Source organism: Plantibacter elymi (nom. nud.) (assembly GCF_900177795.1).
Lineage (GTDB): Bacteria > Actinomycetota > Actinomycetes > Actinomycetales > Microbacteriaceae > Plantibacter > Plantibacter elymi.
Genome location: NZ_FXWJ01000006.1, coordinates 1 through 55988 on the forward strand (window position 1 = coordinate 1; position 55988 = coordinate 55988).

Below are 55988 nucleotides of genomic sequence, written 5' to 3' on the forward strand. Positions count from 1 at the left end.
AAGCTAAGACTCTTTGCGCCGATGGTACTGCAGGGGGGACCCTGTGGGAGAGTAGGACACCGCCGGACTTCTTCGTTGAAATGGCCACCCAAGGTCTTGGGTGGCCATTTTGCGTTAAGTACGAGAAACACCAATTTGCAAAACGCCTGGTCACAGCGTACGCTTGACCCTTGATGTGGACGCTCCATGTCCACATCGTGTCCACGATCCCCACTGCTCAGGCAGACCGGGGTCGCGCACGCCGACAAGAGATCTTGGGCAGGGCAGTCGCCCTGCGGTAATGAAGGAGAAACTACTATGGCAGCAGTGTGCCAGGTGACAGGAGCCGTTCCCGGCTTCGGTCACAACATCTCGCACTCGCACCGTCGCACGAAGCGCCGCTTCGACCCGAACGTGCAGAAGAAGACCTACTACGTGCCGTCGCTGCGTCGTAACGTCACCCTCAAGGTGTCCGCCAAGGGCATCAAGGTGATCGACGCCCGTGGCATCGAATCCGTCGTCAAGGACATTCTCGCTCGTGGGGTGAAGATCTAATGGCTAAGCAGCAGGACGTCCGTCCAATCATCAAGCTCCGTTCGACGGCTGGTACCGGTTACACGTACGTGACCAAGAAGAACCGTCGCAACAACCCTGACCGTCTCGTGCTCAAGAAGTACGACCCCGTAGTGCGCAAGCACGTTGAATTCCGAGAGGAGCGCTAAACATGGCTAAGAAGAGCAAGATCGCCCGTAACGAGCAGCGCAAGGTTATCGTCGACCGCTACGCCACGAAGCGCGCCGAGCTGAAGAAGGCCCTCGTCGACCCCGCCGGGACCGACGAGTCGCGTGAAGCAGCTCGCCTCGGCCTCCAGAAGCTCCCTCGCAACGCTTCGCCGGTTCGCCTCCGCAACCGCGACGCGATCGACGGTCGCCCGCGAGGCAACCTCTCGAAGTTCGGCATCAGCCGCGTTCGCTTCCGCGACATGGCGCACAAGGGCGAACTGCCCGGCGTCCGCAAGTCGAGCTGGTAACACCCGCTCAGTCGGAGCTCACATTCCGCTGACACAGCATCGCAACACCGAAAGGGCCGTCCGCATCGCGGGCGGCCCTTTCGCGTTGTCGGCGACAGCTGCAAGGATCGAACGATTCCCACATCCATCGAGGAGGCGCTGCTGGACGTCCGCACGCAACGAGCGATCGCCCTCCTGGTCGCCGGCTGCTTCTTCATGGAGAACCTCGACGGGACGATCCTCACCACCGCCGCTCCGAGCATCGCGCGCGACCTCGGGACCTCGTCGACCGCCGTCGGGCTCGCCGTCACCGCATTCCTCCTCACGGTGGCCGTGCTCATCCCCGTCAGCGGTTGGCTGACGGACCGGTTCGGTGCCAAGCGCATCTTCGCACTGGCGATTGCCGTGTTCACGATCGCCTCCGTGCTGTGTGCGCTGAGCTCGAGCCTGCCGATGCTCGTCGGCTTCCGGGTGCTCCAGGGCGTCGGCGGAGCGTTGATGGTGCCGGTCGGTCGACTGGCCGTGCTCCGGGTGACCCCCAAGGAGCGGTTGATCCAGGCCATCGCCCTGCTGACCTGGCCGGCCCTCGCCGCCCCGATCATCGCGCCGTTCCTCGGTGGGGTCATCACCCAGTACGCCTCCTGGCACTGGATCTTCCTCATCAACGTGCCGATCGGTGTCGTCGCCTTCGTCGTGGCGCTCCGCATCGTCCCCGACTTCGCCGCCGACGAGGTGCCTCCGCTCGACTGGCTCGGCCTGTCCCTCGCCTGTGTCGGGCTCGCGTCGCTCCTCGTGGCGGCGTCCCTGGTGTCCGGCGCCGGGTTCGACGCCGGGTGGTTCATCGGGTCACTCGTCGCGGGCATCGTCCTGCTCGCCCTCGCGATCCGACACCTGTTCCGTGCGCCGCACCCGTTCGTCGACCTCCGCTCGCTGCGGATCGAGACCTTCCGCCTGGCCAACGCCGGCGGCAGCGTCTACCGACTCACGATCAGTGCCGTCCCGTTCCTCCTGCCATTGCTCTTCCAGGACGCCTTCGGCTGGACGCCGGTGCAGGCCGGTTCGATGGTGCTCTTCCTCTTCGCCGGCAACCTCGCGATCAAGCCGGCGACGACCTGGATGCTGCGGCGGTTCGGATTCCGTCTGGTGCTCGTGTCGTCGAACCTGGTCGGGGTCCTGTGCATGGCCGGGATGGCGTTCCTCACCGCTGACACGTCGATCGTGCTGATGGCTGTGCTGCTCTTCCTCAGCGGGGTCGCCCGGTCGATCGGCTTCACGGCGTACAACACGATCACCTTCGCCGACGTCGAACCCGCTGCGATGTCGCGCGCCAACACCCTCAACTCGACCCTGCAACAGGTTGCGAGCGGCTTCGGTGTCGCCGTCGGGGCGATCCTGCTGACGACCGGATTCTCCCTCGAGGACGGGTTCGGTGGTGGTCGGTTACTGCCGTATCAGTTCGCGTTCCTCGCGATCGCCGTCCTGACCCTCTTCCCGACGATCGAGGCGTGGTTGCTCTCGCGGGCTGCCGGGCACAGCGTCATCGGCGTCCGCTGAGCGGCCACACTGACGCCTCCCAGCTGGGAAACGACCGACACGCAGGCCCGTTTGTCCGCGTAGAGCGGAGAAATCCGCGAAATCTCGCGGATTGCTGCTACATTCGAGGCGGTCACACCGACCAGTTGGTGCCGTATCAGCGACACCTTCGCTACCAACACATCAGCTGTACGTTGCAGCAACGTCCGAGGAGGACCCTCACAATGGCAAATTTGAACAAGACCGAACTCGTCGCCGCCATCGCCGCATCGACCGGCCAGAGCCAGGCGACCGTCGGCAGCGTTGTCGACGCGCTGTTCACCACCGTCGCTGAGACCGTCGCCACGGGCGGCAAGGTCTCGATCCCGGGTTGGATCGCCTTCGAGCAGACCGACACCGCCGCTCGCACGGGCCGCAACCCGCAGACCGGCGCCGAGATCCAGATCCCGGCCGGCAAGCGCGTCAAGGTGACCGCGGGCTCGAAGCTCAAGGCTTCCGTCAAGTAAGTCGTCGCGGGCGTCAGCCCGCACGGACTCGGACCGCGGAGACACTCCGCCGGTCCAGACCACACAGCAGGGCGTCGCGAGAGCGGCGCCCTGCTGTCGTTCGTCCGGGTGCCGTCCGGGGCACGGCGAGGTGTCGGCGGCTCGGCCTAGCATTGCTGTCATGCGGATCCTCCACACCTCGGACTGGCACCTCGGCCGTTCGCTGCACGGGGTCGACCTGCTCCCCTTCCAACGCGACTTCCTGGCGCACCTCGAGCAGACGGTCGTGGACAACGAGGTCGACGTCCTCCTCGTCGCCGGCGACATCTACGACCGAGCCATCCCGCCGGTCGAGGCGGTGACGCTCCTGTCGGAGTCACTCGGGCGGCTGGCGGGCCGCACCCGCGTCATCCTCGCCCCGGGCAACCACGATTCGGCCATCCGGCTCGGTTTCGGCGCCGCCATGCTGCGCGACGGGATCGACATCCGAGCCGACCTCGCGCGGATCGGCGAACCGGTCCTGGTGGACGACGAACACGGGACCGTCGCCTTTTACCCACTGCCCTACCTCGACCCCGACACCGCACGGGGGGTGCTCGCCCCGGACGACCAGCCGCTCGCGCGGTCCCACGCCGCCGTCATGGGTGCAGCCCTCGAACGCGTCCGAGCCGATCTCGCGCAGCGTCGCCAGAACGGAGCGGTCCGATCGGTCGTGGCTGCGCATGCCTTCGTCATCGGTGGTCTCGCGAGTGACAGCGAACGCGACATCCGGATCGGCGGGGTCGATGCGGTGCCCGCCCAGCTGTTCGACGACTTCGACTACGTCGCGCTCGGCCACCTCCACGGTGCGCAGCGCGTCGGGGCCGCGACGGGCGCCGACCGCATGCGGTACTCCGGGTCGCCGCTCGCCTACTCCTTCTCCGAACGCAACCAGGTGAAGTCGAGCGTGCTGGTCGACCTCGCCGCCGACGGCTCCGTGCACCTGGAGCTACTGCCGGCGCCGGTGCCGCGTCGGCTCGTCGACGTCACGGGAACCCTCGCAGAGCTGCAGGGCCCTGCGGGAGACGACGCCGTCGACGCCTGGGTGCGCGCCACGGTCACCGACGACGTCCGGCCACCGGAGCTGTACGCCACCCTGACCCGGCGCTTCCCGCACCTGCTCGTCTGGTCGCACGCGCCGGCGAACCGCTCCGAGGAGGCGCGCGCCGCAGCCGTCACGGCGGTCTCCGACCCGGTCGAGGTCACCGCCGAGTTCATCGAGTACGCGACGGGTGCACCGGCGACCACTCGCGAGCGCGAGCTCATCGCGGCGGCGAACGAGGCCGCACTCGCTGCGGAGGTGAGCGCCTGATGCGCCTGCACCGACTCACGCTGCAGGCCATCGGGCCGTATGCCGGTGAGCACACCATCGACTTCGTCGAACTCGGGCGGGCTGGTCTGTTCCTCCTGGAGGGACCGACCGGCGCCGGCAAATCCACGATCATCGACGCCATCGTGTTCGGGCTGTACGGCGAACTCGCCGGAACCGGGGCCAGCAAGGACCGCCTCCACTCGCACCACGCGCAGCCCGGGACGGAACCGTTCGTGGAACTCGTGTTCGAGACCGGATCCGGCGTGTACCGGGTTCGGCGGACGCCGGCCTACCAACGGCCGAAGCAACGCGGTGCCGGCTTCACCCCGCAGCAGGCGAGCGCCACCCTCGTCCGCCTGACCGATCCCGACGCGCTGGCCGGAGAGACGCTGTCGACCCGCGCGCAGGAGATCGGTCCTGAGATCAGCCGGATCGTCGGTCTCACCCGGGAGCAGTTCGTCCAGACGATCGTCCTCCCGCAGGGCGAGTTCGCGAAGTTCCTCGCCGCCGGCGGTGAGGAACGCAGCGAACTGCTCCGGTCGCTGTTCGGGACGGAGCACTACGAGCGAGTCGCCAAGCACCTCGTCGAGCAGCGGCGGCAGGCCCAACGCGACATCGAAGGGGCACGAGAGGCGCTGGGCCGCGCGATCGCCCGGTTCGCGGGAGCGGCCGAACTCGACGACGCACGGGAACTCGTCGCGGGCAGGGGAGCGGACACCCCGGTCGGGATGGACGCCCCCGCGGCAGTCGATGCCGAGTCAGGGGATCCCGCGACTGATGATCCGTCGGCTGCGGATCCCGACCTCGACCTCGACCCCGACGTCGCGACCCTCGCGGTCCCGCTCGAACCCGATTCCGAAGACCTCGTCGGTGACGCCACGCGCATCGTCGCCGTCCTCGAGTGCCACGCCGCCGCCGACGCCTCGACTGCTGGCGAGGCGGGGGTCGCCCTGGAGCGCGCTCGCGCCGAACACGCCGCGGCCCAGACGCTGCTCGCGTCCATCGAACGTCGCGCGGAGCTGCTGACCGAGCGCGAGCTGCTCTCGGTGGACGACGAACCGGTCGCGCGGCTCTCCGAACGGATCGCGGCAGCGGCTCGGGCGGACACCGTCGCGTCCGCGCTCGCCGGAGCGGCCAGGGCATCGGTGGCGCTCGAGGACGCCATCGCGTCGCTCGCCGCGATGGAGGAGCAGGCCGACGAGGCGATCGTCGCACTCGACGACGCGTCTGTCACCGCGCGCCGCGAATCCCTCACCGTCGAGCGGGCGTCGATGGCGTCCGTGCTCGTCCTCGAAGCCGCCGACGCCGACCGCGAACGCGCGCTCGCAGCACTCACCGAAGAACTCGCGACCGTCGACGAACGGCTCGCCGAGCTCGCAGGGGAACAGACGCGACGGGACGCCCGCCGGGCCGCGCTCAGCTCGGCACCGGAGCGTGCCTCGCGTGCGGCCACCGAATCGACCAGGGCCGCCCGGTCCGTCGAGCGCGCGGCTGAACGCCGTGCGGTGCTGGATCGGGTGGACGCGGCCGACGAACGCCTCGCGGGGCTCGCCGTCGAGGTCGCCGAGGCCGCCACGGCCGCGAAGGCGGCGATCGACGTCGAGACGTCGCTGCGCCTCCGGAGGATCGAGGGTATGGCGGGTGAACTCGCCACCGGCTTGCGGGACGGCGAGCCGTGCAGCGTCTGCGGCTCGCTGAGCCATCCGGCGCCCGCGGTGCTCGACGGAGACCACCCCGACGCGGACGCGGTCGAAGCGGCATCCGTCGCTCGGGCCGATGCCGAGGCGACGATGCAGTCGGCGCAGAACACCCGCGACATCGCTTGGGCGGAGCGCCGACGCCTCGTCGAGCAGTTCGTCGCGCTGGCCGACGACCCGGGCGACATTGCCGCGGTCGGCTCCACCGACGCTTCGACGACGGCGACGACCGGCTTCGACCCGGTCGCTGCGCGGGCGGCCGTCGATGCGGCCGCTGCGGAGGCCGAGCGGCAGCACGCGGAGGCCGTGGTGGTCGCCGAGGAGGCGGACGCCGAGGTCGCGGAGGCCGGGCGCCTCGCCGAGGAGCACCTGGCCGGTGTGGTCGCGGTGTCGGAACGCACCGCCACCCGGGCGACACTGACTGAGCGGCTCGCCGCCGCGCAGCGCGTCCACGAGCAGGCCCGCGCCGAGGTGGCCGGCGTCCTCGACGGTCGGGCGGCTTCACTGGCCGAGCTCGACGCGATGCTCGAGGCCGAACTCTCCTCGCTCTCCCTGCTCGCGGCGGCACGGGCGACCGTCGCAGACCGGCGCCAGCGTGACGCCGAGCGCGCGGTCGAGCTGGAGGCGGCACTCGAGCGGGCCGGGTTCGCCGACCGCGCGGCTGCGGAGGCCGCAGCCATGAACGGGGTCGAACGGGCGAGCGCAGAGGCGCGGGTGGCCGATCACCTGCGTCACACGACCGCGAACGCCGAAGCACTCGCGAGCCCGGCTCTCGCGGGCCTCGCCGGTACTGCAGCCCCCGACGTCGAAGCGACGGCCCGACGACTGGCCGACGCCGAAGCGGCGGCAGGCACCGCGACCGCGGCGGCCGCCGTCTCCGCACGACGAGCGACCAACGCGGCTGCCGCCGGCACGGCGCTCGCCGAGGCGGCCGACGAGAACGCCGATGCGGTCCGCGAGGCCGCGGCCGTCGTCCGCCTCGCCGACGTGGTGTCGGCCACCGGCAGCGAGAACAGCACGAAGGTCACCCTCGGCACCTACGTCCTCCTGCGCCGCTTCGAGGATGTCGTGGCGGCGGCGAACGCGCGCCTGGAGTCGATGTCCGGAGGGCGCTACGAGCTCGTCCGCAGCGATGTCAAGGAAGGACCCTCCCGCAGCCAGCGCGTCGGGTTGTCGCTCACGGTCCACGACCACCGGACCGACCGGCGTCGCGATCCGAAGTCGCTGTCCGGTGGCGAGACGTTCTACGCCTCGCTCTGCCTCGCACTCGGGCTGGCGGACGTCGTGACGGGCGAGGCCGGCGGGGTCGAGCTCGGCACGCTCTTCGTCGACGAAGGGTTCGGCAGCCTCGACCCCGAGACGCTCGACACCGTGATGGCCGAGCTCGGTCGGCTGTCGGCCGGCGGGCGCGTCGTCGGCGTCGTCAGCCACGTCGAGGAGATGAAGCAGCGCATCGGCGAGCGCATCGAAGTGCGGCGGCTCGAAGACGGCTCCTCGACCCTGCTCGTCCGGGCGTGAGCGGCGCCCTTCGACAGGCTCAGGGACCGGTGGTTCGGCTGAGGGACCGGTGTTTCGGCTGAGCCCGCTGCGGTCGGGGTTCCCAGCAGCGCCGCGTAGGCTTGCAGCGTGAATCGTGTCGTCCGCCTCGCGGGTCCTGCCCTCCTGCTCCTCGTAGCTGTGGCGACCCTCCTCGCGGGACTGGCCTTCGGCGGTGGAGCGGATGCGCAGCTGCTGGGCGATCCCGGCGCCGTCGTGCGGTGGGGGCTCCCGATCGCACAACTGCTCGTCAACCTGAGCGCCGCCGTCACCATCGGTGCGTTGCTCATGGCCTGCTGGGCGCTCAGCCCGGACCGGCGCGAGTACGGCGCGGCGCTCGACGTCGCCGCAGCCGGCGCCGCGGTCTTCACCGTCGCGTCCGGCGTGACGGGCTTCTTCACCTTCCTGAACGTCACGCAGGTCCCGCTCACCTTCGACGACGCGTTCGGCGCGAAACTCAGCCTCTTCTTCACCGGGATCGAGTCGGGCCAGGCCTGGCTGCAGACGACGCTCATCGCCGCGGCCGTCACGGTGCTCTGCTTCGCCGTCCGCAACCACACGGTGCTCGTGTTCGTCTTCGGGCTGTCCCTCGTGTCGCTGCTGCCGATGGCCCAGCAGGGGCACTCCGCCGAGGCGAGCGGGCACAACGCCGCCGTCACCGCGCTCGGCCTGCACCTCGTGTTCGCCGCCATCTGGCTCGGCGGTCTGCTCACGCTCGTCTTCATCCGCAAGACCCTCGAGGACGGCCGGCTCGCCCCCGTGCTCATGCGGTACTCGACCGTGGCACTCGTGTCCTTCGTCGTCGTGGCGGTCTCCGGATACGTGAGCGCTGAGCTGCGCATCGGGTCGCTCGACCGCCTGGGCACCCCGTACGGCATCCTCGTCCTCGTCAAGGTCTTCGCCCTGCTGGCGCTCGGCCTGTTCGGTGCGCTGCAGCGTCGGGTGCTGATCGGTCGCATCGAGCGGTCCGCCGCTGCGCGTGCGGACACCCTCGCGGGCCGCACCGGCACCTTCTGGTGGCTGGTCGCACTCGAGCTCGGGTTCATGGGCATCGCCTCCGGTGCCGCCGCGGCCCTCGCGAAGACCGCCCCGCCGGTCGATCAGGCCGTACCGAGCACCCCGACGCCCGCGGTCCTGCTCACCGGTGAGGAACTGCCGCCGGAACTGACCTTCTCCCGGTACTTCACCGAGTGGAACATCGACCTCCTCTGGTTGCTGGCCTGCGCCTTCGGCATCTTCTTCTACATCGCGGGCGTCGTCCGCCTCCACCGTCGTGGCGACTCCTGGCCGATCCTGCGCACCGTCAGCTGGGTGCTGGGCATGCTCGTGCTCTTCTACCTCACCTGCGGCGGCATCAACGTCTACCAGCCGTACCTCTTCAGCGTGCACATGCTCGGGCACATGGGCCTCACCATGCTCGTCCCGGTGCTCCTCGTCCCCGGAGCGCCCGTCACATTGCTCGCGCGGGCGGTGCGGAAGCGCTCCGACGACTCCCGAGGGGGTCGGGAGTGGGTGCTCCTGGCCGTGCACTCGAAGTTCGCGGGGATCATCTCGAACCCGCTCGTCACCGCGGTGCTCTTCGCCGGATCACTCTGGGTCTTCTACTACACGCCGCTGTTCCGCTGGTCGATGGAGGACCACATCGGCCACGAGTGGATGGTGGTGCACTTCCTCATCACCGGCTACCTCTTCGTGCAGTCGCTCATCGGCATCGACCCGGTCCCGTACCGGCTGCCGTACCCGATGCGGCTCCTGCTGCTCTTCGCGACGATGGCGTTCCACGCGTTCTTCGGGCTGGCGATCATCTCCTCGACCGGGCTGTTCCTCGCCGACTGGTTCGGGGCGATGGGACGCACGTGGGGGCAGGCGCCGCTCCTCGACCAGCAGACGGGCGGCGGGATCGCCTGGAGCGTCGGCGAGATCCCGACCCTGGCGCTCGCCGTCGCCGTCGCGATCTCGTGGAGCAAGAGCGACGCGAAGGACCAGAAGCGACTCGATCGCAACGCGGACCGCACGAATGACGCGGAACTCAACGAGTACAACGAGCGTCTCGCGCGCATGGCGGCCAACGACACCCGCTCCTAGCCCGCGAACTGTCACTCCGGAACAGTGTGAGGGGTGTCGGACTGTGCTGGAGTGACAGTTCGCGGGCTTCAGCGGAGGTCGATGTAGAGGGAGCCGTCGTCGCGGATCGTCACGAAAGCCGAGAGCGTGAACGGGACGTCCTCGTCGAGGGTCGAGACCGTTCCGTCGAACAGCGACTTCACATCGACGACGAGGTGCGCGGCTCCGTCCGTCGCCGGCATCTGCCAACCGGTGTCGCCCGGCTGGACCGCCACCACGGGGTAGGCCGCGATGGACCACACCGGGAGGTCGTCCACGCGATCGCGGATCACCATGCCGAACGGGCACCCGGTGGGCTGGAGGACCTGTTGTGTGGCGCAGTTGTCGAGGTAACCGTCGATCTGCGTCTGGACCTCGGAGACGAAGTCGGAGGTGGCACTCGCGGTCACCTCGGCCTCGACGACGCTCGCGACCTCGGTCGTCGTCGCCGTCTCCACCGACGCCGCAAGGTAGGTGGTGTCGACGTCGAAGTCGACGCTGCCCGGCGTGAAAGTGAGGAGCGGGATGGTGGAGGTGAAGGCACCCTCGGTCCCCTCCGCGACCCGGCGGGTGTCGAGCTCGAAGCCGTTCGCCCGGAATCCGGTCGTCTGTGCGACCGTCAGCTGGACGACGCTCAGGGGGCTCGTCTCGAAGCGCCACGACGGGAACAGTCCGAAGGTGCGCTCGCCGCTCGTGATCGAGAACATCGTGCTGTGCGGCTGCCCCGCGAGTCGGTACGAGAAGGTCACCTCGTGGGCGCCCGAGGCGGTCGTGACGTCGGAGACGAGGCGCACGTCCTCGACCGTGCCGAGCGCCTCGCTCCGGAGCAGGGTGTCGGAGCTGTCTGCCGGCAGGCCCGCGTCGGCGAGTTCGGCGGAGCTCAGGGCGACCCCGGGCAACGCGAGCGCGGTCGCGGCGTCGTCGTCGGCGAGGGCGTCCAGGTACCCGCGCGCGAAGGAACCGGCGCCGTAGACGTCGCGGGCGACGGCCGACCAGGCGGAGACGATGGCCGCGCCGAGCAGGGCCGCGATGCAGAGCCACAGCACGACGGCGCGGACGAGCGCACCGCGCACCGTTCCCGGGCGTCGCAGCTCCCCACGTGTCGCGACATGGCTCATCCTGACATCCTAGGCGGGCACCTCGCATAGGATTGGAGGGCGAAAACGGGAGGGAACCGAAGCATCATGAGCGTAGCCCTCTCCGCCGAGCAGCAAGCCGTCTTCGACCGCATCGAGAGCACCCGCGAGCACCTGTTCGTCACCGGTCGAGCGGGCACCGGGAAGTCGACGCTCCTCAACCACCTCGCCTGGAACACCTCGAAGCAGCTGGCCATCTGCGCCCCGACGGGTGTCGCCGCGCTGAACGTCGGCGGCCAGACGATCCACTCGCTGTTCCGCCTGCCGATCGGGCTCATCGCCGACCACACGATCGACCAGAACGATCAGACCCGCAAGCTGCTCAACTCCATCGACACCCTCGTCGTCGATGAGGTCTCCATGGTGAGCGCCGACCTCATGGACGCGATGGACCGGAGCCTCCGGCAGGCCCGGCAGCGGCCGCGCGAGCCGTTCGGCGGCGTGCAGATCGTCCTCTTCGGCGACCCGTACCAGCTCGCTCCAGTGCCCGGCAGCCTCGAGGAACGGGCGTACATCGCCGACACCTACCGCTCGTTCTGGTTCTTCGACGCCAAGGTGTGGTCCGAGACGCCGCTGCAGCTCGTCGAGCTCACCGAGATCCACCGTCAGCACGAGGCCGAGTTCAAGTACCTCCTCAACGGCGTCCGGCACGGCCAGGTCACCGCCGAGATGGCCGGCCGACTGAACGGCATGGGCGCCAGGACCCCTCCCGAGGACGGCGTCATCACCCTCGCGAGCCGCAACGACACCGTCGACCGCATCAACAAGGCCGCGCTCGCCAAGCTCGACGGCAAGCCGCTCACCGCGAACGCGGAGGTCTCGGGCGACTTCGGCGGGCGGGCGTTCCCCGCCGACGAGGCGCTCGACCTCAAGGTCGGTGCGCAGGTCATGTTCCTCCGCAACGACAGTGAGCGTCGCTGGGTGAACGGCACGCTCGGGACCGTGGTGAAGATCGACTCCACCGTCTGGGTCGAGGTCGACGGCGAGCAGTTCGAGGTCGAGCCGGCGACGTGGGAGAAGTACAAGTACTCCTACTCCTCGGTGACGAAGCAACTGAAGCGCGACATCGTGGCGGAGTTCACGCAGTTCCCGCTGCGGCTCGCGTGGGCGGTCACCATCCACAAGTCGCAGGGCAAGACCTACGACCGCGCGATCGTCGACCTGGGCAGCCGCGCGTTCAGCCCGGGGCAGAGCTACGTCGCGCTCAGCCGGATCTCCACGCTCGACGGTCTCTACCTCTCCCGGCCGCTGCGCCCGAGCGACATCATCGTCGACACCGACGTGAAGCGGTTCATGTCGGGGCAGTAGCGTCTCTGGTCTCGGCCGAAGCCGTCCGGTCCCTGAGCCTGTCGAAGGGCGGCGTCGCAACGGTCGCACCTGCCCTTCGACAGGCTCAGGGACCGGGTTCGGGCTCAGGGATCGGCAGAGTTTGTGCGAGCGGGACTGCACCCGAAGAACTACGATTATCGCTCATGACCTATGGACAAGCTCAGTGGCCGCAGCCCGGTCCGATCACCGCCTGGCGCACGCTCGAGCTGAACGCCAGCAAGCCGCCGTTCGCCGGATACTGGGGGTTCATCCCACTCGTCGTGCGCATCGACGGCTTCGAGCACCGCCCGACCTGGGGACCGTCGCAGTTCACGGTTCCAGCCGACCGTCCCGTGCAGGTCTCGTGCTCGATGGCCTGGCTGTGGGAGTTCGGCCGTGCCGACTACCTGCTGCAGCCCGGCGAGGCGCCGACGCTCGACTACATCGCGCCGGCGCAGCAGTGGGTCTCAGGCTCGCTCGCACCGAGGGGTCAGGCGGTCATCAAGGGACGAGGCGTGCAGATCGCGATGTACGCCGTCCTCGCGCTGGTCTTCGTCGCCATGTTCGGCGTGCTGGCGCTCTCGCTCGCCATGTCCTGATCGGACCTCTGCGGCCCGCGCTGCGCTGAATCAGCGGCTGGGTGGCGTGACCTCAGGTGCGGTCGACGGCCTGGAGCAGGATCGCGCCGAGCTCGGCCGGCTTCGTGAACTGCGGCCAGTGGCCCGTCGGGAGGTCGACGAACTCGACGTCCTGCAGCCGCGCCAGCTCCGCGACGTACGGGTGGCCCTGTTCCATCAGGCCGCGCAGCATCTCCGAGGAGAACTCGCACGCGACCACGGTCGCCGGGACGGACAGGCGGCGGTCGTCGTCGGAGAGCTGCTGTCGGTCGACGGCGACGCCCTTCGGTTGCGGGACGGCTCTGGCCCGGAACTGTTCACGGAGCTCGTGGTCCAGGTCGACGAGGTCCTCCGCGTCGAACACCGTCCAGTCGGGTAGCGGGATCTCGGAGCCCGACGAGGGGAGTTCCTCGTTGATGCACGCGCCGTCGGCGAGTGGGCCCGAGTCGACGTACACGGCGCGGACGACGCGGTCAGGGCGGGCGTCGATCGCGGCGGAGATGATGGCGCCACCGCCGGAATGCCCGACGAGCACGACGGGCTCGGTGCCGGCGTCGATCTCGGCGACCACGGCGTCGACGTGGTCGCGGAGGCCGATGCCGGCGCGGTCGGCAGTGACGCTCTCGAGGCCGGGGAGGGTGAGCGGTCGGACCCGATGGCCTGCCGCTTCGAGCGGGGGTGTGACCGCACTCCAGGAGGATGCGTCGAGCCAGAAACCGGGTACGAGGATGACGTCCATGCCCGAGATGCTACGCCGGGCCTGCGAGCCGCGCGAGGGATGCTTCGCCGCCCGCAGTTCGTTCGCCCATGTTTGGGCGAACGAACACCCATTCGCCCAAGAATGGGCGAATGGACGGGAGATCAGGCGACGGCGGTCGCTGCGGCCTTCGCGGTCGCGAGGTCGCGGAAGAGGTCGGTGTTGAAGCGGTACGCCACCATGACCTCGTCGATCACGCGGGCCTGCTCCTCGTCGTCCCACGGCACGGCGTCGAGCTGCTCGCGGTAGGTGTCCTTGAACTCGCGCGGCTTCGCGATGTCGCCGAAGAGGTAGAAGCCGACACCGTTGGTGTCGAAGCCGAACTGGCGCTGCATCAGCGTGCGGATGATCTGCCCGCCCGAGAGATCACCGAGGTACCGGGTGTAGTGGTGCGCGACGAAGCCGCCGGGCCAGACGGCGCCCACCTCATTGATCCGTGCCACGTACCGGGCGGTGGTGGGGAGCGGGGTGATCTGTTCGCGCCAGTCTGGACCGATGAGGAACTCGAGGTCCTGCACGATGGCGGGAAGCCGCGTCAGCTTGTCGCTGATGAACGGAGCGGCGACGGCATCGGCGCGCATGCGGTCGGCTGCGGCTTCGAGGGCCTCGTAGATGAAGAAGTGCTGCGCGACGAGGGCGACGTAGTCCTCCTTCGAGCCCTTCCCGGTCATGAGGTCGCTCATGAAGTCCGCCCCCTCGCTGGAGGAGTGGCCGGAGGACGTGCGCTCGCGCAGGGCCTGGGAGAAGGGGATCACAGTGCTCATGTCGGACTCCGCGTCGGCTGGTTCGGTAAGGGTTGCCTAAGTGTAACGGGCCGGACTCGTGAGCGGGAGGGTGGATCTGTCGCTGTGGAGGGAATCAGTGGCTGCTGTGCAGGGAACCGTGCGGGACTGCGAACGCGCCCGCGTTGGTCTGGGCCAGTGCCGGGGTGGTGATCGCTGCCACGACCGCTGCCCCGGCGAGCAGGGTGAGCACGTACCGCCCGGTGCTCGGCTCGCGACGTGGCCGACGGTTCGCTCGCGCCACCAGGGCGTCGAGCTCGAGTTCGTCCGGCGCCGTCGACGCGAGGGTGATCCGCCGGAGTCGCCGTGCGAGCACCCCGGCGACGATGAGCAGCAGGACCGTGGACGAGAGGGTCGGCAGGAACGGCGGCACGGTCGTGACACCGAGTGAGGCGAGTCCGTACAGCGCCACCCAGACGACCACCGAACCCACCGCGCCGGCGAAGGACGCACGGAGCCCCGGCACGCGGTCTCGGACGAGCACCACGACGGACCAGAGCAGTGCGGCGATGCCCAGGGCGACGAGCGGGATCGCGCCCACCGGGGAGGACCCGGCGCCGGTCGCGATCAGCACGAGACCGGCACCGAGTGCGCACATCGCGAGCAGGCTGTTCGAGATCGACGTGGTCCCGGAGCGGACCGCGGTGTCGCGGCCCGCCCGGGCGTCCTGACGTTCGACGGAGACCGACATGTCAGGCCGTGGCCACCCGGTGCGTGCGCTTGTCCGCGGCCAGTCCGGCGCCGAGCAGCACCACGGCGCTCGCGAGGTGGAGGAAATGGTCGGCCGTGTTGAGCGCGAGGATGTTGAGCGCGGAGCCCACGATGAAGAACCCGACGACACCGAGCAGGAGGTAGAACCCGCCGACCACCGTGTTGACGGTCTTGGCTGCGACGACGTTCGAGAGCCCGGCGATGAGCAGGGCCGCGCCGATGAGGACGTGGGCGATGTTGTGCAGCGGGTTGACCTCGAAGATCCCGAGGAGGAGACCACCCTCGGTGGCGAGGACGGGCAGGCCGCCGGCGACGATCCCGCCGAGGAGCCCGACGACCACGTAGACCGCGCCGAAGACGGCGGCGAGGAGCCGGTTGGGTGAGTGGAGCATGGGAGCCTCCTGAGTTCGGTCGAGCCCCGGGCTGATCCGAGGCATTGAAGGGTTCGGAGGTCGGCCGCTTCGCGGTTTGGTCCAGACGACCGACCAGCCGATCGTCCGATTTCTGCATCTGGTATTCCAGTTGTAGGCTGACCCGGTCCCGCTGAAAGGTCCCCTCATGCTCCTGCATCCCGCACGCGCCGCACGGCGTGCCACTGCCGCCACCGCGCTGGCCCTCATGAGCGTGTTGGCCTCACCGGCCGCGTCGGCGCTCGCCGAGTCGCCCCGGTCCGCTCCAGTGGAGCCCGCCGGAACGGTCGCAGACGCGACCATCGCGGACGTCCTGAACGCCCGCTACGCGGACACCGCCAGGTCCTGCGACGGTGGCGAAGCCGCCTACTTCTGCAACGGCGTCGTCGTCCGCACCACCTCGACGGTGCTCCCGACCCCGCTCCAGATCTCCCGCGACGGCGCCTCGTTCAGCTACTTGCGGGCGGATCTCGGCATCGAGACGCTCTGGCCGGCCGCGTCGGCCGGAATGATCCTGCAGCCGTGGGCCGACCAGGAGTCGCAGATGCGGCTCCGGTGCGCGTTCCCCTCCGACGCCGCGACCAACACCCGACCGGACAGCTGCGACCGCTCGACCGTCGAGGTGGAGTACGGCAATCCCGAGGGCAGTAGTGCCCCCTGCCTGGAACAGGGCATCGACTCCGGCGTCGCCTGGTCGCGGCACTTCGACAGCCTCGAGTGGAAGAACGGCAACTGTGCCTTCGGGGCCGATCTCGACGGGTTCGCCGCCTCATTGGAGATGCGCGCGCTCCTCCCGGTGGACGACTACCTGGACGCCCTGTGGAACGAGGTCGTGGTCGGTGCGTGGACCGTCGAGAGCACGCCGGAGCTGCCGGTCGAGGCGTTCTTCTTCATCGAGGGGAAGCCCGGCGGCCTGGAAGCCGCGGAGGCGCTGCAGGACGAGTTCGCGGCATTGGGCGGGCGGATCGTCCCGATCGTCGGGATCGACTTCGACCGGGAGGCGCCCTTCATCCCGGTGCCGTCGTCCGAGCTGTCGGTGACGTCACCAGCCGCGCAGGTCGGAGAGGCGCGGCCCGACTTCGCCGGCCGGGCGACGCCCGGATCCTCGGTCGTCGTGCTCGATGCCGACGAGCGGACGGTCTGCGCCGCCGCGGCCACCGATCGAGGCCGATGGTCGTGCACCCCCGACGCCGCGTTCGCTCCCGGCACGCACGAGGTGTCCGTCGTCGAGACGTCGACGGCCGGCGTCGTGTCCGTCGCCCACGCCTTCGAGTACCTCGTCAACGCGGCCCCCCGGATCATCTCCCCGGCCGCCGGGGAGCGGATCGTCGGCGAGCGCGTCGTCGTCACGGGTGAGGCCGAACCGTCGAAGTTGATCGAGGTGCGCGAGGCGGGGAGCTTCCTCTGTCTCACCTTCTCGACCCCGACCGGAACGTTCAGCTGCACGGTCGAGGCCGTCGGCGTGGGCGAGAAGCGGTGGACGGCCACGGCGAACGCCGGTGTCGCCACGAGCCCGGCCACCGAGTTCTCGTTCTTCGTCGCGCTCGAGGACGAGACCGGGCCGGTCACTCCTGAGGACCCGGGCACGCCTGTCGAGCCGCCGGTCACGCCGGTCGACGGTGGCGCCGGGCCGGTCGCTGATACCGCTGGTCCCGCGGAGTCGGACCTCGCCCGCACGGGGGTCGGCGCCGGCGGCACGCTCTGGGCTGCGGGGCTCCTCCTGCTCGCCGGCCTGGTGCTCGTGACGCTGCGCGTCGGCCGGTCCCGCCCGGCCGGGACTCGCGGCTGACCGCCCGAGCAGGGGCGCGGTCCGTCTCCTGACCGCCGCGACCGTCCGGCCGTCGTCGCTCAGTCGTGCGGGCGTGGCTCCACGCCCAGACGGGCGCACGCGGCGTCGTAGAGGGCGACGACCTCGCGTCGGATCTCGCCGCGCTCGGTGATGGTGCCGGCGGGCCAGGGCACCCGCCCACCCGCGGCGGTGCCGTCGACCGTCCAGGTCCACTCGCCACCCGTCCCGTCCAGCGCGATCATGGTGGCGGCCTCGGCCTTGGGCTCCAGGAAGGCTCGCACGATGAGCACGTTGTCGTCGGGGTGGTCGCCGTTCATGTGCGCCAGGACGGCGTCGACGGTGGTCTGCGGGAAGGCGTTCGAGGTCACCTCTCCAGGGAACACCATCGGCGCGCCTCGCACCAGGTCCGCCGCCCGAGTGACCGGCACGCGGCGTGCGACCGCAGCTCTCAGCCGCGCCCGGTTACAATCGGGAACAGTCTGCAGCTCCGCAGACCGCTCATCAGGGGGATGACTTGACTGCAACAGCTCCGAGGCGCCGGCGTCTCGCCGCACTCCTTACCGCGGCGACCCTCGCGACGGTGCTCGTCGGCTGCTCGGGCCCCTCGGTGTCCGACACCGACTTCCCCGACCAGGTCAGCGGCACGCTCGCAGGCGACACGACCGACGCCATCACGGCGGCGGTCGAGGCCGCCGTCACCCAGTCCGGATCCTCGGGCGCCATCGTCGGCGTCTGGGCGCCGTGGGCCGGGAGCTACACGGCCGGCATCGGCACGACCGAGCCGGGTGGCAAGACCAAGATGGATCCGTCCATGGTCTACCGCATCGGCGACACCACGCGCCCGATGACCTGCACCGTGCTCCTCGAGCTCGTCGACGAGGGCAAGATCAAGCTCACCGACCAGGTCCACAAGACCCTCCCGCAGGTCCAGGGCATCGAGGGCATCACCTACCAGCAGCTGTGCAACGGCACGTCGGGACTCGGCACCTACACGCCAGCGCTCAACGCCCAGTTCGTCACCAACCCGACCCGCAACTGGTCGATGGCCGAGATCCTCGCGAACGGCCTCGCGAGCGGTACCCGGACGGCTCCGGGGGCGCTCTTCGGCTCGAGCGACACCGGGTACATCCTGCTCGGCATGGCGCTCGAGGAGCTGACCGGTCAGTCCTGGCAGTCCCTGTACGACCACTACGTCTTCTCGCCGCTCGGCATGTCGAAGTCCAGCTTCCCCGACGCCTCCACCGTCGAGCTGCCGGGTTCGCACCCCAAGGGGTACCTGACGCCGCGCATCGCGGACGGCACCTACCAGTGCGACACGCCGACGGACGAGACCGAGCTGTCGCCCTCGATGGTGTGGACCGCCGGTGGCGTCGTCTCCTCGGTCGACGATCTGCGGAAGTTCACCCAGTCCTTCGCGTCCGGGTCGCTGCTGAACGACAGCACGTACAAGAAGCAGTGGAAGGACCCCGTCTCGCTGGGTGAGGCTGAGCCGACCTGGAAGAGCTTCGGTGTGGGTGGGTTGCAGATCGGTCCGTTCCGCGGGCAGGCCGGCGCGATCCCGGGGTCGCTGTCAGCAGCCTTCTCCGATCCGACCTCCGGCCTGACGGTCGTCGTCATGCTCAACAACTCGACGCTCGGTGCTGGCTTCGCGCAGACGCTCGCGATGCAGCTCGCGTCGATCGGCGCGAAGGCAGCGCCGGCGAGTGGGCAGAAAGCCCCGGAGATCGCTCTCCCGTGGTCCGAGCAGCAGATGGCTGAGCAGCTCGCCGCCTCGGCGATGGTCTGCGCCCCGCCGATCGTCCCCGCCGGGTAGCGGAGGCATCGGCCTGGGATCGTCGCCCTTCGACAGGCTCAGGGACCGCGTGGGTGTGGCTCGAGGGACCGCGTGGGTGTGGCTCGAGGGACCGCGTGGGTGTAGCTCAGGGACCGCGTGGGTGTGGCTCGAGGGACCGCGTGGGTGTGGCTCGAGGGGCCGGGGTGGTCGCGGACGGTGGCGGCGGATCGCGGCACGATGACGCTTTCGCGAGGGCGCTGGGTCACGGCGCTTCCTAGAGTGAACCCATGACGACGAACACCCCCGACGACACCATCGTCCCGGACACGAAGAACTGGACCTGGGTCCTCGAGCGCGCCTGCCCCGACTGCGGGATGGACACCTCGCGGTTCGGGTTCCGCGACCTCCCCGGGTTGATCCGGGCGAACGCCACCGCATGGCCGGCGGTGCTGGAGCGCGCCGACGTCCGGGAGCGGCCCGACCCGCAGACCTGGTCGCCACTCGAGTACGCGGCCCACGTGCGCGACGTGTTCCGCATCTTCGACGTCCGGTTGCGACTCGTCCTCGACGAGGACGATCCCGCGTTCGAGAACTGGGACCAGGACGCGACGGCTCTCGAGGAGCGCTACGGCGAGCAGGACCCGAAACGGGTCTCCGCCGAGCTGGTCGAGGCCGCGACGGTGCTCGCCGCGGCGTTCGAGCGGGTGCCGGACGAGGCGCTCACGCGGACAGGTCGACGGAGCGACGGCGCGCGCTTCACGACCGAGACCCTCGGCCGTTACTTCATCCACGACCCGGTGCACCATCTCTGGGATGCGACGAGATCGCAGTAATGGTCGTCATCCGGGTCTGGTGACGACCGCTACTGCGCTCTCGCGCGGAATGCGATCGTGTTGACGCGATTGCTGCAGCGGACGGAGCAGTAGCGTTTCGAACCGTTGCGGGACAGGTCGACGAGGAGGCCGTCGCAGTCGTCGGCGGCGCAGAGCCGCAGGCGGTCCCAGGCGTCGGACCGGACGACGTCGACGAGTGCCATGGCGATCTCGGTCTGGACGCGATCGACGAGCGGGGCGTCGAACTCGGTGGCGTGGAGGTGCCAGTCGAAGCCGTCGTGGCGACGCAGCTGGGGGAGTGCAGCGGACTCCCGGAGCATCGCGTTGATCTCGGCGACGGCGCGGTCGCGGGTGTCCGGGGCGTCCGCGTCGGACGCCCAGAGCGCGTGGATCCGCTCCCGGAGCCTGGCCACCGCGGCCCGCTCGGGCTCGTCGCCGTCGACTCGACCCGAGTACCGACTGACCCGCAGGAGCTCGACGAGCTGTGGCGGTGTCGCGAGCTCGTCGACGCCGCTCCGGGACGCCGATGCGCGGGTGTTCACGAGCAGTGCGGCGAAGAGCAGCGCATCCTCAGTGTCAGGGGCAAAATGCAAGTTGACTCCTTACTCTCTCCGAGAGTAGCTTCATCTCAGCCGGGCGTCCACCTCTTCTGCCGGCCCCACTCGCGGCAGCTGGAGACACTCATGAAGCACACGTCCTCGACCACGGTCGGTCTGCTCGTCGCGGTGCTCGCCGCGGTCGCGTTCGGCACCTCCGGCGCGTTCATCAAACCGGTGCTCGCGTCGGGGTGGAGCCCCGCTGCGGCGGTCACCGTCCGCGCCCTGATCGGCGGCCTGGTACTCGCCCCGTTCGCCCTCATCGCGCTCCGTGGTCGCTGGGACGCGGTCTGGCGTGGCCGATGGCGACTGCTCGGCATGGGCCTCATCGGGGTGGCGGCGACGCAGCTCGTCTACTTCGCGGCGCTGCAGACCATCGCCGTCGGGACCGCGATCCTCGTCGAGTACATGGCACCGCTGCTGCTCGTCGCCGTCGCGTGGGTCCTGACCCGACGTCGTCCCGCGACGGTCGTCCTCGTCGGCTCCGTCGTGTCGCTCGTCGGGCTCGTGCTCGTCGTCGCTCCGAGCGGTGGTTCGACGCTCGACCCGCTCGGTCTGCTGTTCGCCATCCTCGCGATGGTGGGCTGCGCCGCGTACTACGTCATCTCAGCCCGGCCGGCGAAGGGATTGCCTCCGGTGGCGTTCGCGGCCATCGGCCTGCTCATCGGGGCGCTCAGCCTGTGGCTCGCGGGGCTCGTCGGCGTGCCCTTCACGACCTCCGACGCCGACGTCACGGTGCTCGGCACCGACGTCGTGTGGTGGGTGCCGCTCCTGTTCGTCGGGGTGGTGTCGACGGCCGTCGCCTACGCGGCGAGCATCACCGCGAGTCAGATGCTCGGCTCCCGACTCGCGTCGTTCGCGGGCCTCCTCGAAGTGGTCGCGGCGACCGGGTTCGCCTGGATCCTCCTGGGGGAGCAGCTGTCGCTCGCACAGCTCCTCGGTGGGGTCTGCATCCTGCTCGGGATCGGCTTCGTGCGCTCCGAACGCGCTCCCGCCGTGCCGATCCCCGTCCCGGTGCAGTGACCGGGTCAGTGCTGAGGAACCGGGACGGCGGCGTCGAGGTCGGCGAGGATCGCCATGACCGCCGCCCGCCCGGCCCGGTTCGCTCCGACCGTCGACGCTGAGGGGCCGTACCCGATGAGGTGCACCCGCGGCTCGTCGGCCGCCCTGGTGCCGTCGATCCGGATGCCGCCGCCGGGCAGCCGAATGCCGAGCGGCGCGAGGTGGTCGAGCGCCGCCCGGAACCCGGTGGCCCAGAGGATGGCGTCGACCGGGAGGAACGAACCGTCGGCGAGAACGACCCCGTGCTCCTCGATGCGGCGGAACATCGGCTGACGCACCAGGACGCCTCGCGCCTCGGCCGCCCGCGCCCACGGCGTCCAGTGCATCCCCGTCACGGAGATCACGCTGCCCGGCGGGAGGCCCTGGCGCACGCGTTCCTCGACGCCCTTGATCGCCTCCACCCGGGCGGCGGTGTCGAAGTCGTCGTCCACCCACTCCGGTTCACGTCGCGTCATCCACACCGTCTCCGCCACCCGCGAGATCTCCTCGAGGAGTTGGATGGCCGAGATGCCGGCACCCACGACGACGATGCGTCGGCCGCGGAACTCGTCAGCGGAGACGTAGTCGGCCACGTGCAGCTGGCGTCCGGCGAAGCGCTCCCGCCCCGGGTACGCGGGCCAGAACGGTTTCGTCCAGGTGCCAGTCGCGTTGACGACCGCCCGCGCCCGGAACACGGCGGCGGGGGAGTCGGCGCCCGGGGAGTCGGTGCCCGCCGCGGTCTCGACGAGGAGCCGACCGCGCGGGTCGTCGTCCTCGCGGCGGACGGCGCGGACCTGCACCGGGCGGCGGACCGCGAGGCCGAAACGCTCCTCGAACGCCGCGAAGTACGGCGGGATGACGTCGACACTCGGGGAGGCGGGATCGAGCTCGGGCTTCGGCATGCCGGGCAGGTCGTAGATCCCGTTGACGGTCGACATGGTGAGCGACCGCCATCGGTGCTGCCAGGCGCCGCCCGGGGCACCGTTCGCGTCGAGGACGACGAAGGTGCGTGCTGCGGTCGCGCCATCGGTGGTGCCCAGTGGGACGAAACCGCGCCGATGCAGGTGGTACGCGGCCGACAGTCCCGCTTGACCCGCGCCGATCACGACGACGTCGACGGTCTCCGGAGTGCTCACGTGCTCTGCAACGTCGTCGACCGCTCGGGCATTTCCGACGGGGTCCGAGCTCGCATCGGCGATTCAGCCGTGGGCCAGGACCTGCACGCCGATGACGAGGACACCCAGGAGCACGAGGGCCGCGAGGGCGATGAGCTGTTGCCAGACGGACAGCCGCGCGCGCCGGACGGCGACCCACCCGCTGAGCCCGAGGGTGACGAGGTAGACGATCGCGGACACGCGGAGGGAGGTCTCGAGTTCCATGACGTCGAACACGGCGAGCATGAGCAAAATGGTGGGTGTCGCGACGGTGAGGAGCGAGCCCCACGCGATCCGGAGCATCGAGTGCCACCCCCGCTCGTCGGGGAACGCCCCGTGGGCGGCGAGGTGCGCGATCATCTCGGCGACCAGCCCGGCGAGGGTGATGCCGACCACGCCGATGACGAGCGAGAAGAGCGCATCCGGCGCGTCGTGGTGCTCCACGTTCGCCGCCAGCACGAGGACGATCGCGAGGCCGGTGAAGGTCGCGTAGACGCGCTCCTTGAGGTACTTCGCGACCGTCTCGACGTCGCCGGGCGGCAGCCCGCGTCCCGCCGGACCGTGTGCGTCCCGCCGGCGTCCACGTCGTCGATCCGCCCAGGTTCCGCCGTCCGTCATGGTCCAGAGCGTAGCCGCCGTCGCGGGATAGAGTGCCGGGTATGAGCGAAACGATCATCACCGTCGAGGGCCGCTTCGACTACCACCACCCGGCTGAGCGTGGGACCGTCCTCATCTCGGCGGGCTTCCAGGGACCCGAACGTGAGCCCGTCGTCTCCCACACCACCGCGCTGCACCGGGCGCTCAGCCAGACGGCGGAGCAGTTCCGCGCGCAGTCGGCAGTCACCTGGTGGTCCGCCGACCGGCTGCGGGTGTGGAGTGAGCGGCCATGGAACAAGGACGGGAAGCAGTTGCCGCTCGTGCACCATGCGGCGGTCGCGCTCGAGGTGAAGTTCGCCGACCTCCAGTCGCTGGCCCGCTGGGCCGAGGAGATCGCGGTCCAGGACGGCGTGACGGTGACGGGCGTCACCTGGGCGCTCACCGAGGCGACGAAGCACCGCATCACGGCCGAGGCCCAGCACAACGCCGTCCGCGACGCCGTGGACCGCGCGACCGCCTACGCCCGGAGCCTCGGGTTGGGCACGGTGCGACCGGTCGCATTGGCCGATCCCGGCATGCTGGGTGACGAGACTCGCACCTCGGGGACCCAGACCGCGGCGCCGATGATGCGCGGAGCCGCCGCACCTGCCGGCGACACCGCCCTCGACCTGAAGCCGGAGGACATCACGGTGTCCTCCCGCGTGCACGCCCGCTTCGCCGCGTCCTGACCCGACGATCAGCTCGGCGCGATGCTCGGCTGCACCTCGGGTGCGCGACCCCGCCTGGCTGAAAGCACGGCGCCGATCCCGGCACCGACCACGCAGGCGATGCCGAGCCACTGCGGTGTCGTGAGCTGCTGACCGAGCACGAGGAGTCCGGCGATCGCGGCGATGGCCGGCGCGGATGCGAGCAGGATCGAGAAGGTCGCGGCGCTGAGGCGTCTGAGGGCGACGAACTCCAGCGCGTACGGCACGGCCGACGAGAGCGCGGCGACGCCCAGGCCGAGCAGGAGGATGACGGGATCGAACAGGGCGATGCCCGCGGTCGTCGCGGCGAGTGGGATGGTCACGAGCGCGCCGATGGCGGCGGCGATCGCCAGACCGTTCAGGCCGGGGAACTCCGACCCCGTCCGCGCCGACAGCAGGATGTAACCGATCCAGAGGGCGCCGGCGGCGAGTGCGAGGACGACGCCGAGCGGATCGAGCGCAGCCGTCGGTCCGCTGTGGAGGAGCACCCCGCCGAGGAGGAGGACGCCGACGAGGGCGACGCCCGCCCAGAGCGCGCTCGTCCATCGACGACCCGCGATGACGCTGAGTGCCAGCGGGCCGAGGATCTCGAGGGTCACCGCCGGGCCGAGCGGGATGCGGTCCAGTGCCAGGTAGAAGCAGACGTTCATCGCGGCGAGGACGAGCCCGAAACCGACCGCCGATCCCCAGGCGCTCCTCGGGTGTCCGCGAAGGGCCGGGCGGGCGACGGCCAGCAGGATGAGCGCGGCGAACACGAGGCGTAGTGTCACCATGCCAATCGGACCGACCTGCGGGAACAGCGTGACCGCGATCGACGCGCCGAGCTCCTGACAGACGAGTCCGGCCAGGACGAGGAGGGCGCCGGTCGCCGCCTGGCTCGGTCGCGGTCTGCGGATCACTGCACCACGCTAGCGCGCCCGGTCGCCGAGCCTCATCCGGTCACCGAGCTTGTCGAGGTGCCGCCCCAGTCGGGCTCGCCGGTGCGGCATCATGAGGGCATGAGGATCGACGAACTCGCGTACCTTCGGGCGCTCGCCGAAGACGGTCACGTCCCGTACGCCGCTGAGGCGCTCGGTATCTCCCAGTCGACGCTCACGAGGGCGATCGGTCGGCTCGAGGCGGACGCCGGGGTCGAGTTGTTCGACCGCCACCGCAGCCGGCTCGAACTCAACCGCTACGGCGAGATCCTCCTCGTGCACGCGCTCCGGGCGCAGACCGAACTCGACAACGCGCAGTCGCGGATCGACGAGCTCCGCGACCCCTCGGCCGGCCTCGTGTCCATCGCCTACGTCTCGTCCCTCGGTGGCTGGCTCATCCCGCGGATCGTGAGTGAGTACCGCCAGCTGCTGCCGGACATCCGGTTCGTCCTCGACGGTGGGAAAGCTGACAGCGTGCTGGACGCGCTCCGCTCCGGCTCGGCCGACGTCGCCTTCCTCAGCCCGGAACCGCGTGATCCGGACATCGAGTGGCGTCCGCTCACTTCCGAGCGGCTCGCGCTGGGTGTGCCGGTCGGACATGCGCTCGCCGATCGGACGTCGTTGGCGGCGTCCGACCTCGAGCAGACCGAGTTCCTCGCGATGACGACGGACTCGGGGCTCCGGCAGATCGCGGACGCGTACTTCGCGAGGCATGGCGTCGTGCCCCGGGTGACGATGGAGGTGTCCGAGCTGTCGACGCTCCGTGGTCTCGTACGCGCCGGGGTCGGGATCGCGGTCCTCCCCGACTCCACGAGTATGGAGGGCGTCGTGCTCGTCCCGCTCGACGACGAGGCGGTCCGGGTGATCGGTGTCGCCACCAGCCGTGCCCGGGCGGTGTCGCCGGCCGTCGAGCAGTTCGTGCGGTTCGTCCGCGAGGAGTGGGCGAGCGCGCGGATCCACTGAGCCGCCCATGTCTGCACGAAATCGACCGAAATCCGAGCCGTTTCGGGCAGTTGACGGGCCGGCCGCTCAGTGCTCGTGGGTGGTGCTCCAGGGCGTGAAGGCGTCCGGGTAGCGCGCCCAGGCCGCCGGCCCGGCGAGGAGTTCCTCATCCGTCAGGGTGGAGGCGTGCAGGGCGGCGGTGATGGCGACCTCGTCGAGGTCGATGCCGGTGACGACGAGCTCCTGGCCGAGTGGTGCACCAGGGTCGTTCGTCTCGAACGACGTGGGTTCCAGATCGATCATCGAGCCGACGTGCTGCAGGACGCCGACGCGGGAGGCGCGCGTCGCCAGGACGAGGAACCCCGCCGTACGGACGACCTGTCCGAACCGCCCCGCCTCGATCGGTCCGTCGAAGCACGCGAGGAGTCGTTCCGGGTGCATCGGTCGGGGGCTGTCGAACCGTAGGGTGGTCACCCGGTCGTGATCGACCCACGGCCGGTGCTCGCCGTTCAGCATCGCGACCCAGCCGGGAGAGGTGCTGAAGCGGTCCAGTTCGAACGGCGAGTCGCGGTAGCGCGCGAGCGGCTCACGGTTGCCCGCGGTCGCCGGAGTGCCGGGTGTGGCGCGCGGTCGGGCCGCGACCGGCTCGACCATCCGCGTCAGCGCCGTCGGGTTCAGGTGGCTGAGGAGGGCGAGGAGCACCGCGAGTCGCTCATGTGTCACGCCGCGTCGGCCTGCGACGGCGATGGTGTCCGCGTACTCGAGCTGCTCCACGGTGATCATCGACCGTGCGGTGTACGCCGTGTCGCCGTCCTCGTCGTGGGTGACGTAGTCGTCATCCTGGAGGTCGTGCAGGAGATGAGCTGCGTCGACGACGGTCACGACGGCGTCCAGGACGGCCGTGTCGCGGTGCCCGAGGATGGCGGAGACCGCGTCGACCGGGCGGACCGTGCTCCCGCAATCGAGGACGAGGTGCCGGGGAGCGAGCGGGTGTCGTGCAACGGCGTCGATCGCGTCGTCGATGTCAGGGTGGGCGCTCTCGGCGTCGTCCTGCCGCTCGATCGTGACGAGCGCCGCGGACTTTCCGGCGATCTGTCGGGCCACGGTGCGACGCTCCGGCGGGCAGGTGCCGAGGACGAGCGTCACGGTCAGCGGGATGCGAGGCGTGGTCACGGCGGGTTCTCCTGGTCGATGGGTGCTACAGTGCGTTTTGTTGAGAATCGTTCTCAACAAGGTAGCACGCATCGTGATCACCAGGAGGTCGCCATGAAGGTCCGCGCATCACTCAAGTCGCTCAAGGACAAGCCGGGGTCGCAGATCGTCCGCCGCCGTGGCCGGGTGTTCGTCATCAACAAGCAGAACCCGCGGTGGAAGGGTCGCCAGGGCTGAGCGTCAGCCGCGCACGACGTTCACGACGATCGTGACGACGCCCAGTGCGGCGATGACGTACGCCCAGAAGCGGACGGGGATGAAGAAGAGTGTGGAGCTCGGGCGGCTGTAGAGCTGCTCGCCGGTCTGCGGGTGGCGCACGGGCACGGCCTCCTGCTTGACGGTGATGCCGTGCTCGTTGACGTACGGCTGCGCGAGCTGCTGCCACACGACGACCGGCCGCGGTGCATCAAGCTTCGCCAGCGCGAACTTCCCGAAGGCCCAGCATGCGACGGCGCCGAGCAGGAATCCGATGCCGACGAACACCCCGGACTGCGCCGATCCGCCGTCGGGCGAGACGATCGCCTTGATGAGGAAACCGGCGCCGACGGAGAGCCCGAAGATCAGGAAGACGACGATGCCCCAACGGGTCCAGATGATCATGTGTGCTCCTCTTCGGGTGTCGGTCGCGACGCGCAGCTGAACACGCGGCACCTGCGCGACCGGCGGCTCGTCCATCACGGTACCGAGGTCGGCTGTCCACCCGCGATGGGGAGCGGTGCCCATGCGGCGGACCTGACGAACCGCTGGAGGTGCGACGGAGAGCGCGACCACGTCGTGAATCGACGGATACGCTGCTCTGAGCGAGACGTGCGGACGTCGCCAGGTGGGAGCCGGTGGGGCTGGTGGGTAACGACGACGAGAAGGCGCGGGTCGCGACGATCTTCGATGTGGCGCGTCTGGCCGGAGTCTCACACCAGACCGTGTCGCGGGTGCTCAACGATCTGCCGAACGTGCGCCCCGCGACGCGGCAGCGGGTCGAGCAGGCGATCGCGCAGCTGCGGTACGCGCCCTCGCAGGCTGCACGGTCACTCGTCACCCGCCGTTCACGGACGATCGGCCTCACCACGACGGGTGGGCCGGATTACGGACCGTCGAGCACGGCGCTCGGCTTCAACGAGGCTGCACGGGACGCCCGGTATGCCGTGAGCATGGCGAGCATGCTCGAGTCGGATCCGGCGTCCCTGCGCCAGGCCGTCGAGTTGCTGCTGCGGCAGAACGTCGAGGCGATCGTGCTCATCGCGGCGCATCGTGGGGCGCTCGACGCGGTGCGCGGGATCGAGCTGGGGGTGCCGCTCGTCGCGGTCGAGTCGAGTCGTCGGGACGGGTTCCACCGTGTCTCCATCGACCAGTACCAGGGGGCGCGGATCCTCGTCGACCACCTCGTCGGGTTGGGGCACACCCGCATCGCCCATCTCGCGGGGCCGGCGGATTCCGTGGACGCGTTGGAGCGGGTGCGGGGGTGGCGTGATGCGCTGTCCGAGCACGGGCTCGTCGCTCGCGAGCCGCTGGTGGGCGACTGGACGCCGGCGAGCGGGTTCCGGCTCGGGCGGCAGCTCGTGGCGGGCCTCGGTGACGGAGATGATGACGACGATGGGCGCTCCAGTGGGCGGGTCGGTGAGTCGTTCACGGCGGTGTTCGCGGCGAACGATCAGATGGCGCTCGGCGTGATCCACGCGCTGTCGGAGCGGGGCCTGCGGGTGCCGGATGACGTGAGCGTCGTCGGGTTCGATGACATCCCGGAGGCTGAGCACTTCGCGCCGCCGCTGACGACGATGCGGCAGGACTTCCCGGCGCTCGGGCGGACGATCATGACGACGCTGCTCGAGGTGCTGAGTGATGCGGACTCGGTCGGCGTGGTGCGTTCGGTGCCGCAGCTCATCGTGCGGGAGTCGACGGCGCCTCCGAGCGCCTGAGCTGAGCCCTTCCCGTTCCTCGGTCCGGCGCCCCGCCCCCGAGGCAGCAGCCCGGTGCCTGAGCCGGAGTTCTTGGCCCCCTGAGCAGGTGTCCAGGGTTCCTGAGTCAGTGTCCCCGGTCCCTGAGCTTGTCGAAGGGTGGCGGTCGCTCGTGGGCCCTTCGACAGGCTCAGGGACCGGGGTGGCCGGGTTGTCGAATACGGCGTCGTTCACCGAGCTTGTCGACGGGTGGTGGTTCCCGTCTCGGTCCCTGAGCTTGTCGAAGGGTGCGTGGGCCGGTTCGTCATCGGCCCTTCGAGTGGCTCGGGGGTTGGGTGGTCCGGTCGCTGAGCTTGTCGAGGCAGCGTGGTTCCCGTCTCGGTCCCTGAGCTTGTCGAAGGGCAGGTGTGACGGCTGTTCGTGTGCCCTTCGACAAGCTCAGGGACCGGGATGGCCGGGTTGTCGAATACGGCGTCGTTCCCTGAGCGTGTCCGGGTGTGCTGGGTCCCCGTTTCGGTCCCTGAGCCTGTCGAAGGGTGGTTCCCGTGTCGGTCCCTGAGCTTGTCGAAGGGCAGCGGGTGCGGAGGCAGACGGGTGCCCCGGGTTCAGGCGGCGAGGTGGATGCGTCCGCCTCGGATGGGGGTTTGGTGTCGGTCGATGTGGCTGGGTGGGATGAACCAGGGGACACCGTTTTGGATGGTGATGGTCCAGTGGTCGTCGTGGATGCGGTGGTGGTGGAAGGGGCAGAGGAGTACCCCGTTGTTGAGGTTGGTGGGGCCGCCTTGTGACCACCACCGGATGTGGTGGGCTTCGGTGAAGGATGGTGGGTGGGTGCAGCCGGTCCAGGCGCAGCCGCCGTCGCGTTCGGCGAGGGCGAGTTTCTGGGCGCGGGAGAACAGTCGGGTGCTGGTGCCGAGGTCGAGGACTTGGGATGGTCCGCGGAGCACTGCGGGGATGAGGTTGGCGTCGGCGGCGAGGCGGCGGAGGGCGCCAGCTCCGATGGGTTCGTCGATGCCGTCGATGGTGGCGGTGCCGAGGCCGGTTTCGAGGGTGTCGTGGTCGGTGCGGATGATGACGGTGACGGGGGTGAGTTCGGTGGCGGCGCTGCTGCAGCCGGCCAGGTGTCGGAAGGTCTCGGTGAGGGCGATGGCGCGTCGCCGGTCGATGGGGATGAGTGACGGCCCGTCGGGCATGGGGTGACCGGATCCGTCGGGTTGGTCGGCCGTGTCGGGGTGGATGAAGTGGGGTTTGCGGTGGGTGGCGCCGATGAGGGCGTCGAGGCCGGCGCGGATGAAGGCGGCGCTTTCGGGGGCGAGTTCGGCGCGGAGGAGGGTCATGCCGGTGGGGAGTTCGTGGATGGTGCAGCGTTCTGCTCGGCGGAGGAGTTCGTCGCGGGGTTCGCGGCCGTCTTGGTCGAGGCGGGTGCGGACGAGTTTCGCGATGCGGGTGACGTCCTGCAGGGGCGCGTGCGCAGCGTGCTCGATTGCGATGACCGATGCTGCGTCCAGTTCGGGTCTGGTGCAGATGCGGCCGGCGTTGCGGAGCTCGCGGACGATGACCGCGGCGCCGTCGATGCTCAGGGGTGCCCGTGGGCTGCCGAGGGCGCCGTGGTCGTGTGGGTCATCTTCTGCCGTGGCGGAGTGGGGATCGGCGGCTGGTTCGGTGGCGTCGTCGGAACCGGGTGCCGATTCGAGGGCGGTGGCGACCGCCGGGAACGGGCATTCCTCCAGCTCGCCGAGCAGCCCGCGCGGTTTCGTGATGGCGGCACCGACCTCGGCGATCGCCGCGCCTCGGGCGCGTGCCACCCGCCACCGCTCCGACACCATGACGCCCGGGTTGGCGTAACCGGCAGCGCGCACCAGGGTGCCGTCGCGGCCACTGGGCGACGGACGCAACGCGATCGCGCCGACGACGCGGGCGGCGAGGATCTCGACCGCGTGCTGCACGGCACCGAGCTCGTCGAGGAGGCGGAGGATCGCCTCGTCGTTCATGTTCTCGAGCTGCTCCGCGACACCCGAGCCGGGACGGATCGCGTCGAGCGCGCCCTGCCAGACCGCATCGAACCCGGCCGCGGCGGCGGCGAGCGGGTTCGGTGCGGTGCTGGTCATGGGTCCATCCAAACACGGACCACTGACATTCGAACGGCCAACGAATCACCCGCTGATCTGGGTATTTATCCGACAGTTGATGTTTGCTCGTGGGCCCTTCGACAGGCTCAGGGAACGGGTGTCTTCGGTGGTCGATGTGCGGCAGGGGAGGCTGCCCGTGGGCCCTTCGACAGGCTCAGGGAACGGGTCTCCGCGGTTGTCGAGGAGCGGTCCGGCAGGTCCCTCGGGGTGCCCTTCGACAGGCTCAGGGACCGACGGTGACGCGGTCGCGGAGTCCGCCTCTGGTGGGGAAGGTTGCTCGTGGGCCCTTCGACAGGCTCAGGGAACGGGTGTCTTCGGCGGTCGATGTGCGGTGGGGAAAGTCCCTCGGGGTGCCCTTCGACAGGCTCAGGGAACGGGTCTCCGCGGTTGTCGCGGCGCGGTCCGGGAGGTCCCTCGTGGGCCCCTCGACAAGCTCAGGGACCGGCCGCGACACCGCAGCGCCAGCCCGCGCGTAGGATCGCCGCATGCGTTCATCGGCGATCGACACGGTTCTGGCGTTCATGCGCGCGTTCCGCGAGCAGGATCAGGCTGCCGCCGAGGCGCTCATGCATGCGGACTTCGTCTTCACGAGCCCACAGGACGACCACCTCGACCGAACGACCTGGCTCGAACGCTGCTCTCCGAGCGCCGACCATTTCGACACCCCCGGCGTGACGCTCCAGATCGTCGAGACCGACGGCATCGTCCTCCACCGCTACGAGTACGTCGTGCACGGGAAGACGTACCGCAATATGGAGGCGACTCGTGTCGTCGACGGCACCGTCCGGGAGGTCGAGGTCTACTTCGGCGGCGCTGCCTGACGGGCCTCCGCCGATTCACCCGGCAGGTCCGCGACTCAGTGGCCGAGCAGCGCGTCGAGCCGTTCGAACCCCTCGACGACGCCACGCTCCATTCCGTTCTCGATCATGCCGTCGCGTCCTTCGACGCTCGGGAACACGCTCCATCCCGACACGCGCGTCCGGCCGTCGCCGAGGTCTGAGAACCGTATCGTCGAGATCTGTCAAGGTTCGCGCTGCCCATCGGGTCGTTCCACCCCGCTCTGACAGGATTGAGTCATGCGCATGAGTTCTCGTCGAACGACCCTGGCCGCAGCTCTCACGGTCGCCGCTCTCGCCCTCACCGGATGCTCCACCGGCTCCTCGTCGGACGCGGGCCGATCGTCCGCCTCGCCGACGCCGTCGGTGTCGCAGCCGCCGAGCACGCCGCTCCAGGAGCAGACGCTCACCGACGACGTCGACGGCACGAAGGTGACCGCCCTCGCGATCGTCGACGACTTCCCTGCGCCTGCCGGCACCACCGACGGCCTGTGTCCGATGCTCATCCAGGTCCGACTCGAAGCCGGCGACGAGTACGGCGGAAGTGTCTTCCCCTACCGGGTCTCCGTCACCACCCGTGCCGTCAACCTCGACTACGTGACGCTCGGTCTCGGAACGCCCGAGGCGCTGAAGGCGCCGATGGCCGCGGCCGGCTACTCGCTCCTGCAGGCGACGCCCGCCGGTGAGACGGCGACGGGCTGGATCGGCGCCTGGGTGCGCACCGATGAGACCGAGTTCGACCTCGTCTACGACCGCATAGAGGGCAAGGTCATCGGCGGCAGCAAGAGCGGCGAGGTCGTGCCGCCGAGCCGTGACATCATCCCGCTCATCCCGCAGGACTAGCCGCCGATCGAGGGCGACCCGGTGAGGTCCGAGCGGTGACCCCGCCCGTCAGGTGTCGTCGAATCTCCCGTCAACCCCGGGTGGATCCGCTGATATTCGGTACGCTGATGGCATAGCATTCGCCGACGAAGGAGATCCCGCATGCCCGTGCCCTCAGCCAACCCGCCCGTCGAGCGTCGTTCACTCCGCGAGGTCGCCGTCGAGCGCATCCGCACGGCCATCTTCGACGGCACCCTCGAGCCCGGCGAGCACCTCAACGACGGCGAACTGCAGTCCTGGCTCGGGATCTCCCGCACGCCGATCCGCGAGGCCCTCAACGACCTCGCCCGCGTCGGCCTCATCGAGATGGCCGCACAGCGGTACACCCGCGTCGCCCTGCCCGACCCGGCGCAGCGCACCGAGGTCATGCAGACGCTGGGCGCGATGCTCGGCGGTGTCGTCCGCGTCACCGTCCCCGGCCTCGGCGCGACGCAGAAGAAGGCGCTCGTCCGCTCGATCAACCAGGTGATCGTGGTCGTCGAGCAGCGCGACATCGCCGAGCACGGGCGACTCAGCTGGGAGCTCTTCGACGCGTTCATCGCCGCGTGCCCGAACGCCACACTCGTCGCGGCGACGAAGGACATCATCGACGGCCTCACCTACCGGTCCTCTGCGACGCGCACCGAGGAGAACACCGACTGGGCTGCCAAGGAGCAGGGCTACCCGGCGCTCCGCGAGGCGGTCGAGGCCGGCGACGCGATCGCCGCCGAGCTGGCTGTCGAGAACATCTTCCGCCTCTCCGCGCAGCTGTAGCCGGTCGGCCCTTCGACAAGCTCAGGGACCGGGGTCCGGTCACTGAGCCTGTCGAAGTGCCACGGCCCGCCCGGCGAACCCGACGAGGACGACGACGCTGCCCACGAGCACCGACGTCGGCGGCAGCGTGAACATGAGGACGACGCAACCGACGGCGCCGAACGCACTCACCGCGCGCGGGTACCGTCGGCGCTCGCGTGTCTGGCGGAACGCCGCGACGTTGGCGACCACGTAGTAGAGCAGCACGCCGAACGAGGAGAACCCGATCGCGCTCCGGAGGTCGACGAGCAGCACCAGCACGACGACGACCGCCCCGACGAGCAGCTCCGCGCGGTAGGGGGTCGCGAAGCGCGGGTGCACCGCGTCGAGCACCCGAGGCAGGTCGCCGGTCCTCGCCATCGCGAAGGCGGTCCGGCCGATGCCCGCGAACACCGCGAGCAGTGCTCCGAGACAGGCCGCCGCCGCCCCGAGCCGCACCAGCGCCGCCGCCCACGGCCACCCGTTCACCTCCACCACCGCGGCCAGCGGGCGTGTGCTGGACGCGAGGCCGTCCGCGCCGAGCGTGAGCAGCGACACGACCGCAACGGCCACGTAGACGACCACGGCGACGACGAATGCGATCCCGATGGCGCGCGGGATCGTCTTGGCCGGGTCGCGGACCTCCTCGCCGAGGGTCGCGATCCGCGCGTACCCGGCGAAGGCGAAGAACAGCAGCCCCGCGGATTGCAACACGGCGAGCGGGCTGGCGTCGAACCCGAGCGACGCGACCCCCGTCGAACCGGCGTCCGGCCCGATGACGCCTGAACCGACCACCACGGCGAGGACCAGCAGGACGGCCACCACGATCACCCGGGTCGCGGTCGCGGTGCGGGTGACCCCGAGGCAGTTGGTCACGACCACGAGGGCGACTGCGAGCGCGGCGACCGGACGACTCCACTCGGCCGGTGCCGCATACGCGGCGAAGGCGACCGCCATGGCTGCGGCGCTCGCGGTCTTGCCCACCACGAAGCTCCATCCGGCGGCGAAGCCCCACCACGGCCCGATGAGTTCGCGGCCGTAGAGGTAGGTGCCGCCGGCCGAGGGGAGTTGTGCGGCGAGCTGCGCGGAGGACATCGCGTTGCAGCAGGCGACGACCGCGGCGATGACGAGCCCGATGAGGAGTCCCGCTCCGGCGACCTGCGCCGCCGGCTGGAACACCGCGAAGACCCCGGCGCCCATCATCGAGCCCAGACCGATGAAGACGGCGGCGCTCGTGCCCAGGCGTCGCTGCAGTCGGGGGTCGCTCACCCGATCACGGTAGTGCCGTCAGGTGAACAGCGGGGTGCTCCGGTCACCGACCCCGGCGGACGACGGTCTGCCGCAGGACGCGCAGCAGCCCGAGGAAGCCGAGGAACCCGATGAACGCCGCGATGAGATCGAACACCCGCAGGCCGCCGGGGAGGACCGGGCCGGCACCGGTGACGACGAGGACCACGGCGATCACCAGGGCGGCGATCGAGATCAGGGTTCCGACGATCTCAGCGGTCACGCCCTCCACGAGTCCCTTCGCCGGTTCGTCGGCGAAGCCCTTCAGCGTCACGCCGACCGTTCCGTCCTCGAGTCCGGACAGCAGCGAGTCGAGTCGACGCGGGAGGTTGCGGGCCAACGCGGCGGTGACGGCTGCCTGCGCCTGCAGGGTGACCGCGGTCTGCCGGACGGACTGCGAGCGGCGGAGGAGGCGCGGGACCATCGGGAGGGCCTGTTCGAACATGTCGAACTCGGGGTCGAGCGCCTTGAGGCACCCTTCGAGGGTCGCGAAGCTGCGGAACGCGGCGGCGAGGTCGCCGGGGAGCGCGATGTGGTGTTGCCGGATGACGTCGAGGAGTCGGCTGAAGATCGAGCCGTCGCCACCCGGACGGTGACGCTCGGTCGTGATGACGATGCCGACGTCGTGGCGCAGGGCGTCGAGGTCGGCGTCCTCAGGCAGGTCGACGATGAGGAGGAGGGCGTCGGTCGCCGCGATGTCGTCCTCGCTGACGGTCGCGAGCATCACCGCGGTGAGTCGTTGCCGCTGGCTGCGCTCGATGACGCCGACGGCCCCGAAGTCGATCAGCCCGAGCGATCCGTCCTCGCGGAGGATCACGTTGCCCGGGTGCAGGTCGGCGTGGAAGACGCCGTGCACGAGGATCTGTTCGAGCACGACCTCCATGAGGCCGGTCGCGAGGGTCTCGCGTTCCTCCTTGGGGATGGTCGCGATGCGCTCCCGCGCTCGACTGAGCGGCAACCCGTCGACGAGGTCCATGGTGAGGAGGCGGGCACCGGAGGCCGCCGGGTAGACGCGTGGCACCGTGATCCGGACGCCCTCGTCGCGCTCCTCGCGACGCTTCAAGGTGCTGCGGATCATCTCCACGTTGCGGGCTTCGATCCGGTAGTCGAGTTCTTCGAGCAGCGTCGAGGTGAAGGCCCGCGCGACGGAGGCGAGGCGGAGGTCCTGCCCGAACTTGGTGTGCGTCTCAGCGCGCTCGGCGAGGCGGACGACGATGTCGGCGTCGGCCTCGACCTGCACCCGGGCGGCCGGTCGCTGGACCTTCACGACCACGGGTGTGCCGTCGAGGAGCTCGGCGGTGTGCACCTGCGCGACGGACGCTGCAGCGAGCGGCTCGGAGTCGATCGACGCGAACACGGTGTCGATCGGCGCACCGAGCTCGGTCTCGATGACGACCTCGACCTCGTGCCAGGGCAGCGTCGTCGCTTCGGACTGCAGCGACGCGAGGGCGCTGAGGTAGGGTTCGGGGACCAGGTCGCGTCTCGTCGAGAGCACCTGTCCGAGCTTCACGAAGGTGACGCCGGAGTCGTTGATCGTGGCGATGATCGCGTTGGCGCGCTGCTCGCTCGTGGTGAGTTCGAGCTGGACGCGGGATCGGCCGTGTACGAGCCAGCCTGCGCCGTGCCGTGACGCGATGGTGAGGATCTGCAGGTATCGCCTCGTCCGTCGCCGCCGTTTGATCGCCGAGCGGACGACGTCGATCGGGTTCATCAGCGGGCGCGTCGGGATGATGACCTCGATGGCCACGAGGACACCGAGCCCGAGCGCGAAGATCCAACCGATCGCGAGGAGGGCGACGGCGACCGCCGCGAAGGCCGCCCGAGCATCTCCGGCCTCACCCGGTTGGACCAGGCCGGTCTGTTGCAGCAGCCAGTTCACGAACGGTGGGCCGGTGACGAACACGACGAGTCCGACCAGGATGCTGCGCGGCCATCCGACCGGGGCGTCGAGCACCCGCCGCGCAGCGAATCCGAGGAGCAGCGCCGACACGACCGCCAGGACGATGGTGAGTGCGTCAGTCAGCATCCGGCATCCCCTCGTGGGTCGAGCGGTCGTCTCGCCCCGTCGGCCAGCGTATCCGGCCCGGCTGAGCGAGCGCGAGCGCTGATGCGCTCGGCGAGAGCGCACAAGTCGCTCTCAAACGCGGCCTGAGCGGACATCTCCTGCACTCTCGGTGGGTGGGCCGAGGTCATCCCGCCTGGAATGCTCCCGACGCGGTGTAGGCGTCGAACAGGCGCAGGACCTCCGTGGTCGGACCGTGCATCGGGGTGGGCGGGGCGATGAGCGGAGCCCAGCGGAACTCGACGACCTCGTCCACCTCGGCGCGGAGCGAACCAGTCCACAAGCGTGCGACGAAGCACATCGCGAATGCATGGACCCGGTCGCCGTTCGGGTAGTCGAGGACGTGGTGCTCGGCGGCTGAGAGACAGGCGAACGGCTCGAGGTCACGCTCGTCCACCGCCAGGCCGGTCTCTTCGGCGAGCTCCATGACTGCGGTCTGCGCGAAGCTGCTTCCGGGCTCGCAGCTACCGGCCGGGATCTCCCACAGGCCGGTGTCGACCCGCCGCTGGAAGAGTGCGTTCCCCTCGCCGTCCAGCACGAGCACCTGCGCACCAGGGAGCGCGAGGAGCCGCTGTCCCACGAGCTGCCGCAGCTCCCAGAGATCGCTTCCGACATAGCCCATGCGCGGGAGTCTAGGCGTCGGCGGACACCGTCCTCTCAACGTCGCGCATGTCACGATCAATCCGCCGTCGCTCAGGGCCATCCGGCCTCCGCGTCACCCCGCGGCGAAGGCCGAGCGGCGACCCACGATCGTGAGCAGCAGCGCAGCGAGTCCGAGGGTGATCATGACCACCGGGAGGATCAGGCCGTCGAAGGTACCGAGGAGGAGCGCGCCGAGGACACCGCCGGCGAAGATCGCGAGGTTGAACGCGACGGGCAGGAAGGAGTTCGCGACGTCCGAGTGCTCGCGTCCAGATCGGGTGAGCGCCGACTGCAGCTGGGCGGAGGAGCCACCGAACGCCAGCCCCCACAGGACCGTCGCGACGAGGACGGCGACGATCGAGGCGTGGCCGATCAGGAGCAGCGCGCCCGCCACGACGAACATCGCGACGCTCCCGTGGAGCAGCGCGCGCGGAGCCCGGTCGATGAGCGCCGCCGTGAGACCGATGCCCGCGATGGACGCGACACCGTAGACGAGCAGCACGAGATCGGCCCCGAGTCCCGTGCCCGAGGCCCGAAGGAACGGCGAGATGTAGGTGTAGACGGTGTTGTGAGCCAGCATCCAGACGACGATCACCGCGAGGACGACCGCGACACCGGGCAGGACGAGCACCCGTCGAAGCGGGAGCCGTGCCGAGCGAGGCTGCCCTGGCGCGTCGGGTACGAACACTGCGATGGACACGAGTACGACGAGCGCGAGCGCCGTGAGTCCTCCGAACGCCCAGCGCCAGTCGAACGCGGTGCCCAGCCAGGCGCCGAGCGGCGTCCCGAGCGCCAGCCCGGCGGGCGCTCCGACGGACACGATCGACAGTGCGAGGCCTCCACGGTCGGGCGGGCTGATGCGACGCCCGTAGGCGGCGAGCATGCCCCAGATCACCCCGCAGAACGCACCGGCGACGAACCGCGACACCAGCGCGACGACGACGTCCCCTGAGACCGCGGTCACGGTGTTCGCGAGGATGAGCCCGACGATCGCGCCGAGGAGGAGTGGCTTGCGACGCATGCCACGGGTGAGGGCGAGCGCCGGGATCGTCACGATCACGGTCCCGAGCGCCCACACACTGATGAACTGACCGATGAGGCCCTCGCTCGTGTCGAGATCCCGGGCGATGACCGGGAGGAGTCCGGCCGGCATCGTCTCCGCGGCCACGAGGACGAACCCCATCGCGGCGAGGCCCGCCAGTGCGAACCAGGGCATCCGGGTGGGCGTCCCGGCTGCGGGGAGGGTCGACGCCCCGGCAGGCGAGTCCGGCGTCGAGGTGGTCGGTGCCGCGGGGCTCACAGCGTCAGCAGCACCTTGATCGCACGGCGCTCGTCCATGGCCCGGTACCCCTCGGCGGCGTCCTCGAGTGGCAGCGTGAGGTCGAAGACCTTCCCCGGGTCGATCCTCCGCTCCCAGATCATCCGGATGAGCTCGGGGAGGAACCGTCGCACCGGCGCCGGCCCACCGTGCAGGTGCACCTCGGCGAAGAAGAGCTCGTCGAGCGGCAGCGAGACACCCTCGTGGGCGACGCCGACGAAGCCGACGTGGCCGCCACCGCGAGTCGAGCGGATCGCCTGCAGCATGGACTCCTCGGTGCCGACCGCCTCGATGACGCTGTGCGCGCCGAGACCGCCGGTCAGCTCCTTGATCCGTGCGACACCCGCCGCACCGCGCTCCTCGACGATGTCGGTCGCGCCGAACTCACGGGCGAGCGCCTGCCGGTCGGCGTGACGCGACATCGCGATGATGCGATCCGCCCCGAGCTCCCGGGCCGCGAGGACGCCCATGAGTCCGACGGCTCCGTCACCGACGACCACGACCGTCTTCCCCGGCCCGACCTCGGCGGCGACCGCGGCGAACCAGCCCGTCCCGAGCACGTCGGACGCGGCGAGCAGCGAGGGGATGAGCTCCGCGTCCGGCTGCCCGGGCGTCGCCACGAGTGTGCCGTCGGCGTGGGGGATGCGTGCGAGCTGCGCCTGCGTGCCCGCGGCGACCGACACGAACTCGGCGTGCACGCACTTCGACTGGTACCCCGCCTGACAGATCTCGCAGGTGTTGTCGGAGGTCACGAAGGAGCCGACGACGAAGTCGCCGACGGCGACCGTCCGCACGTCCTCGCCGACCTGCTCGACGACACCGACGTACTCGTGCCCCATGTTCGTGTGGTCGACGGGCTCGACCCCGCGGTACGGCCACAGGTCGGACCCGCAGATGCAGGTCGCCGTGAGCCGGATGACGGCGTCGGTCGGGTCGACGATGGTGGGGTCCGGACGGTCCTCGACCCGGACGTCGCCGGGCGAGTGCATGACGACTGCGCGCATGTGTGCTCCTTCTGTCGGGTGGTGCAGGTGACCAGTCAACGCCCCGCGCGACGCGGGAGGGAGTCCCGCCTGAGAGGTGTACCGAGAGAGCACCTGTCGGCTCGCCTCGAGGACGTATCGTCGGAGGCATGGACGATCGAGCAGACGTACGCGAGTTCCTCATGACGCGTCGGGCACGGCTGACCCCGGAACTCGCCGGCTTGACCGCGGGCCCCAACCGACGGGTGGCCGGGCTGCGGCGATCCGAGGTGGCGGCGCTCGCCGGGGTCAGTGTCGAGTACTACGCGAAACTGGAGCGTGGGGCGATCGCCGGAGCGTCGTCGACCGTCCTCGACGCCATCGCCCGGGCGCTCCAGCTCGACGAGGCGGAACGCACCCACCTGTTCGACCTCGCCCGCGCGGCCGACGGTGTCCCGCTCTCCGGTCGTCCGCGCCGCCGGGCGGCCAAGAACCCCGCGACCCGGCCGAGTCTGCACTGGATGCTCGACGCGATCACCGACGGGATCGCCTTCGTCCGCAACACCCACCAGGACCTCCTCGCGACCAACGAGCTCGGGCGTGCGTTCTACTCGCCGGTCATCGGCGACGGCGGGCGCACCCCGAACCTCGCACGGTTCCAGTTCCTCGACCCGGCATCCCGGGACTTCTACCCCGACTGGGACGTCTTCGCGGAGATGTGCGTTTCGGTCATGCGCGCGGAGGCAGGCCGGGACCCGCACGACAAGGGACTGCACGACCTCGTCGGTGAGCTGTCGACCCGGAGCGACGCCTTCCGCACGCTCTGGGGAGCGCACAACGTGCGCACACACGGCACGGGAACGAAGCGGTTCAATCACCCGATGGTCGGCGAGATGACCTTCGCCTACGAGGAGCTCGCGATCACGGCCGACCCAGGCCACGTCGTGCTCGTCTACACGGCGGAGCCCGGCTCGCCGTCCGCCGAGCGTCTGCAGTTGCTCGCGAACTGGGCGGCGTCCCAGCGGGAGGCGGAGCAGCGTGACGCTGCGGCGGTCACGAACGAGCCCGACACCAGCGAGGCCGGACGGGCAGGGGGTCGCTGATGCCGCGCATCCTGGTGACCGGTGCCGCCGTCGGCCTGGGGCTCGGCGCCGCGACCGAGCTGGTCGAGCACGGGCACGAGGTGCTCGTCCACGCCCGGAGCCTCGCCCGAGCCGACGGGGTGCGGCTGCTCGACGAGCCCTCCGCGCACCTCGTCACCGGTGACCTCGCCACCCTCGACGGCGTCCGCGAGCTCGCGGAGCAGGTCGCCGCAGCCGGTCCCGTGGACGCGATCATCCACAACGCAGGGGTCCTCGACGGAGCGGCCGTCCTACCGGTCAACGTGGTCGCGCCCTACCTGCTGAGCGCCCTCGTCCCCGCGCGGCGACTCGTGTTCCTCAGCAGCAGCATGCACCGCGGCGGTACCGCGACGCTCGACGGTCTCGACTGGTCGGGTTCCACGAGGACGGCGAGCTACTCCGGCAGCAAGCTGCTCGTGACCGTCCTCGCGGCGGCGATCGCGCGGGTGCGTCCCGGGGTGTTCAGCAACGCGGTCGACCCGGGGTGGGTGCCGACACGGATGGGCGGACCGAACGCACCCGACGACCTGGAACTCGGGCACCGGACCCAGGTGGCGCTCGCCGAAGGACGTGGCGCCGACACCTCCGGATACTGGCACCACCAGCGACGCGAGGAGCCGCACCGCGCGGTCCGCGACGAGGCGTTCCAGGACGAGCTGCTCCTCGCCCTCGCCGAGCACACGGACGTGCCGCTCTCCTGAGAGCGCAGGAGACGCGCTCACGGGGCGGATGTGAGTGCATCTTCTGCGCTCTCGCGGAGCGCGCTCAGGTGTCGATGCGGTGGTCCTGGATCGACTCGTAGGTGACGCGGAGCGACTCCGCTGCGGCGTCGTAGCGACGCTGGGCGACACGGATGAAGAGCAGGTCGACGAGCGCGAGCTGGGCGATGCGCGACGACATCGCACCCGAGCGGTAGCGGCTCTCCCTCGCCTGCGTCGCGAGGACGAGGTCGCACCGGCTGGCGATGGGGGAGTCGGGGAAGTTCGTGATGCACACGGTCGTCGCGCCGGCGGCCCGCGCGAGCTGCATCGCCTGCTCGGTCTCGACCGTGAGCCCGGAGTGCGAGATGCCGATGGCGACCCCACCGGGCCCGAGGAGTGCGGCCGAGGGCAGCGCGAGGTGGGCGTCGACGAAGGTGTTCGCCGGCATGCCGATCCGGTAGAGCTTCTGGTGGAGGTCCTGCGCCGTGAGGTTCGAGGACCCGAAGCCGATGATGTCGATCCGTGGGGCGACGAGGAGGGCGTCGACGACCGCGTCCAGGGCGTCGCGGTCGAGCGAGCGGGCGGTGAGCTCGATCGCCTGCACCTCCTGGTACGCGACCTTCGCGACGACCGTCTCGACCGAGTCGTCCGGGTCGATGTCGGCGTCGTCGACCTCGAACCGGTCACGCTCCGCCTGCTCGCGACTCGTGGAGGTCGCGACGGCCACCCGGAACTCCCGGTAGCCGGTGTATCCGATGGTCTGACAGAACCGCGCGACGGTCGCCTGCGAGGTGCCGCAGGCCTTCGCGAGTTCGGTGATGGTCAACTCGACCACGAGCGAGGGGGTGCCGATGATGGTCTCGGCGACGCGCGTCTCGGCGGCGCTCAGGCGAGGGATCGCCTGGCGGAGCACGAGCAGCGCGTCAGTGGACATCCGGTGCGGCCCCCGTCGGGTCTTCGACGGCGTGCGCTGCGATGGCCGCGCTGAGGGAGCCGTCGCCACCGCGGAGGCGGGCGACTGCTTCATCTGCGGCGATGCCGGTCACGAGGACGAGGATAGCGGCCTTCACCCAGCCGTCCACGGATGCGAGCGTCTTCGCGGCCGTGGCGGCGTCGACGTCGGTCGCCAGCATGACCGTGCGTTCCGCCCGCGCCCGCAGCTTCTCGTTCGTGGTGAGGAGGTCGACCATGAGGTTCCGGTACGTCTTGCCGAGCCGCACCATCGTGATCGTCGACAGCATGTTGAGGACGAGCTTCTGCGCCGTCCCCGCCTTCAGCCGGGTCGATCCCGTGAGGAGCTCCGGGCCGACGACCGCCTCGATGCCGATGTTCGCGTCCCGGGCGAGCGGGGAGCCGGCGTTGCACGACAGGCCGATGGTGATCGCACCGATCGAGCGCGCGTACTCGAGGGCGCCCAACACGTAGGGCGTGCGGCCGGACGCGGAGACCCCCACGACGGCGTCGTCCGCGGTGATCGACAGCGATTCCAGATCCGCCCGACCGAGGTCGTCGCGGTCCTCGGCGTTCTCCACCGCCTGCTGGATGGCGCCCGGGCCACCCGCGATGAGCCCGACGATGAGGCCGGGGTCGGTCCCGAACGTGGGTGGGGCCTCACTCGCGTCGAGGATGCCCATCCGTCCGGCGGTCCCCGCGCCCAGGTAGACGAGTCGTCCGCCCCGGCGGAGGCGCTCGACGATCGCTTCGACGGCCTCGGCGATCTCGGGTTCGACGGCCGCGATGGCGTCGGGGACGGAACGGTTCTCCTCGTTCATCGCGGCGACGAGTTCCCGGGTGGAGAGGGCGTCGAGGTCGGGGTGTCGCTCGTTCACCTGCTCCGTCGAGAGGGTGGCGAGCTCCGCGCGGATGGTGTCGCGGTCGGAGATCGGCCCTGCGGTGGTCGGCCCAGGCCCCGCGACAGGCTCAGGATCCGGTGGTGAGGCGCCCTCAGGCTGCGTGGACATCGTCGCGCACGACCCTTCCGTCGTAGGAGATCGCGGTGTCGAGTGCGACGAGTCTGGCTCCGTCGAGCGCGTCACCGCGGGGTGCGACGAGGTCGACGCCGACCTCGTGCATGGCCGTCGCGAGATGGGCGGCGACGTAGGGGTGGGAGGCGATCCCGCCGACGACGCACACGGCGCCCGTGCCGGCGGCGGCGGCGCTCACGGCGAGATGGGCGCAGGCGGCGTCGACGATGTCCGCGGCGACGGCGTCGCCCTCCTCGGCTCGGGTGATGACCGTGGGCGCGAAGGTGCCGAGCTGGCGGGCCGGGGCTCCGGTGCTCGAGACCCAGCGGGGGAGCGCGGGGATCGACCCGATGAGTGCCTCGGCGTCGACGAGCAAGGTGGTGGCGGGGCCGCGGCCGTCGAAGGCACGCATGCACGCCTCGAGGCCCTGCTGCCCGATCCATCGACCGCTGCCCTCGTCTCCGAGCCAGGGACCCCAACCGTCGATCTGCTTCACGGCGCCGGTGGCGTCGACGTCGAAGACGACGGAGCCAGTGCCGGCGATGAGCACCGTGCCGGGACCACCGGCGAACGCACCGGCGTGGGCTGCCAGGGCGTCGTTGACGACGGCGATCGTCGCTCCGAGCGCCAGGCGCAGTTCGGCGGTGAACGCGGCGACCTCGTGCGGTGCCGCCTCCACCCCGGCGGCGCCGATCCCGACGTGCTGCACCGCGGCGAGGAGGTCCGCCGGGAGGTGCGCGACCGTCTCGAGGACTGCGCGGGCCGACAGCTCCGCACCCTCGTGGTCGGCGAGGCCCGGTGCCCCGTGGCCGCGGGCCTCCGCGAGGACGGTCAGGTCGTCGCCGGATCCGCTCGTGATGCGGGCGCGGCAGGAGGTCTTCCCGAGATCGATGGCGAGGACGGGTGGTGCGAGGTGGTTCATGATCCGTTCCGGTGGCGCTGGTCGTGCAGATGGTGCGTCGGTGCCGCGGTGGAGGCCGCGGCGAGGAGTTCGGTGACCCGGTCGGCGGAGGCGCGGGAGGCTGCGAGCGTGTCGATCACCGGCAGGGGCAGGACGGCGTCCTCGGCGAGCGGCAGTCCGACGCTCACGACGACGGCGTCCGGGCGGACCAGCGCGACGCGGTCCACCGCGAGCCGCTGCGGGGTGTCGTCGCCGAGGCGGTCCGCGAGGAGGACGACCCCGTCGTCGGCGGGGATCGTCTCGAGCAGGAGGGTCAGCTCGTCGGAGGCAGGTGCCTGGGCGTCTGGATCCGGTGTCCGGAGGCTCGGGCCGGCTGCGAGCCGGGTGACGTCGAACCGTTCGGCGAGCGACTCGGCGAACGGATCGTGGGCCGAGGCGACGGCGAACGTCGGTCGGTCGCGGAGGTCGACGAGGGTGATCGACGAGGCTGCGGTGGCGATCTCGCCCCGGACGCGGACGATCCGGCGGATGGCGTCGGCGAAGCGCCCTTCGACAAGCTCAGGGACCGGGGACCGCTCGGGGACCGGGGGCCGCTCGGGGACCGGGGACCGCTCGGGGACCGGGGGCGGGCTGACGGACCGCGCGAGCCAGGCCACGCGGGCGGCCGCACGCTCGACGATCGCTCGATCGAGCTCGCCGGCGGCGACGGCGGCGCAGACCGCCTCGAACACCTCGAGGTAGTCGTCCTCGTCGGTCGTCGCGCCCTGCTTCGGCCCGAGGTTGGACGGGTTCCCGATGCAGAGGAGGTCGACCCCGGCCTCGAGGGCGAGGACCGCCCCGCGCCCGGAGCCGGTCGTGGAACGGATGGCGGCCATGTCGAGCGCGTCGGAGATGATGACGCCGTCGAAGCCGCTCTCGCGCAGCCGGCGGAGTGGGATGGGGTTGAGCGTGGCCGGGGCGTCGCCGAACGCCGGGACGACGATGTGGGCGGTCATGACACTTGCGACGCCGGCGGCGATCGCCGCGTCGAACGGTGGCAGGTGCTCGGCTTCGAGCTCCGCCAGGTCCAGGTCGATGCGGGGCAGATCCAGGTGCGAGTCGCTCGCCGTGTCGCCGTGGCCGGGGTAGTGCTTGACGCAGGCGGCGACCCCGCCGGTCTGCAGGCCGTCGACCATCGCGGCGACGTGGCGGGAGACGAGGTCGGCGGTAGGGCCGAACGAGCGCACGCCGATGACCGGGTTCGCGGGGTTGGTGTTCACGTCGGCGACCGGTCCGAGGTCCACGTTCGCTCCGGCTGCACGGAGCCGCTCGGCGAGTGCCGCACCCACCGCGTGCGTCGTCTCGACGTCGTCGAGGGCGCCGAGCTGCGCGTGCCCGGGCAGAGTGGAGCCCGTCTGCGCCTCGAGGCGGGAGACGTTGCCGCCTTCCTCGTCGACACCGATGAGGATCTCGGGCCGGTGCTCACGGAGTTCGGCCGACAGTGCCGCGACCTCCGCGGGGTCCGAGGAGAGGTTCTGCCCGAAGTACACGACGCCCGCGAGGCCGCCGTCCAGCTCGCGCAGCAGCCAATCCGGGGCGGTCCGGCCGAGGAACCCCGGCCAGAGGACGCCCCGGACGAGCCGCGCGACGTCGGGGTCGATCATCCCTTCACCGCTCCGGACACCAGTCCGCCGGAGAGGCGGCGCTGCACGAGGATGAAGAAGATCATGACCGGGATCGTGATGATGGTCGACGCCGCCATGACCGAACCCCAGTCGTTGGAGTTCAGGCCGAAGAACTGCTTGAGGCCGATGGCCACCGTGTAGTTCTCCGTCGAGCCGCCGAGCAGGGTCATCGCGAAGATGAACTCGTTCCAGGCCGTGATGAAGCTGAACACGCTCGTCGCGACGAGGCCGGGGGCCACGAGCGGGAGCATGATCGAGCGGAACATCCGCCACCAGCTGGCGCCGTCGAGGAACGCCGCCTCTTCGAGCTCCACCGGCACCGCCGCGACGAAGCCGCGGAGCATCCAGATGCCGAACGGCAGCGCGAGCGCGACGTACACGATGATGAGCCCGAGCAGCGTGTTGAGCAGCTGCAGGTCGCGGATCTGCACGAACAGCGGGATCACGAGGGCCTCGAGCGGCACCATCTGCACGACGAGGATCATGAGCAGCACCGCGGTGCGGAACTTGAACCGGAAGCGGGCGACCGCGACCGACGCCAGGAGCGCGACGGCGGCGGAGATGAGCACCGTCGCACCGGCGACGATCGCGGAGTTGCGGAGGAAGACCGCGAACCCGCCGTCGGTCAGCACCGACTCGAAGTTCGTGAACGACAGCTCCTTCGGGAAGAAGGACTGGCCGCCGCTCGACGCCTGCGCGTCGAACGCGCTCGACAGCATCCAGTACGCCGGGAACAGCGTGAACACGAGCAGGAGGGTGACGAGGATCGCCTTGACGGTGTTCGAGCGGATCTTCCGACCGCTCGCCTTCCGGTGCATCGGGACCTGCGGCTTGGCGGACCGGTCGGAGCCCGGTCCCTCAGCCTGTCGACGGGTGGTGGGGGCGGGAGCGTGGGTGGTCACAGTTCGTCCTCCTTCATGAGGGCGCGGATGTAGACGATCGTGATGCCGAGCAGGACGAGCGTCAACAGCACCGCGATCGCGGAGCCGAAGCCGTAGCGGTTCTGACCGAAGGACTCCACGTACGACCACACGCCGAGGTTCAACACCTCGCGGTTCGAGCCGGAACCACCCGGCATGAGGTAGATCTGCGCGAACACCTTGAAGTCCCAGATGGTCGACAGGATGATCACGACCGAGAACACCTGGCGCAGCGACGGGAAGGTGATCTGGAAGAAGCGACGGAACGCGCCCGCCCCGTCCATCTCGGCGGCTTCCAGCATCTCCTTGGACACGCCGAGCAGGCCGGCGAGGACGGTGATGGCCACGAAGGGGAAGCCGTGGTGGATCACGTTCAGCAGCGCGATGCCGTAGAACGTGAACTGGTTCGTGAACCAGTTGAAGGGCTCGTCCATGAGCCCGAGCCCCATGAGCGTCTGGTTGACGATGCCGCGGTCGGCGTCGAAGATCCAGACCCACACGTAGGTGCCGGTGACGGCGGGCATCGCCCAGGCGACCATGATGGCGCTGCCGACGATGGTGCGCCAGAAGGAGCCGAGGTTCGCCATGAGCAGGGCGACGAGGGTGCCGAGGACGACCGTGCCGATGACCGCCGCAGCGGCGAAGAAGACGGTGTTCGGGAGGACGACGGTCCAGAGGGTCGGGTCGGCGAAGACCTCGGCGTAGTTCGCGCCGCCGTTGAAGTTGGTGTCGCCGCTGACGATCTCGCGGAGGCCGTAGTCCTGCAGGGAGAACAGGACGACGCGGATGAGCGGCCAGAGGAGGAGCACGGCGAGGATGAGGAGCGCCGGCGCGAGCAGCAGCCAGGGGCGGGTGCGCATCAGGAGGTGCAGCCGCTTGGGGGAGGGGCCCCCGGCCACCCGCGAAGCGGGGGCTTCGCGGGTGACCGTGGGCGGGGTGAGGGTCGACACGATCGGCTACTTGCCGTTCATGATGTCGTCCATCTCCTTGGCGGCATCGGTCGTCGCCTGGTCGACCGACTTGCTTCCAGAGAGGATGGCCTGGATCATCGCGTTGGTGGTCTTCTTCGCCTGCACCGCGCCGAACTTCGGGGTCACGGGGAGGGAAGCGCCGCCGTCGACGAACTGCTCGGCGAAGGGCTTCACCAGCGGGTCCTCGCTCTCGGTCGAGTCACTGAGGAGCGAGGTCTGGCCGGGGAAGTAGCCGGTCTGCTCAGCCCACTCGGAGGCGAACTTGCCGGTGGTCATCATCTCGATGAACTGGAACGCGAGGTCCTTGTTCTTCGAGGTGTTGAACATGCTGAGGTGCGAACCACCGAGCACGGAGGGCGACATGCCGCCGTCTTCACCCGGGATCGGGATGGCGGCGAACTTGCCCTCGAGCTCCGGGTTCTTCTCGACGATCGTCGCCGGGGTCCAGGAGCCCATGATCGCCATGGCGACCTTGTCCTGCACGAAGTTGTCGAGGACGTCGGTCTCCTTCCAGGTGGTGGCGCCTGAGGAGGAGAGGTCGTACTTGGTGGCCAGGTCGGTCCAGAACTGGATGCCCTTGCGTGAGTCGTCGCTCGCGAGACCCGACTTCCAGGTGTCGCCGTCGAGCTCGGAGACCTCGCCGCCGGCGCCCCAGACCCAGGGGTACGCCGTGAACTCGGCGTCACCGGGGACGGGGAACGGGATCATGTCGGGCTTGGCGGCCTTGATCGCGGTGCCGGCGTCGACGATCTCCTGCCAGGTGGTCGGCGCCTTGAGGCCGAGCTCCTCGAAGACGTCGGTGCGGTAGACGATCGAGCGGACGCCGGCGTACCACGGCATGCCGTAGAGCTCGCCGTCGTACGTGCCGGAGTCGGCGAGGCCCTGGACGAGGTCGTCCTTCAGGCCTGCCTTGTCGACGTAGTCGCCGATGGGGGCGAGGGCGCCGGCGTCGGCGAACTCGGCCGTCCAGGTGGTGCCCGTCTCGGCGACGTCGGGGGTGGTGTTCCCGGCGATCGACGTCACGAAGCGGTCGTGGGCGTCGGCCCACTGCACGTACTCGACCTTGAGGGTGGCGCCGGTCTCCTTCTTGAAGGCCGAGCCGACCTCCTTGAAGAAGGCCTCGGAGTCGGGGTTGGTGCCCTGCATGATCCAGACGGTGAGCGTCTGGCCGTCTGCCGAGACGTCGCCTGAGCCGGAACCGCCACCGGCACAGGCGGTGAGGCCGAGTGCCGCGGTGGCGAGGACGGCCAGCGGAAGGGTGCGCTTGCGCATGGTGCTGCTCCTCGATTCTGGGATCGGGAGTCCGAGCCGTCGTTGGCCCGGGATCCGTGATGACCGGGAAACCGCGGTCGATCCCTGCTGTTTTCAGTGGGTGTGGAAACAGTATTCAATAAGTACAGGAAGCTTGCAAATATTTTCCAGCACTGCAACACGGTCGTTACCTGCGTGACGGACGTGTTTCACGAAGCTGCGAGAACCGTGTGTGAGGACGGTGGTCGGGCGTCGCCGACGTCAGGCCGTGCGGAGGATGATCACGCGCATCGTCGCGGCGGCCCGCTCGCCGTCCTGTGCCTCGATCGCCGACGCGAGGTCCGTGTGCAACGCCGCGTCGTGGTGGTCGATGCCGTCGCCGGGCAGCTGGTCCACGCGATCCCGGAGGGCCTCGTCGACGGCGTCGCCGACCCGGTCGAGGATCGGGTTCGCCGCCGCGCGCCGGATGAGGCGATGCAGCAGGAGGTCGGCCTCGAGGAACGCGATCGGATCCTGGCGAGCCGCCGCCGCGCGGAGTGCCTCGCTCGTCAGGCGGAGCTCACGGGCGTCGGCGTCGCTGCGTCGCTCGGCCGCGAGCCGTGCCGACTCCGGCTCGGTCGCGGTGCGGAGCTCGCGGATCGCGAGGATGGTGGACTCCCGTCGTCCGCTCGCCAGCGCCCAGCGGAGCACCCGAGGCTGCAGCCAGTCCCAGGTCGACGACGGCTGCACGGTGTGGCCGACGTGCGCCTTGCTGGCGAGGAGCCCGAGGCCGGCCAGCACGCGGGTGGCCTCCCGGACGACCGAGCGGGAATGTCCGGCCCTGGCGACCAGTTCGTCCACCGTGCACACCGTGCCGGCGGGCAGTCCGCCGTCGACGATGTCGGTGCCGATGCGGTCGAGCGTCCGTTCGAAGGCCGATGTCCCCGGTGTGCGACTCACGCCCGTGCTGACGGACGCGTGGGGGAGATCACGAGTTCGTCGATCCGCACGTGCGGCGGGCCGTCGAGGATGAACCGCACGGCGCGGCCGATGTCCTCGGGCGTGAGCATCGTCTCGCGCGCCGACGCGTCCGGCACCTGCGGTCGCATGGAGAGGAACGGGGTGTCGACGTCGCCTGGGCAGAGGTGGGTGGCGCCGACGCCGTGGAGTCCCTCCTCCTCGTTGAGGGTCGCGCAGAGCGAGGCGAGCGCGGTCTTGCTCGCGCTGTAGGCGACGCCACCCTTCGTCGAGAATCGCCAACCGGCGAAGGAGGAGATGACGACGATCCGTCCCTGGGCGTCCCGGATGGTGGGCAGCGCGAGGTCGATCGTCCGGGCGACCGAGGTGAGGTTGGTGTCGACGATCGCGGCGAACTCCGTCATCGACTGGTCGTCCCACCGACGCCGTGGTGCGTTCAGGCCCGCCGCGGTGACGAGGTCGTCGACCGGGCCGAGCTCGGCGACGATGCGGTCGTGGGCTCGGGTGAGCGAAGCGGGGTCCGTCGCGTCGGCCTCCGCGGCGACGGCCGTACCGCCGGCGGAGGTGACGGCCTCGACGGTCTCGAGGAGCGCCTCACGCCGTCGCCCCGTGACAGCGACGCGCCATCCCGCCTCGGCGGCAGTCACCGCCACGGCCTGTCCCATGCCGCTGCCGCCACCCGTCACCCAGAGCACTCGATCCGTCATGACGCCAGTGTACCGAGCCGGCCGAGCATAAGTATGTTTTACTCGCCTGGTGCGCACGCGGCCGTCGACACCGGGTCGACGCGTCGACGGCTGCGCTCGGACGACGGGAGACACCGATGCTGCTGGACCTGACGGATCGACGGGTGATCGTGACCGGAGGCGCTCGTGGGATCGGGCTCGCCCTCGTGGAGTCCTTCCTCGCCGAGGGGGCCCGCGTGGCGGTGCTCGACCTCGACGTCTCCTCCCTCGATGCGCTCGTGGCGTCCCACCACGGCGACCTCGTCGCCATAGCATGCGACGTGCGCTCCGAGGACTCCGTGTCGAGTGCGGTCGCGGCGGCTGCCGCCGGGCTCGGAGGGATCGACGTCCTCGTGAACAACGCCGGGATCAACGTGCAGTCACTGCTCGAGGAGACGAGCGACGCCGCGTGGACGAGGTGCTTCGACGTCAACGTCGGCGGCGTCTTCCGGGTGTCGAAGGCGGTCATCCCGTATCTGAAGGAACAGCGGTCCGGTCGCATCATCAACGCCGCGAGCTTCGCCGCGGTCATCCCGAGCGTCGGCAGCGCGGCCTACGCGGCGTCGAAGTCCGCGGTGGTCCAGCTCACCCGGGTGCTCGCGAGCGAGCTGGGGCCGTGGGACATCACGGTGAACGCCTATGCGCCCGGCATGGTGCCGACGGCGATGAACGGATTCGCCGAACTGCCGACGGCGCAGCAGGACGAACTCCTCGACACGCTCTCGGTGCGCCGATGGGAGGAACCGGAGGACGTCGCGAACGTCGTGCGGTTCCTCGCGAGCGACCAGGCGGGCTACGTCACCGGCGCGCTGATCGACGTCAGCGGCGGCAAGTTCGCGACCCAGTTCCCAGCCCGCGCCCGCGGTTGATCAGGCACTGAACCCGACGGGATCCGGGCGGTGGACCGACCGGATTCGCGGGTGATGCAAGCGACGGATGTCGGACCGACGCGCCCGGGAACGACGTTCCCGGGCCCAGATTCGCAGCCAGCGCGAAGGGCGCTTACGATACCGTGGACGGCACATCCGGAGGCCCGCGGCGCGGGTCGTCGGACGGCCGTCGAGTGGGCTGACCGGGGCAGGTCCACACCCGCAGGATCGTCGGGATCACCATCTGGAGCAGAGGAGTTCGGTCAGCCGTGGCTTCACGAGTGCACGAGTCGGAACGTCGCCGTTCGCGCGATGCGCGTCGAGGGCGCCACCGTGCCTCCGCCCAGATCGAGCCCTTCACCCGTGGCTTCAGCGCCCTCGGTGAACTGGCCGCGTCGGGTGCGCAGGTCAGCCTCCGGATCAACGACATCACCACCGGCGAGATGCTCATGTCTGCCGACGACCACGTCGTCGTGCCCACCGCCTCGATCGGCAAGGTCCTCCTCCTCATCGAGGTCGCGGCCCGCCTGGGCGACGCCGACTTCAGCGGGCTCACCATCCTCGACCGCGAGCCACTCGACGCCGTCGCCGACTCCGGGATCTGGCAGCACCTCCAAGCGCCGTCGCTCCCGGTCGCCGACCTCGCCGCCCTCGTCGGCGCGACGAGCGACAACCTCGCCACCAACGTCCTGCTCCGCCACATCGGTCTCGACGCCGTCCGCCACCGTGCGGAGGAGATCGGGCTGAAGCGCACGGCCCTCCTCGACATCGTCCGCGACCACCGCGGCCCCGACAACGCACCGCAGCTCTCCGTCGGTTCCGCCCGCGAACTCGCCTGGCTGTTCCAGGCGCTCGCGACGGGCGAGATCGTCGACGCGACCACGAGCCGCCGGGTCCTGGCCTGGTTGTCGCTCAACACCGACCTCTCGCTCGTCGCCTCGGGCTTCGGGCTCGACCCGTTGGCCCACCGTGAGCCCGACCACGGTATCCAGCTCTTCAACAAGACGGGTTCCGGGGTCGGCGTGCGAGCCGAGGCGGGTATCCTCCGCGGCCCGAACGGCGCCGTGAGCTACGCTGTGTGCACGAGCTACGACGACACCGAGCTCGGCACGCGCCTCGGGGTGGTCGACGCCGTCCGGATCCTCGGCCAGGACCTCCTCGAGTACGTGCACTGAGCCGGTCGCGCTCCTCCGGTCGCTGGTCGACCGGTCCCTGAGCGTCAACCGGTCCCTGAGCGTCAACCGGTCCCTGAGCGTCAACCGGTCCCTGAGCTTGTCGAAGGGCTCACCCCCCGTCGGTCCCTGAGCTTGGCGAAGGGCTCACCCCCGTCGGTCCCTGAGCTTGTCGAAGGGCTCACCCCCCGTCGGTCCCTGAGCGTGTCGAAGGGCAGGATCCGCCTGTCGGCGGGGCTCCTCAGTCGATGAGCCCCGCCGCCGCGAGGCGCTCGAGCACGTCGCGACCCGCGGGCGGGCAGCAGTCGAGTGACTCCGTGCCCACCCAGTGGACCGCGCTCACCTCGGCGGAGGGCGTCGGTGCCTCGTCCGTCTCGGCCGCGAAGACGTGCATCCGCACGAGCCGGCCATCGGGCTCACCGTGCGCCTGCGTGACCACCGTGAACAACGGCGTCACCCGCGCGGGATCGATCTCGACCGCGACCTCCTCGTGTGCCTCCCGGACGGCGGCCTCGGCGGGCGTCTCACCCGCGTCGATCTTCCCGCCCGGCATGTAGAGGACGTCGCGGCCGCGAGCCGTCACCATGAGCACCCGCCGTCCGCGGACGATCGCGACCGCGGACACGAGGATGTCGGGGAGTGGGCTGCTCGAGCCCTCTGTTGCGCGGCTCACTGCTCGGCCGGGCGCTCGGTGTCGAGCGCGGGTCGCACCCGATCGGCGAACCCGTCGACGGCGAGTTCCACGGCGTCCTTGAGCTCGTCCGTGCTGAGGATCACGAAGTGACCCGGCACCGGGAGGAGCACGTTCGTCGCTCCTGGTAGCACGCTGCTGGACGGCACGTGCGGGTCGAAGGTGCTGTAGATCGAGACGATGTCGGCGTTGACGTCGTGCGGCGCCCCGAGCGCCACGATGGTCTCGTCCGTCGGGAGGAACGCGCGGAGGCTCGGATCGACGACGTACTTCGCGAGCACCGATCCGGAGAACGGCGAGCAGATCGCGACGACCCCGAGCAGGCCCAGCCGCTCGCGTTCGGTGAGGAGCAGCTCCTTCCCGACGAGCCCTCCCTTACTGTGCGCGACGATGACGCACCCGGCCACGGGCTTCGGCAGCCGTCCGAGTGCGCGGGCGAAGCGGGCCGCCGTGTCGCGGATGGGTTTGCGGTTGTACCCGAGGCCGCGGGCGATGCGGATCCGGTAGCCGTCGGCGTTCAGGCGGTCTGCGACCGGCTTCAGGAACGCCCAGGTCTCGTACACGCCGGGGATGAGGACGACGACCGGTCGGCTCGCGTCGCCACGGGCGTACTCCCTCGGGATTCGGCCGCTGAAGAAGGCCCGCGTGTGCCAGACGACCGAGTGGACCCAGTCGACGGCGACGATCCCGGCGATGGTCAGCGCACCAGGCCGCTCGGCGACCGGCGGGGCGTCGGCGAGCGTGACGTCCTCGGCTCCCGCCACCGACTCCTCGTCCATCCGCACCCCCTCGTCCATCTTGCCACCGCCTCCGGTGCGCACCGCGCGAGCCCAGTGAACATCAGGGATCGCGGGTTACCCTGTGTTGACAAGGCGACGGCACGCTGCAAGCATGAGTCCGTTCGTCGAACCCCTATGCGCGAGGTGCACCTTCATGACTGATCCGAACTCCGGCCAGCCGAACGACCCATACGGTCAGAGCCAGAACCCCCAGCAGCCGGCCTACGGCGAATCGCAGGTTCCGCCGGCTCCGCAGTACGGCGAACAGGCTCCGCAGTACGGCGAACAGGCTCCGCAGTACGGCCAGCCCTCGCCCTACGGTGAGCAGCCGGGCCAGCAGGCTCCGCAGTACGGCGAGCAGCCCAAGTACGGTCAGCCGCAGGCGCCCTACGGCGAGCAGCAGAACCCCTACGGCCAGCCGCAGGCGCCCTACGGTCAGCAGCAGAACCCGTACGGCCAGCCCGCCGCTCCGTACGGACAGCCCCAGGCGCCGTACGGCTACGCGCAGCCGACAGGCCCGAAGACGAACGTCATGGCGATCATCTCGCTCATCGCCCCGTTCGTCGGGTTCGGCGTCGTGGGCCTCGTGCTCGGCATCATCGCGCTCGGTCAGATCAAGCGGACCGGTGAGCAGGGCCGCGGCCTGGCCCTCGCCGGCACCATCGTGAGCGGCGTGTCGGTCCTCGCCGGCATCATCGTGATCATCTTCTACTTCCTGATCATCGCCGGCGCGATCGCCGGCGCGAGCTCGTACGACTACAACTACGACTACTGATCCACGGCCTGCTCCGCAGGCGGATCACGACGGGCATCGGCATCGCGCCGGTGCCCGTTCGTCGTTCCAGCGCCCCTCCCGTCCCGTTGCCTGTGCGGTGACCCTCCTCCGGTCCCTGAGCAGCACCCCTCTCCGGTCCCTGAGCTTGTCGAAGGGCGGTGCTTGACCCGTTCCCTGAGCGGTTAACCCTCTCCGGTCCCTGAGCTTGTCGAAGGGCCCACGGGGAACGTCCATGGTCGGTCGCGTGTTCGCGCGCACCTCGACAGGCTCGGTGACCGGGGTTCGGGTCGGTGGCCGAGGTCGGCTCGGTGAGCGGAGTCGCCCGACGCGAGAGCCCCGGTACCGCCAGGAAGCCTAGGAGGCGGAAGCGGCCGAGTCGGCGTCGGCGAGCGGCGCGACGACCGCCGGTGCCTGCGGGACCTCGATGCCGAAGAGCGTCTGCAGCGCCGTCGTGTACGCGGCCTGCTCGCCGTTGCGGGCGAGGTTCCGTGCGCGCACCGTCGGTTCGTGCAGCAGCACTCCGGCGAGGTGACGCAGTGCACGGGCGGTCGAACCATCGTCGTCGCCGCGAGCGGTCGCACGGGCGACTTCGGCCTCGACGAGTGCGTGCACGTGGCTGCGGAGTGCGACGACGGCGGGCTCGAGGCTGCGCTCCTCGCCGACCGCTGCGAACTTCTGTGCGGCGCGGCTGACGATGGAGCGCGCGACCTCGGTGGCCTGCAGCTCCTCGA

At 70.2% G+C, this 55988-nt stretch carries 56 protein-coding genes and 1 rRNA gene (1 of these 57 running past the window's edge); 27 read left to right on the top strand and 30 right to left on the bottom strand.

Annotated elements, in window-relative coordinates; genetic code table 11:
• From rrf to CCK91_RS17605, 9 genes are all read left to right on the top strand, one after another.
• Positions 1-68, top strand: a 5S ribosomal RNA gene (rrf, locus tag CCK91_RS20155); the annotation flags it as partial.
• Positions 69-297: 229 nt separating this feature from the next.
• Positions 298-534: a 50S ribosomal protein L28 gene (gene rpmB, locus CCK91_RS17570; protein ID WP_056010522.1), complete on the top strand. Its 237-nt coding sequence runs from the start codon at positions 298-300 to the stop codon at positions 532-534.
• Positions 534-701: a 50S ribosomal protein L33 gene (gene rpmG, locus CCK91_RS17575; protein WP_056010525.1), complete on the top strand. Its 168-nt coding sequence runs from the start codon at positions 534-536 to the stop codon at positions 699-701. Before rpmB ends, rpmG begins: the two co-directional genes overlap by 1 nt.
• A 2-nt stretch (positions 702-703) precedes the next feature.
• Positions 704-1009, top strand: a complete 306-nt coding sequence (rpsN, locus tag CCK91_RS17580) for a 30S ribosomal protein S14 (RefSeq protein ID WP_064294760.1) — start codon at positions 704-706, stop codon at positions 1007-1009.
• A gap of 114 nt (positions 1010-1123) precedes the next feature.
• On the top strand, positions 1124-2542 hold the full coding sequence (locus CCK91_RS17585; protein WP_369821919.1) for a DHA2 family efflux MFS transporter permease subunit: 1419 nt from the start codon (positions 1124-1126) through the stop codon (positions 2540-2542).
• A 203-nt stretch (positions 2543-2745) separates the two neighbouring features.
• A complete protein-coding gene (locus CCK91_RS17590) occupies positions 2746-3027 on the top strand; it encodes an HU family DNA-binding protein (RefSeq protein WP_064294762.1) in 282 nt (93 codons plus the stop codon).
• A gap of 160 nt (positions 3028-3187) precedes the next feature.
• Positions 3188-4357: an exonuclease SbcCD subunit D gene (locus CCK91_RS17595; RefSeq protein ID WP_086475141.1), complete on the top strand. Its 1170-nt coding sequence runs from the start codon at positions 3188-3190 to the stop codon at positions 4355-4357.
• Positions 4357-7572 (top strand): AAA family ATPase, encoded by a 3216-nt coding sequence (locus CCK91_RS17600; protein ID WP_086475142.1) that lies wholly within the window; start codon positions 4357-4359, stop codon positions 7570-7572. Before CCK91_RS17595 ends, CCK91_RS17600 begins: the two co-directional genes overlap by 1 nt.
• A gap of 108 nt (positions 7573-7680) precedes the next feature.
• Positions 7681-9675 carry a cytochrome c oxidase assembly protein gene (locus CCK91_RS17605; protein ID WP_086475143.1) on the top strand — a complete coding sequence of 665 codons (1995 nt, stop codon included), beginning with the start codon at positions 7681-7683 and terminating at the stop codon, positions 9673-9675.
• A 68-nt stretch (positions 9676-9743) separates the two neighbouring features.
• Here the strand turns inward: CCK91_RS17605 and CCK91_RS17610 are convergent, their stop codons facing one another.
• Positions 9744-10811: a hypothetical protein gene (locus tag CCK91_RS17610; RefSeq protein ID WP_086475144.1), complete on the bottom strand. Its 1068-nt coding sequence runs from the start codon at positions 10809-10811 to the stop codon at positions 9744-9746.
• 66 nt (positions 10812-10877) lie between these two features.
• Here CCK91_RS17610 and CCK91_RS17615 point away from each other — a divergent pair, with 66 nt between their 5' ends.
• Entirely contained in the window at positions 10878-12137 is a 1260-nt protein-coding gene (locus tag CCK91_RS17615; protein WP_079003639.1) for an ATP-dependent DNA helicase, read from the top strand.
• Positions 12138-12301: 164 nt separating this feature from the next.
• Positions 12302-12736 (top strand): hypothetical protein, encoded by a 435-nt coding sequence (locus tag CCK91_RS17620; protein WP_086475145.1) that lies wholly within the window; start codon positions 12302-12304, stop codon positions 12734-12736.
• 52 nt (positions 12737-12788) lie between these two features.
• On the opposite strand, the gene CCK91_RS17625 is transcribed toward CCK91_RS17620, so the two are convergent.
• The 4 genes from CCK91_RS17625 to CCK91_RS17640 all read right to left on the bottom strand — a co-directional run bounded on the left by CCK91_RS17625 (position 12789) and on the right by CCK91_RS17640 (position 15396).
• Entirely contained in the window at positions 12789-13493 is a 705-nt protein-coding gene (locus tag CCK91_RS17625) for an alpha/beta fold hydrolase (protein ID WP_086475146.1), read from the bottom strand.
• A 122-nt stretch (positions 13494-13615) separates the two neighbouring features.
• Positions 13616-14275: a biliverdin-producing heme oxygenase gene (locus tag CCK91_RS17630; RefSeq protein ID WP_086475147.1), complete on the bottom strand. Its 660-nt coding sequence runs from the start codon at positions 14273-14275 to the stop codon at positions 13616-13618.
• A gap of 94 nt (positions 14276-14369) precedes the next feature.
• Entirely contained in the window at positions 14370-14984 is a 615-nt protein-coding gene (locus tag CCK91_RS17635; protein ID WP_086475148.1) for a hypothetical protein, read from the bottom strand.
• 1 nt (position 14985) lies between these two features.
• Positions 14986-15396 (bottom strand): DUF4383 domain-containing protein, encoded by a 411-nt coding sequence (locus tag CCK91_RS17640; protein WP_086475149.1) that lies wholly within the window; start codon positions 15394-15396, stop codon positions 14986-14988.
• 166 nt (positions 15397-15562) lie between these two features.
• Here CCK91_RS17640 and CCK91_RS17645 point away from each other — a divergent pair, with 166 nt between their 5' ends.
• Positions 15563-17203 (top strand): Ig-like domain-containing protein, encoded by a 1641-nt coding sequence (locus CCK91_RS17645; RefSeq protein WP_086475150.1) that lies wholly within the window; start codon positions 15563-15565, stop codon positions 17201-17203.
• 59 nt (positions 17204-17262) lie between these two features.
• Here CCK91_RS17645 and CCK91_RS17650 read toward each other — a convergent pair whose 3' ends face one another.
• On the bottom strand, positions 17263-17589 hold the full coding sequence (locus tag CCK91_RS17650) for a DUF2470 domain-containing protein (protein WP_086475151.1): 327 nt from the start codon (positions 17587-17589) through the stop codon (positions 17263-17265).
• A gap of 128 nt (positions 17590-17717) precedes the next feature.
• On the opposite strand from CCK91_RS17650, the gene CCK91_RS17655 reads away from it, so the two are divergent.
• Together CCK91_RS17655 and CCK91_RS17660 are read left to right on the top strand one after the other, a co-directional pair.
• Positions 17718-19016: a serine hydrolase domain-containing protein gene (locus tag CCK91_RS17655; RefSeq protein WP_165767089.1), complete on the top strand. Its 1299-nt coding sequence runs from the start codon at positions 17718-17720 to the stop codon at positions 19014-19016.
• A gap of 248 nt (positions 19017-19264) precedes the next feature.
• Entirely contained in the window at positions 19265-19810 is a 546-nt protein-coding gene (locus CCK91_RS17660; protein ID WP_086475153.1) for a DinB family protein, read from the top strand.
• Between the two features lie 29 nt (positions 19811-19839).
• Here CCK91_RS17660 and CCK91_RS17665 read toward each other — a convergent pair whose 3' ends face one another.
• Positions 19840-20403 carry a CGNR zinc finger domain-containing protein gene (locus CCK91_RS17665; RefSeq protein ID WP_086475154.1) on the bottom strand — a complete coding sequence of 188 codons (564 nt, stop codon included), beginning with the start codon at positions 20401-20403 and terminating at the stop codon, positions 19840-19842.
• A 90-nt stretch (positions 20404-20493) separates the two neighbouring features.
• Here CCK91_RS17665 and CCK91_RS17670 point away from each other — a divergent pair, with 90 nt between their 5' ends.
• On the top strand, positions 20494-21429 hold the full coding sequence (locus CCK91_RS17670; protein ID WP_086475155.1) for an EamA family transporter: 936 nt from the start codon (positions 20494-20496) through the stop codon (positions 21427-21429).
• A gap of 5 nt (positions 21430-21434) precedes the next feature.
• Here the strand turns inward: CCK91_RS17670 and CCK91_RS17675 are convergent, their stop codons facing one another.
• A complete protein-coding gene (locus CCK91_RS17675) occupies positions 21435-22583 on the bottom strand; it encodes an NAD(P)-binding domain-containing protein (protein ID WP_086475156.1) in 1149 nt (382 codons plus the stop codon).
• A 63-nt stretch (positions 22584-22646) separates the two neighbouring features.
• On the bottom strand, positions 22647-23219 hold the full coding sequence (locus tag CCK91_RS17680; RefSeq protein ID WP_086475157.1) for a hypothetical protein: 573 nt from the start codon (positions 23217-23219) through the stop codon (positions 22647-22649).
• Positions 23220-23260: 41 nt separating this feature from the next.
• Between CCK91_RS17680 and CCK91_RS17685 the strand changes: the two genes are divergently transcribed.
• On the top strand, positions 23261-23926 hold the full coding sequence (locus CCK91_RS17685) for an SIMPL domain-containing protein (RefSeq protein ID WP_086475158.1): 666 nt from the start codon (positions 23261-23263) through the stop codon (positions 23924-23926).
• An 8-nt stretch (positions 23927-23934) separates the two neighbouring features.
• Here the strand turns inward: CCK91_RS17685 and CCK91_RS17690 are convergent, their stop codons facing one another.
• Positions 23935-24843: an EamA family transporter gene (locus CCK91_RS17690; RefSeq protein WP_242664605.1), complete on the bottom strand. Its 909-nt coding sequence runs from the start codon at positions 24841-24843 to the stop codon at positions 23935-23937.
• A 99-nt stretch (positions 24844-24942) separates the two neighbouring features.
• Between CCK91_RS17690 and CCK91_RS17695 the strand changes: the two genes are divergently transcribed.
• Positions 24943-25824 carry a LysR family transcriptional regulator gene (locus tag CCK91_RS17695; RefSeq protein ID WP_086475159.1) on the top strand — a complete coding sequence of 294 codons (882 nt, stop codon included), beginning with the start codon at positions 24943-24945 and terminating at the stop codon, positions 25822-25824.
• Positions 25825-25890: 66 nt separating this feature from the next.
• Here the strand turns inward: CCK91_RS17695 and CCK91_RS17700 are convergent, their stop codons facing one another.
• Entirely contained in the window at positions 25891-26976 is a 1086-nt protein-coding gene (locus CCK91_RS17700; RefSeq protein ID WP_086475160.1) for a GTP-binding protein, read from the bottom strand.
• Between the two features lie 93 nt (positions 26977-27069).
• Between CCK91_RS17700 and ykgO the strand changes: the two genes are divergently transcribed.
• A complete protein-coding gene (gene ykgO, locus CCK91_RS17705) occupies positions 27070-27192 on the top strand; it encodes a type B 50S ribosomal protein L36 (protein ID WP_079707423.1) in 123 nt (40 codons plus the stop codon).
• Positions 27193-27195: 3 nt separating this feature from the next.
• On the opposite strand, the gene CCK91_RS17710 is transcribed toward ykgO, so the two are convergent.
• Entirely contained in the window at positions 27196-27615 is a 420-nt protein-coding gene (locus tag CCK91_RS17710) for a hypothetical protein (protein ID WP_064294781.1), read from the bottom strand.
• A 242-nt stretch (positions 27616-27857) separates the two neighbouring features.
• Between CCK91_RS17710 and CCK91_RS17715 the strand changes: the two genes are divergently transcribed.
• Positions 27858-28928, top strand: a complete 1071-nt coding sequence (locus tag CCK91_RS17715; RefSeq protein WP_086475162.1) for a LacI family DNA-binding transcriptional regulator — start codon at positions 27858-27860, stop codon at positions 28926-28928.
• 584 nt (positions 28929-29512) lie between these two features.
• On the opposite strand, the gene CCK91_RS17720 is transcribed toward CCK91_RS17715, so the two are convergent.
• A complete protein-coding gene (locus CCK91_RS17720) occupies positions 29513-31015 on the bottom strand; it encodes an HNH endonuclease signature motif containing protein (protein ID WP_086475163.1) in 1503 nt (500 codons plus the stop codon).
• Between the two features lie 506 nt (positions 31016-31521).
• Here CCK91_RS17720 and CCK91_RS17725 point away from each other — a divergent pair.
• The 3 genes from CCK91_RS17725 to CCK91_RS19755 all read left to right on the top strand — a co-directional run bounded on the left by CCK91_RS17725 (position 31522) and on the right by CCK91_RS19755 (position 33507).
• Positions 31522-31857, top strand: a complete 336-nt coding sequence (locus CCK91_RS17725) for a nuclear transport factor 2 family protein (protein ID WP_086475164.1) — start codon at positions 31522-31524, stop codon at positions 31855-31857.
• Positions 31858-32118: 261 nt separating this feature from the next.
• Positions 32119-32715, top strand: a complete 597-nt coding sequence (locus CCK91_RS17730) for a hypothetical protein (protein WP_133060041.1) — start codon at positions 32119-32121, stop codon at positions 32713-32715.
• A gap of 141 nt (positions 32716-32856) precedes the next feature.
• Positions 32857-33507, top strand: coding sequence for a GntR family transcriptional regulator (locus CCK91_RS19755; protein WP_124767670.1), 651 nt, complete (start codon positions 32857-32859; stop codon positions 33505-33507).
• 39 nt (positions 33508-33546) lie between these two features.
• On the opposite strand, the gene CCK91_RS17740 is transcribed toward CCK91_RS19755, so the two are convergent.
• The 5 genes from CCK91_RS17740 to CCK91_RS17760 all read right to left on the bottom strand — a co-directional run bounded on the left by CCK91_RS17740 (position 33547) and on the right by CCK91_RS17760 (position 39838).
• Positions 33547-34794 carry an APC family permease gene (locus CCK91_RS17740; RefSeq protein WP_086475166.1) on the bottom strand — a complete coding sequence of 416 codons (1248 nt, stop codon included), beginning with the start codon at positions 34792-34794 and terminating at the stop codon, positions 33547-33549.
• Between the two features lie 43 nt (positions 34795-34837).
• On the bottom strand, positions 34838-36838 hold the full coding sequence (locus tag CCK91_RS17745) for an ABC1 kinase family protein (protein WP_086475167.1): 2001 nt from the start codon (positions 36836-36838) through the stop codon (positions 34838-34840).
• Between the two features lie 163 nt (positions 36839-37001).
• A complete protein-coding gene (locus CCK91_RS17750; protein WP_086475168.1) occupies positions 37002-37496 on the bottom strand; it encodes an NUDIX domain-containing protein in 495 nt (164 codons plus the stop codon).
• Between the two features lie 93 nt (positions 37497-37589).
• Positions 37590-38816, bottom strand: coding sequence for an MFS transporter (locus tag CCK91_RS17755; protein ID WP_242664606.1), 1227 nt, complete (start codon positions 38814-38816; stop codon positions 37590-37592).
• Positions 38813-39838, bottom strand: coding sequence for a zinc-dependent alcohol dehydrogenase family protein (locus CCK91_RS17760; protein WP_086475169.1), 1026 nt, complete (start codon positions 39836-39838; stop codon positions 38813-38815). Before CCK91_RS17760 ends, CCK91_RS17755 begins: the two co-directional genes overlap by 4 nt.
• Positions 39839-39966: 128 nt before the next feature.
• Here CCK91_RS17760 and CCK91_RS17765 point away from each other — a divergent pair, with 128 nt between their 5' ends.
• Positions 39967-40899, top strand: a complete 933-nt coding sequence (locus CCK91_RS17765) for a helix-turn-helix domain-containing protein (protein WP_086475170.1) — start codon at positions 39967-39969, stop codon at positions 40897-40899.
• The gene (locus CCK91_RS17770) at positions 40899-41618 is read left to right on the top strand and encodes an SDR family NAD(P)-dependent oxidoreductase (protein WP_086475171.1); all 720 of its coding nucleotides are present in this window, start codon (positions 40899-40901) and stop codon (positions 41616-41618) included. The genes CCK91_RS17765 and CCK91_RS17770 overlap by 1 nt, the downstream gene beginning before the upstream one ends.
• Before the next feature lie 64 nt (positions 41619-41682).
• Here CCK91_RS17770 and CCK91_RS17775 read toward each other — a convergent pair whose 3' ends face one another.
• The 9 genes from CCK91_RS17775 to CCK91_RS17815 form a co-directional block, all read right to left on the bottom strand.
• The gene (locus CCK91_RS17775) at positions 41683-42552 is read right to left on the bottom strand and encodes a MurR/RpiR family transcriptional regulator (RefSeq protein WP_085514317.1); all 870 of its coding nucleotides are present in this window, start codon (positions 42550-42552) and stop codon (positions 41683-41685) included.
• Positions 42542-43579: an N-acetylmuramic acid 6-phosphate etherase gene (gene murQ, locus CCK91_RS17780; RefSeq protein ID WP_086475172.1), complete on the bottom strand. Its 1038-nt coding sequence runs from the start codon at positions 43577-43579 to the stop codon at positions 42542-42544. The genes CCK91_RS17775 and murQ overlap by 11 nt, the downstream gene beginning before the upstream one ends.
• Positions 43563-44504 (bottom strand): N-acetylglucosamine kinase, encoded by a 942-nt coding sequence (locus CCK91_RS17785; protein WP_086475173.1) that lies wholly within the window; start codon positions 44502-44504, stop codon positions 43563-43565. The genes murQ and CCK91_RS17785 overlap by 17 nt, the downstream gene beginning before the upstream one ends.
• Positions 44501-46126, bottom strand: coding sequence for a glycoside hydrolase family 3 protein (locus tag CCK91_RS17790; protein ID WP_086475174.1), 1626 nt, complete (start codon positions 46124-46126; stop codon positions 44501-44503). Before CCK91_RS17790 ends, CCK91_RS17785 begins: the two co-directional genes overlap by 4 nt.
• Positions 46123-46965, bottom strand: a complete 843-nt coding sequence (locus CCK91_RS17795) for a carbohydrate ABC transporter permease (RefSeq protein WP_079706980.1) — start codon at positions 46963-46965, stop codon at positions 46123-46125. The genes CCK91_RS17790 and CCK91_RS17795 overlap by 4 nt, the downstream gene beginning before the upstream one ends.
• Positions 46966-47045: 80 nt before the next feature.
• Positions 47046-48017: a carbohydrate ABC transporter permease gene (locus CCK91_RS17800; protein WP_369821915.1), complete on the bottom strand. Its 972-nt coding sequence runs from the start codon at positions 48015-48017 to the stop codon at positions 47046-47048.
• A gap of 6 nt (positions 48018-48023) precedes the next feature.
• A complete protein-coding gene (locus tag CCK91_RS17805; protein WP_086475175.1) occupies positions 48024-49310 on the bottom strand; it encodes a sugar ABC transporter substrate-binding protein in 1287 nt (428 codons plus the stop codon).
• 240 nt (positions 49311-49550) lie between these two features.
• Positions 49551-50228, bottom strand: coding sequence for a FadR/GntR family transcriptional regulator (locus tag CCK91_RS17810; protein ID WP_086475176.1), 678 nt, complete (start codon positions 50226-50228; stop codon positions 49551-49553).
• Positions 50225-50953: an SDR family oxidoreductase gene (locus tag CCK91_RS17815; RefSeq protein WP_086475177.1), complete on the bottom strand. Its 729-nt coding sequence runs from the start codon at positions 50951-50953 to the stop codon at positions 50225-50227. Before CCK91_RS17815 ends, CCK91_RS17810 begins: the two co-directional genes overlap by 4 nt.
• Positions 50954-51069: 116 nt before the next feature.
• Here CCK91_RS17815 and CCK91_RS17820 point away from each other — a divergent pair, with 116 nt between their 5' ends.
• Together CCK91_RS17820 and CCK91_RS17825 are read left to right on the top strand one after the other, a co-directional pair.
• Positions 51070-51840 carry an SDR family NAD(P)-dependent oxidoreductase gene (locus CCK91_RS17820; RefSeq protein WP_086475178.1) on the top strand — a complete coding sequence of 257 codons (771 nt, stop codon included), beginning with the start codon at positions 51070-51072 and terminating at the stop codon, positions 51838-51840.
• A gap of 269 nt (positions 51841-52109) precedes the next feature.
• The gene (locus CCK91_RS17825; RefSeq protein ID WP_064294922.1) at positions 52110-53015 is read left to right on the top strand and encodes a serine hydrolase; all 906 of its coding nucleotides are present in this window, start codon (positions 52110-52112) and stop codon (positions 53013-53015) included.
• A gap of 238 nt (positions 53016-53253) precedes the next feature.
• Here the strand turns inward: CCK91_RS17825 and CCK91_RS17830 are convergent, their stop codons facing one another.
• Positions 53254-53685: an NUDIX hydrolase gene (locus CCK91_RS17830; RefSeq protein ID WP_242664607.1), complete on the bottom strand. Its 432-nt coding sequence runs from the start codon at positions 53683-53685 to the stop codon at positions 53254-53256.
• Positions 53682-54524, bottom strand: a complete 843-nt coding sequence (locus tag CCK91_RS17835; RefSeq protein ID WP_133060042.1) for an esterase/lipase family protein — start codon at positions 54522-54524, stop codon at positions 53682-53684. Before CCK91_RS17835 ends, CCK91_RS17830 begins: the two co-directional genes overlap by 4 nt.
• Before the next feature lie 112 nt (positions 54525-54636).
• Between CCK91_RS17835 and CCK91_RS20110 the strand changes: the two genes are divergently transcribed.
• Positions 54637-55257, top strand: coding sequence for a DUF4190 domain-containing protein (locus CCK91_RS20110; protein WP_086475180.1), 621 nt, complete (start codon positions 54637-54639; stop codon positions 55255-55257).
• A 354-nt stretch (positions 55258-55611) separates the two neighbouring features.
• On the opposite strand, the gene CCK91_RS17845 is transcribed toward CCK91_RS20110, so the two are convergent.
• On the bottom strand, positions 55612-55988 hold the 3' portion of the coding sequence (locus CCK91_RS17845) for a glutamyl-tRNA reductase (protein ID WP_086475181.1). 1084 nt of this gene lie beyond the right edge of the window; only the last 377 of its 1461 coding nucleotides appear in the window; the start codon falls outside the window, past its right edge; it ends in the stop codon at positions 55612-55614.

Excerpts from the sequence above, each read along its gene's own strand:
- rpmB (WP_056010522.1), top strand. The coding sequence starts at position 298 with ATGGCAGCAGTGTGCCAGGTGACAGGAGCCGTTCCCGGCTTCGGTCAC.
- rpmG (WP_056010525.1), top strand. The coding sequence starts at position 534 with ATGGCTAAGCAGCAGGACGTCCGTCCAATCATCAAGCTCCGTTCGACG.
- rpsN (WP_064294760.1), top strand. The coding sequence starts at position 704 with ATGGCTAAGAAGAGCAAGATCGCCCGTAACGAGCAGCGCAAGGTTATC.
- CCK91_RS17590 (WP_064294762.1), top strand. The coding sequence starts at position 2,746 with ATGGCAAATTTGAACAAGACCGAACTCGTCGCCGCCATCGCCGCATCG.
- CCK91_RS17595 (WP_086475141.1), top strand. The coding sequence starts at position 3,188 with ATGCGGATCCTCCACACCTCGGACTGGCACCTCGGCCGTTCGCTGCAC.
- CCK91_RS17600 (WP_086475142.1), top strand. The coding sequence starts at position 4,357 with ATGCGCCTGCACCGACTCACGCTGCAGGCCATCGGGCCGTATGCCGGT.
- CCK91_RS17610 (WP_086475144.1), bottom strand. The coding sequence starts at position 10,811 with ATGAGCCATGTCGCGACACGTGGGGAGCTGCGACGCCCGGGAACGGTG.
- CCK91_RS17615 (WP_079003639.1), top strand. The coding sequence starts at position 10,878 with ATGAGCGTAGCCCTCTCCGCCGAGCAGCAAGCCGTCTTCGACCGCATC.
- CCK91_RS17620 (WP_086475145.1), top strand. The coding sequence starts at position 12,302 with ATGACCTATGGACAAGCTCAGTGGCCGCAGCCCGGTCCGATCACCGCC.
- CCK91_RS17625 (WP_086475146.1), bottom strand. The coding sequence starts at position 13,493 with ATGGACGTCATCCTCGTACCCGGTTTCTGGCTCGACGCATCCTCCTGG.
- CCK91_RS17630 (WP_086475147.1), bottom strand. The coding sequence starts at position 14,275 with ATGAGCACTGTGATCCCCTTCTCCCAGGCCCTGCGCGAGCGCACGTCC.
- CCK91_RS17635 (WP_086475148.1), bottom strand. The coding sequence starts at position 14,984 with ATGTCGGTCTCCGTCGAACGTCAGGACGCCCGGGCGGGCCGCGACACC.
- CCK91_RS17640 (WP_086475149.1), bottom strand. The coding sequence starts at position 15,396 with ATGCTCCACTCACCCAACCGGCTCCTCGCCGCCGTCTTCGGCGCGGTC.
- CCK91_RS17645 (WP_086475150.1), top strand. The coding sequence starts at position 15,563 with ATGCTCCTGCATCCCGCACGCGCCGCACGGCGTGCCACTGCCGCCACC.
- CCK91_RS17650 (WP_086475151.1), bottom strand. The coding sequence starts at position 17,589 with ATGGTGTTCCCTGGAGAGGTGACCTCGAACGCCTTCCCGCAGACCACC.
- CCK91_RS17660 (WP_086475153.1), top strand. The coding sequence starts at position 19,265 with ATGACGACGAACACCCCCGACGACACCATCGTCCCGGACACGAAGAAC.
- CCK91_RS17670 (WP_086475155.1), top strand. The coding sequence starts at position 20,494 with ATGAAGCACACGTCCTCGACCACGGTCGGTCTGCTCGTCGCGGTGCTC.
- CCK91_RS17680 (WP_086475157.1), bottom strand. The coding sequence starts at position 23,219 with ATGACGGACGGCGGAACCTGGGCGGATCGACGACGTGGACGCCGGCGG.
- CCK91_RS17685 (WP_086475158.1), top strand. The coding sequence starts at position 23,261 with ATGAGCGAAACGATCATCACCGTCGAGGGCCGCTTCGACTACCACCAC.
- CCK91_RS17695 (WP_086475159.1), top strand. The coding sequence starts at position 24,943 with ATGAGGATCGACGAACTCGCGTACCTTCGGGCGCTCGCCGAAGACGGT.
- ykgO (WP_079707423.1), top strand. The coding sequence starts at position 27,070 with ATGAAGGTCCGCGCATCACTCAAGTCGCTCAAGGACAAGCCGGGGTCG.
- CCK91_RS17710 (WP_064294781.1), bottom strand. The coding sequence starts at position 27,615 with ATGATCATCTGGACCCGTTGGGGCATCGTCGTCTTCCTGATCTTCGGG.
- CCK91_RS17720 (WP_086475163.1), bottom strand. The coding sequence starts at position 31,015 with ATGACCAGCACCGCACCGAACCCGCTCGCCGCCGCCGCGGCCGGGTTC.
- CCK91_RS17725 (WP_086475164.1), top strand. The coding sequence starts at position 31,522 with ATGCGTTCATCGGCGATCGACACGGTTCTGGCGTTCATGCGCGCGTTC.
- CCK91_RS17730 (WP_133060041.1), top strand. The coding sequence starts at position 32,119 with ATGAGTTCTCGTCGAACGACCCTGGCCGCAGCTCTCACGGTCGCCGCT.
- CCK91_RS19755 (WP_124767670.1), top strand. The coding sequence starts at position 32,857 with ATGCCCGTGCCCTCAGCCAACCCGCCCGTCGAGCGTCGTTCACTCCGC.
- CCK91_RS17745 (WP_086475167.1), bottom strand. The coding sequence starts at position 36,838 with ATGCTGACTGACGCACTCACCATCGTCCTGGCGGTCGTGTCGGCGCTG.
- CCK91_RS17750 (WP_086475168.1), bottom strand. The coding sequence starts at position 37,496 with ATGGGCTATGTCGGAAGCGATCTCTGGGAGCTGCGGCAGCTCGTGGGA.
- CCK91_RS17760 (WP_086475169.1), bottom strand. The coding sequence starts at position 39,838 with ATGCGCGCAGTCGTCATGCACTCGCCCGGCGACGTCCGGGTCGAGGAC.
- CCK91_RS17765 (WP_086475170.1), top strand. The coding sequence starts at position 39,967 with ATGGACGATCGAGCAGACGTACGCGAGTTCCTCATGACGCGTCGGGCA.
- CCK91_RS17770 (WP_086475171.1), top strand. The coding sequence starts at position 40,899 with ATGCCGCGCATCCTGGTGACCGGTGCCGCCGTCGGCCTGGGGCTCGGC.
- CCK91_RS17775 (WP_085514317.1), bottom strand. The coding sequence starts at position 42,552 with ATGTCCACTGACGCGCTGCTCGTGCTCCGCCAGGCGATCCCTCGCCTG.
- murQ (WP_086475172.1), bottom strand. The coding sequence starts at position 43,579 with ATGTCCACGCAGCCTGAGGGCGCCTCACCACCGGATCCTGAGCCTGTC.
- CCK91_RS17785 (WP_086475173.1), bottom strand. The coding sequence starts at position 44,504 with ATGAACCACCTCGCACCACCCGTCCTCGCCATCGATCTCGGGAAGACC.
- CCK91_RS17790 (WP_086475174.1), bottom strand. The coding sequence starts at position 46,126 with ATGATCGACCCCGACGTCGCGCGGCTCGTCCGGGGCGTCCTCTGGCCG.
- CCK91_RS17795 (WP_079706980.1), bottom strand. The coding sequence starts at position 46,965 with ATGCACCGGAAGGCGAGCGGTCGGAAGATCCGCTCGAACACCGTCAAG.
- CCK91_RS17805 (WP_086475175.1), bottom strand. The coding sequence starts at position 49,310 with ATGCGCAAGCGCACCCTTCCGCTGGCCGTCCTCGCCACCGCGGCACTC.
- CCK91_RS17815 (WP_086475177.1), bottom strand. The coding sequence starts at position 50,953 with ATGACGGATCGAGTGCTCTGGGTGACGGGTGGCGGCAGCGGCATGGGA.
- CCK91_RS17820 (WP_086475178.1), top strand. The coding sequence starts at position 51,070 with ATGCTGCTGGACCTGACGGATCGACGGGTGATCGTGACCGGAGGCGCT.
- CCK91_RS20110 (WP_086475180.1), top strand. The coding sequence starts at position 54,637 with ATGACTGATCCGAACTCCGGCCAGCCGAACGACCCATACGGTCAGAGC.